The 57671-nt window shown below is 37.9% G+C and carries 51 protein-coding genes and 4 tRNA genes (2 of these 55 cut by a window edge); 35 read left to right on the top strand and 20 right to left on the bottom strand.

Annotated elements, in window-relative coordinates:
• The 3 genes from DK865_RS06470 to ttrS all read right to left on the bottom strand — a co-directional run.
• Positions 1-63, bottom strand: partial view of a Kdo(2)-lipid IV(A) acyltransferase gene (locus DK865_RS06470; protein WP_109391470.1) — the 5' end (the start) only. Its footprint begins 879 nt before the window's first position; the window shows 63 of its 942 coding nt (coding positions 1-63); its start codon is at positions 61-63; its stop codon lies beyond the left edge, outside the window.
• A gap of 74 nt (positions 64-137) precedes the next feature.
• A complete protein-coding gene (gene ttrR / locus DK865_RS06465) occupies positions 138-740 on the bottom strand; it encodes a tetrathionate respiration response regulator TtrR (RefSeq protein WP_109391469.1) in 603 nt (200 codons plus the stop codon).
• A 10-nt stretch (positions 741-750) separates the two neighbouring features.
• Positions 751-2514, bottom strand: coding sequence for a tetrathionate respiration histidine kinase TtrS (gene ttrS / locus DK865_RS06460; protein WP_023581787.1), 1764 nt, complete (start codon positions 2512-2514; stop codon positions 751-753).
• Positions 2515-2691: 177 nt separating this feature from the next.
• Here ttrS and ttrB point away from each other — a divergent pair, with 177 nt between their 5' ends.
• The 3 genes from ttrB to ttrA are packed head-to-tail and all read left to right on the top strand — an operon-like array spanning position 2692 to position 7533.
• Positions 2692-3435 carry a tetrathionate reductase subunit TtrB gene (gene ttrB / locus DK865_RS06455; protein ID WP_109391468.1) on the top strand — a complete coding sequence of 248 codons (744 nt, stop codon included), beginning with the start codon at positions 2692-2694 and terminating at the stop codon, positions 3433-3435.
• Positions 3432-4460: a tetrathionate reductase subunit TtrC gene (gene ttrC / locus DK865_RS06450; RefSeq protein WP_109391467.1), complete on the top strand. Its 1029-nt coding sequence runs from the start codon at positions 3432-3434 to the stop codon at positions 4458-4460. The genes ttrB and ttrC overlap by 4 nt, the downstream gene beginning before the upstream one ends.
• Positions 4453-7533, top strand: coding sequence for a tetrathionate reductase subunit TtrA (gene ttrA / locus DK865_RS06445; protein WP_023581790.1), 3081 nt, complete (start codon positions 4453-4455; stop codon positions 7531-7533). The genes ttrC and ttrA overlap by 8 nt, the downstream gene beginning before the upstream one ends.
• Positions 7534-7802: 269 nt before the next feature.
• On the opposite strand, the gene DK865_RS06440 is transcribed toward ttrA, so the two are convergent.
• From DK865_RS06440 to DK865_RS06415, 6 genes are all read right to left on the bottom strand, one after another.
• Positions 7803-8405, bottom strand: coding sequence for a response regulator transcription factor (locus DK865_RS06440; RefSeq protein WP_036912684.1), 603 nt, complete (start codon positions 8403-8405; stop codon positions 7803-7805).
• Positions 8406-8696: 291 nt separating this feature from the next.
• Positions 8697-8951 (bottom strand): biofilm formation regulator BssS, encoded by a 255-nt coding sequence (bssS, locus tag DK865_RS06435; protein WP_023581791.1) that lies wholly within the window; start codon positions 8949-8951, stop codon positions 8697-8699.
• Positions 8952-9162: 211 nt separating this feature from the next.
• On the bottom strand, positions 9163-10215 hold the full coding sequence (pyrC, locus tag DK865_RS06430) for a dihydroorotase (protein WP_109391466.1): 1053 nt from the start codon (positions 10213-10215) through the stop codon (positions 9163-9165).
• A 198-nt stretch (positions 10216-10413) separates the two neighbouring features.
• Positions 10414-10489 (bottom strand) — tRNA-Asn (locus DK865_RS06425).
• 324 nt (positions 10490-10813) lie between these two features.
• Positions 10814-10889, bottom strand: a tRNA-Asn gene (locus DK865_RS06420).
• Between the two features lie 356 nt (positions 10890-11245).
• Positions 11246-11321, bottom strand: a tRNA-Asn gene (locus DK865_RS06415).
• A 294-nt stretch (positions 11322-11615) separates the two neighbouring features.
• Here DK865_RS06415 and DK865_RS06410 point away from each other — a divergent pair.
• Together DK865_RS06410 and DK865_RS06405 are read left to right on the top strand one after the other, a co-directional pair.
• Positions 11616-12557, top strand: coding sequence for an AraC family transcriptional regulator (locus DK865_RS06410; RefSeq protein WP_228407732.1), 942 nt, complete (start codon positions 11616-11618; stop codon positions 12555-12557).
• Between the two features lie 90 nt (positions 12558-12647).
• Entirely contained in the window at positions 12648-13241 is a 594-nt protein-coding gene (locus tag DK865_RS06405; protein ID WP_109391465.1) for an NAD(P)H-dependent oxidoreductase, read from the top strand.
• Positions 13242-13379: 138 nt separating this feature from the next.
• Here DK865_RS06405 and DK865_RS06400 read toward each other — a convergent pair.
• Together DK865_RS06400 and DK865_RS06395 are read right to left on the bottom strand one after the other, a co-directional pair.
• Positions 13380-13455 (bottom strand) — tRNA-Asn (locus DK865_RS06400).
• Between the two features lie 156 nt (positions 13456-13611).
• On the bottom strand, positions 13612-14118 hold the full coding sequence (locus DK865_RS06395) for a YlaC family protein (protein WP_109391464.1): 507 nt from the start codon (positions 14116-14118) through the stop codon (positions 13612-13614).
• A gap of 455 nt (positions 14119-14573) precedes the next feature.
• Between DK865_RS06395 and cspE the strand changes: the two genes are divergently transcribed.
• The 19 genes from cspE (at position 14574) to flhA (ending at position 41820) form a co-directional block, all read left to right on the top strand.
• A complete protein-coding gene (gene cspE, locus DK865_RS06390; RefSeq protein WP_004243573.1) occupies positions 14574-14786 on the top strand; it encodes a transcription antiterminator/RNA stability regulator CspE in 213 nt (70 codons plus the stop codon).
• A 110-nt stretch (positions 14787-14896) separates the two neighbouring features.
• Positions 14897-15091: a protein DsrB gene (dsrB, locus tag DK865_RS06385; RefSeq protein ID WP_023581794.1), complete on the top strand. Its 195-nt coding sequence runs from the start codon at positions 14897-14899 to the stop codon at positions 15089-15091.
• A gap of 404 nt (positions 15092-15495) precedes the next feature.
• Positions 15496-16194, top strand: a complete 699-nt coding sequence (locus DK865_RS06380) for an MgtC family protein (RefSeq protein ID WP_072068540.1) — start codon at positions 15496-15498, stop codon at positions 16192-16194.
• A 3710-nt stretch (positions 16195-19904) separates the two neighbouring features.
• On the top strand, positions 19905-20255 hold the full coding sequence (flhD, locus tag DK865_RS06375; RefSeq protein WP_023581798.1) for a flagellar transcriptional regulator FlhD: 351 nt from the start codon (positions 19905-19907) through the stop codon (positions 20253-20255).
• 2 nt (positions 20256-20257) lie between these two features.
• Positions 20258-20839 carry a flagellar transcriptional regulator FlhC gene (gene flhC / locus DK865_RS06370; protein WP_006533207.1) on the top strand — a complete coding sequence of 194 codons (582 nt, stop codon included), beginning with the start codon at positions 20258-20260 and terminating at the stop codon, positions 20837-20839.
• A 134-nt stretch (positions 20840-20973) separates the two neighbouring features.
• Positions 20974-21867 (top strand): flagellar motor stator protein MotA, encoded by an 894-nt coding sequence (gene motA, locus DK865_RS06365; protein WP_036912690.1) that lies wholly within the window; start codon positions 20974-20976, stop codon positions 21865-21867.
• Between the two features lie 2 nt (positions 21868-21869).
• A complete protein-coding gene (motB, locus tag DK865_RS06360; RefSeq protein ID WP_023581800.1) occupies positions 21870-22916 on the top strand; it encodes a flagellar motor protein MotB in 1047 nt (348 codons plus the stop codon).
• A gap of 35 nt (positions 22917-22951) precedes the next feature.
• The gene (gene cheA, locus DK865_RS06355; RefSeq protein ID WP_109391463.1) at positions 22952-25105 is read left to right on the top strand and encodes a chemotaxis protein CheA; all 2154 of its coding nucleotides are present in this window, start codon (positions 22952-22954) and stop codon (positions 25103-25105) included.
• Positions 25106-25126: 21 nt separating this feature from the next.
• On the top strand, positions 25127-25627 hold the full coding sequence (gene cheW / locus DK865_RS06350) for a chemotaxis protein CheW (protein WP_023581802.1): 501 nt from the start codon (positions 25127-25129) through the stop codon (positions 25625-25627).
• Positions 25628-26009: 382 nt separating this feature from the next.
• The gene (locus DK865_RS06345) at positions 26010-27716 is read left to right on the top strand and encodes a methyl-accepting chemotaxis protein (protein ID WP_036912693.1); all 1707 of its coding nucleotides are present in this window, start codon (positions 26010-26012) and stop codon (positions 27714-27716) included.
• Between the two features lie 59 nt (positions 27717-27775).
• Positions 27776-29422 carry a methyl-accepting chemotaxis protein gene (locus DK865_RS06340; protein ID WP_036912696.1) on the top strand — a complete coding sequence of 549 codons (1647 nt, stop codon included), beginning with the start codon at positions 27776-27778 and terminating at the stop codon, positions 29420-29422.
• 6 nt (positions 29423-29428) lie between these two features.
• Complete coding sequence (gene cheR / locus DK865_RS06335) at positions 29429-30319, top strand: protein-glutamate O-methyltransferase CheR (RefSeq protein ID WP_023581805.1); 891 nt, start codon at positions 29429-29431, stop codon at positions 30317-30319.
• Positions 30312-31364 carry a protein-glutamate methylesterase/protein-glutamine glutaminase gene (locus tag DK865_RS06330; RefSeq protein ID WP_023581806.1) on the top strand — a complete coding sequence of 351 codons (1053 nt, stop codon included), beginning with the start codon at positions 30312-30314 and terminating at the stop codon, positions 31362-31364. Before cheR ends, DK865_RS06330 begins: the two co-directional genes overlap by 8 nt.
• Positions 31365-31423: 59 nt before the next feature.
• On the top strand, positions 31424-31813 hold the full coding sequence (gene cheY / locus DK865_RS06325; RefSeq protein ID WP_023581807.1) for a chemotaxis response regulator CheY: 390 nt from the start codon (positions 31424-31426) through the stop codon (positions 31811-31813).
• Between the two features lie 9 nt (positions 31814-31822).
• Positions 31823-32479, top strand: coding sequence for a protein phosphatase CheZ (gene cheZ / locus DK865_RS06320; RefSeq protein ID WP_023581808.1), 657 nt, complete (start codon positions 31823-31825; stop codon positions 32477-32479).
• 475 nt (positions 32480-32954) lie between these two features.
• The gene (locus DK865_RS06315) at positions 32955-35681 is read left to right on the top strand and encodes a P-loop NTPase family protein (RefSeq protein ID WP_109391462.1); all 2727 of its coding nucleotides are present in this window, start codon (positions 32955-32957) and stop codon (positions 35679-35681) included.
• 13 nt (positions 35682-35694) lie between these two features.
• The gene (locus tag DK865_RS06310) at positions 35695-38412 is read left to right on the top strand and encodes an amidohydrolase family protein (RefSeq protein ID WP_109391461.1); all 2718 of its coding nucleotides are present in this window, start codon (positions 35695-35697) and stop codon (positions 38410-38412) included.
• Between the two features lie 176 nt (positions 38413-38588).
• Positions 38589-39737 carry a flagellar biosynthesis protein FlhB gene (flhB, locus tag DK865_RS06305; protein ID WP_036912700.1) on the top strand — a complete coding sequence of 383 codons (1149 nt, stop codon included), beginning with the start codon at positions 38589-38591 and terminating at the stop codon, positions 39735-39737.
• The gene (flhA, locus tag DK865_RS06300) at positions 39730-41820 is read left to right on the top strand and encodes a flagellar biosynthesis protein FlhA (protein WP_036912703.1); all 2091 of its coding nucleotides are present in this window, start codon (positions 39730-39732) and stop codon (positions 41818-41820) included. The genes flhB and flhA overlap by 8 nt, the downstream gene beginning before the upstream one ends.
• A gap of 327 nt (positions 41821-42147) precedes the next feature.
• On the opposite strand, the gene DK865_RS06295 is transcribed toward flhA, so the two are convergent.
• The 3 genes from DK865_RS06295 to flgA all read right to left on the bottom strand — a co-directional run bounded on the left by DK865_RS06295 (position 42148) and on the right by flgA (position 44022).
• Positions 42148-42585, bottom strand: coding sequence for a flagella synthesis protein FlgN (locus DK865_RS06295; RefSeq protein ID WP_036912706.1), 438 nt, complete (start codon positions 42583-42585; stop codon positions 42148-42150).
• Between the two features lie 15 nt (positions 42586-42600).
• Complete coding sequence (flgM, locus tag DK865_RS06290) at positions 42601-42900, bottom strand: flagellar biosynthesis anti-sigma factor FlgM (RefSeq protein WP_023581812.1); 300 nt, start codon at positions 42898-42900, stop codon at positions 42601-42603.
• Positions 42901-43365: 465 nt separating this feature from the next.
• Positions 43366-44022, bottom strand: a complete 657-nt coding sequence (flgA, locus tag DK865_RS06285) for a flagellar basal body P-ring formation chaperone FlgA (protein ID WP_023581813.1) — start codon at positions 44020-44022, stop codon at positions 43366-43368.
• Positions 44023-44231: 209 nt separating this feature from the next.
• Here flgA and flgB point away from each other — a divergent pair, with 209 nt between their 5' ends.
• The 11 genes from flgB to flgL all read left to right on the top strand — a co-directional run bounded on the left by flgB (position 44232) and on the right by flgL (position 54383).
• The gene (gene flgB, locus DK865_RS06280) at positions 44232-44642 is read left to right on the top strand and encodes a flagellar basal body rod protein FlgB (protein ID WP_023581814.1); all 411 of its coding nucleotides are present in this window, start codon (positions 44232-44234) and stop codon (positions 44640-44642) included.
• 10 nt (positions 44643-44652) lie between these two features.
• Complete coding sequence (gene flgC / locus DK865_RS06275; RefSeq protein WP_023581815.1) at positions 44653-45057, top strand: flagellar basal body rod protein FlgC; 405 nt, start codon at positions 44653-44655, stop codon at positions 45055-45057.
• 12 nt (positions 45058-45069) lie between these two features.
• Complete coding sequence (locus DK865_RS06270; protein WP_109391460.1) at positions 45070-45900, top strand: flagellar hook assembly protein FlgD; 831 nt, start codon at positions 45070-45072, stop codon at positions 45898-45900.
• A 27-nt stretch (positions 45901-45927) separates the two neighbouring features.
• Positions 45928-47148: a flagellar hook protein FlgE gene (gene flgE, locus DK865_RS06265; protein WP_109391459.1), complete on the top strand. Its 1221-nt coding sequence runs from the start codon at positions 45928-45930 to the stop codon at positions 47146-47148.
• Between the two features lie 21 nt (positions 47149-47169).
• A complete protein-coding gene (locus tag DK865_RS06260) occupies positions 47170-47925 on the top strand; it encodes a flagellar basal body rod protein FlgF (protein ID WP_023581818.1) in 756 nt (251 codons plus the stop codon).
• 19 nt (positions 47926-47944) lie between these two features.
• Positions 47945-48727 (top strand): flagellar basal-body rod protein FlgG, encoded by a 783-nt coding sequence (gene flgG, locus DK865_RS06255; RefSeq protein WP_023581819.1) that lies wholly within the window; start codon positions 47945-47947, stop codon positions 48725-48727.
• Between the two features lie 63 nt (positions 48728-48790).
• On the top strand, positions 48791-49534 hold the full coding sequence (locus DK865_RS06250; protein ID WP_023581820.1) for a flagellar basal body L-ring protein FlgH: 744 nt from the start codon (positions 48791-48793) through the stop codon (positions 49532-49534).
• Between the two features lie 14 nt (positions 49535-49548).
• Positions 49549-50655 carry a flagellar basal body P-ring protein FlgI gene (locus DK865_RS06245; protein WP_036912713.1) on the top strand — a complete coding sequence of 369 codons (1107 nt, stop codon included), beginning with the start codon at positions 49549-49551 and terminating at the stop codon, positions 50653-50655.
• Positions 50655-51641: a flagellar assembly peptidoglycan hydrolase FlgJ gene (gene flgJ, locus DK865_RS06240; protein ID WP_023581822.1), complete on the top strand. Its 987-nt coding sequence runs from the start codon at positions 50655-50657 to the stop codon at positions 51639-51641. Before DK865_RS06245 ends, flgJ begins: the two co-directional genes overlap by 1 nt.
• Positions 51642-51758: 117 nt before the next feature.
• Positions 51759-53411, top strand: coding sequence for a flagellar hook-associated protein FlgK (gene flgK / locus DK865_RS06235; RefSeq protein ID WP_109391458.1), 1653 nt, complete (start codon positions 51759-51761; stop codon positions 53409-53411).
• 27 nt (positions 53412-53438) lie between these two features.
• Positions 53439-54383 (top strand): flagellar hook-associated protein FlgL, encoded by a 945-nt coding sequence (gene flgL, locus DK865_RS06230; RefSeq protein WP_109391457.1) that lies wholly within the window; start codon positions 53439-53441, stop codon positions 54381-54383.
• Positions 54384-54470: 87 nt separating this feature from the next.
• On the opposite strand, the gene DK865_RS06225 is transcribed toward flgL, so the two are convergent.
• The 6 genes from DK865_RS06225 to fliN all read right to left on the bottom strand — a co-directional run.
• Positions 54471-54956 carry a GNAT family N-acetyltransferase gene (locus DK865_RS06225; RefSeq protein ID WP_109391456.1) on the bottom strand — a complete coding sequence of 162 codons (486 nt, stop codon included), beginning with the start codon at positions 54954-54956 and terminating at the stop codon, positions 54471-54473.
• 85 nt (positions 54957-55041) lie between these two features.
• Positions 55042-55824 carry a flagellar biosynthetic protein FliR gene (gene fliR / locus DK865_RS06220; protein ID WP_109391455.1) on the bottom strand — a complete coding sequence of 261 codons (783 nt, stop codon included), beginning with the start codon at positions 55822-55824 and terminating at the stop codon, positions 55042-55044.
• A 5-nt stretch (positions 55825-55829) separates the two neighbouring features.
• Entirely contained in the window at positions 55830-56099 is a 270-nt protein-coding gene (fliQ, locus tag DK865_RS06215) for a flagellar biosynthesis protein FliQ (protein ID WP_023581827.1), read from the bottom strand.
• Between the two features lie 15 nt (positions 56100-56114).
• Entirely contained in the window at positions 56115-56885 is a 771-nt protein-coding gene (gene fliP, locus DK865_RS06210; protein ID WP_023581828.1) for a flagellar type III secretion system pore protein FliP, read from the bottom strand.
• Positions 56885-57331: a flagellar biosynthetic protein FliO gene (gene fliO, locus DK865_RS06205; RefSeq protein WP_023581829.1), complete on the bottom strand. Its 447-nt coding sequence runs from the start codon at positions 57329-57331 to the stop codon at positions 56885-56887. Before fliO ends, fliP begins: the two co-directional genes overlap by 1 nt.
• A 3-nt stretch (positions 57332-57334) precedes the next feature.
• Positions 57335-57671, bottom strand: partial view of a flagellar motor switch protein FliN gene (gene fliN, locus DK865_RS06200; RefSeq protein ID WP_023581830.1) — the 3' portion only. Its footprint extends 74 nt past the window's final position; only the last 337 of its 411 coding nucleotides appear in the window; its start codon lies off the right edge, out of view — the gene reads right to left on this strand; its stop codon occupies positions 57335-57337.

Raw genomic sequence — 57671 nt, 5'->3', positions numbered from 1 at the left:
GAACCAAGTCAGCCAATATTTAGGCAACAAAAATGATTTTTTAAATGGAGGTGACTTTATCATAAGCCTATCTATTTACTATTTTTCCAATGAATATCTTATATTGTGACACTTTTTATCGCAGATAAGAAATTTTGTCATAAATTAGGTGAAATTATTTCGATGCCTTGTAATGCCGTCACTAATTCAGCGATATTTTTAGCCGCCATTTTATCCATCACTTTTGCTCGATGAACTTCAACCGTTCTTATTGAAACACAAGCAACTTCAGCGATTTCGCGGTTCATTAAACCTTGAATAACATAATATGCAATGTCTTTTTCTCTGGGGGTTAATGATGAATAGCGACGACGAATATCATGTGCTGTAAACCGGGTGTTCGTTTCAATAAAAGCGACATCTAGGGCTGATAGTAGTGCATTGCTATCAACGGGCTTTTGTAAAAAATCAATAGCGCCTTTTTTGATCTCTCCAACAGCCATCGGGATATCACCATGACCCGTTAAAAAAATCACAGAAAGAGTACTGTGTTTATCAATTAAATACTGGTGGACTTGTCTACCATCAGGTTTTGGCATTCTCATATCTAACAATACAACTCCTTGTTGATAGAGATTGACGTTGTTGATAAAGAACTCGCTATCATTCCAAACATGGGCTGAATAACCTAAGCTTTCTAATAAAAACTGACAAGCATCAGTGACAGCAAGATCATCATCAACAAGATGAATTGTTGGCATTTTTTCTCCGTTATTTATTGTTGTTAGGGAAAATAAGTGTGATTTTTAATCCGATGTTATTTTGTTCGTTTTGCTGATTTTCAATGTGAATATCCGCGCCTTGAGAAAGTAACAATCGCTGGCAGATCACTAAACCTAATCCAAGTCCTTCCGTTTTTGTTGTGTGGAATGGGGAAAAGGGCTGTTCTAGCTGGCTATGGCTCATTCCGCCAGCATCATCTTCAATCACTACAAGCAATCTATCAGGTGCTTTATGTGTGCTAATTTTCAGGTTCTTCGCACCGGCTTGCAGGCTATTGGTAATTAAATTCGATAAAATCTGCTCTAATAAGGTTTCAGGTAAACATAAGGTATCTTGTTCATTAATATCAATTTTCAGTGAAACCTGAGGGTATTTATCTTCTACGCGTAAAAGTTTCCAAATATGTTGAACACATTCCGCAATATTTTGGTGAGAAAGCAAAATTGTCTCGGTGTTAGGTGTCTGTTTTCCAACCCATAAACGTAGATTTCTAATGATATCAGCACCGCGTTGTGCTTGCTTATCTATTTGTTGCAATGCAGGTAGCAAAGGGTGTGATTCATTCTCTTTTTTCAGGCGAATAACGCTCCCTTGTGCATAGCTTTTAATTGCCGAAAGTGGTTGATTAAGTTCATGAGCAAACCCTGATGCCATCTCTCCCAAGATATTTAAACGTTGAGCCAGTTCTAATTCTTCTTTTTGCTGTCTTAATCGATTATGTGCCTGTTCTAATTGTCGGCTGCGACGTCTAACTAAATAGCTGACCCAGACTTGGTTTAGGATAAGGAAAAGGATAGCCGCCAATGAAAGACCAATAATAAATCGGTGTTGAATAGCCCAGCTTTGTGCATCTTGCCAAAGCTGTCTTTGTCGTGGATGTTGGTTGACTTCCCTTAATAAATTTTCAACTTGTGTATGTGAAGCAGGAGCACCCCATTTCATCGGTTTACTCTCATCGGTGAGTAAAACACGTGTCACTTTATCAACGAGCTCATCAGGAACGGTATCTAGCGCTGCAAATGACCAATTAGGGTAGAGCGGTGTACTGGTTAAACAAGGGGCATTGGTTTGGTAGGAAATCAAGGGGCGGTAATCACTTTTACGAATAAGCCCCTCACTATCCATATTTTCCAGTAAACAGACGGGAATGATTGCCGCGTTAATATCTTTATCTCGTAAGAGATAAAGTAATGCATCAGCCGGAAAACCAGTGAAACGTAATGTGAAATCTTTATCAGGATCAATACCTTTTTCTCGTAGCGCTTTGTAACCTAAGAGATAGCCACCAAAGGCATCAGGCGCAATGGCACCAACACGTTTTCCGATCAAGTCATGAGCAGACGTCATCGGGCTATCATTCCGCACAAGAATGAGGCTACCGATGACATTTCGTGTTGTGTTATCAGGTTCATAGCCGGAGCGTAAGGAGAGCAACCAACGTAATGGAAAAGCATTATCTAATTGAACAAATTGCGCCGGATTTGTGAGTAAGAAATCAACACTTTTTTTCGCAACCGCTAACTTCATCTCCTCCAGATTTAACGGTATTAACACAAAGTTTTCTGACGGAAACTGTTCATTTAATGTGTCAACAAGTGGATGCCAATGTCTTTGCGTGGTTGCATCACCACGTAGTGCTAAAACACCGATTGTCCACTCTTTTGCTGTGGCTTGTAGAGGAAGTACAAAAAAGAGCAGTAATAACCCAATACTTACTGCATTTCTTATCCCAATTGTCTGTTTTATCGTCATAAATATCTAATGTTAAATATTGTCTTGGATCAAGTTCGCACTTGGTATGTGGTAAACCACAATAGGTGTTGTCTTCTGTAGTTTTTACAATGCACTTATAACAAAACACATACTTTTTAATTTCTATTTCCTTCACTCATAGTGAGATTGTGTTATTGAGTGATGCTGGAGACAAATATGGATCTTGGAAAACGAAAATTTTTACAACAATTAGGGGTCCTTACTGCGGGTGCTTCAATAGTTCCTTTAGCTGAAGCCAGCATTAAATTATCACCTGAGCGTCGTGAAGGCTCGGAAGATAAACGTTACGGAATGCTGATTGATTTACGCCGTTGTGTAGGGTGCCAGTCCTGTACAGTAAGCTGTAATATTGAAAATCAGACTCCTCAAGGACAATTTAGGACGACAGTAAACCAATATCAGGTTGCTATCAAGGGGCAAGAGGGGATAACCAACGTCTTACTGCCTAGATTGTGTAACCATTGTGATGAACCACCTTGTGTACCTGTTTGCCCTGTTCAAGCGACTTTTCAACGTAAAGACGGCATTGTTGTTGTTGATAATGAACGTTGTGTTGGTTGTGCTTATTGTGTTCAAGCATGTCCTTATGATGCACGTTTTATTAATCACTCAACACAAACAGCAGATAAATGCACTTTCTGTGCACATCGCCTCGAAGTTGGATTACTGCCTGCGTGTGTGGAATCTTGTGTCGGCGGTGCGCGTATTATCGGTGATATGAAAGATCCTGATAGCACTATCAGCAAAATGCTGCGTACACACGAAAAAGAACTGAAAGTATTAAAACCAGAAAGCGGTACATTGCCACAAGTTTTCTATCTTGGCCTCGATGATGCATTTGTACAACCGTTAGTCGGTCAAGGACAACCCGCATTATGGCAGCAGGAGGTTCACTCATGATCTCGCAAGTTTCTCAAATTCAAGAAGTCATCGCGATCCCTCAAGAATATTTTTGGTTACCTTGGGCTGTGCAATATTTCTTTTTTATCGGTATTGCTTGTAGTGCAACGCTTTATGCGTGCTGGCAGTGCTGGAAAGGTCGTACAGGTAATCAACGTTTAGAAGCAGTTGCTGTATTTATTGCAGTCACTGCCGGTATTACGGCACCACTTGCTTTAACGGCAGATTTACACCAAACAGCACGTGTGTGGCATTTTTATGCTTATCCAACACCGTGGTCATGGATGGCATGGGGCTCGCTATTACTGCCGTTATTCTCAGCATTTAGCATGCTTTACTTTGCTGCGATGGTTGTTCGCTTAGTCTGGAAACGTGAATACAAATTAACGCGTTGGATAGCATTAGCTTGTTCATTAACTGCGATTGGCTTGCTGTTATACACAGGTCGTGAAGCTTCTATCTTAAAAGCAAGACCTGTGCTGTATACCTACTGGCTACCAATACTACTGTTTTTTAGTGCAATGCAAGTATTACCGACATTACTCGCATTGGGTACACGTCGTGAACCTGTACATCAGCGTGAATTAGCGATGTGGTTTGTGAGTTCGCTGATGTTATTAGCAGTATGTACGGGTTTTTGGGTTGCTGGCGATACGATTTCAGGTCAAGCAATTAGAGAACAATTAGCAATGGGAAGTCTTGGCTGGTGGAGTGCCATGGGCGTTATCGTACTATGGGGCATCTCTGTCGCGATGGGACTTTTGATGGCAAAACAAGCACGTTCGGTTGCATTTATTACCATCATGGCATTTGTATCAATGGGACTTGCGTGGGTATTACGTTGGTTAATGTTGATGGGTGCTCAATACATTCCAAAATATAACATAATTACAAACCCTTATGAGTTTACGCTAGGTAATGATGGACTGATGGCAATTGTTGGTACATTTGGATTGTGGATAGCGTTAACCATTTTATTTAGAGAAAGTATTCGTTGGGTTGTCAGGAGAGTGCAGCATGGCTAAGTTTACAAGACGTCAATGGCTTAAAGGTGGGTTAGTTATCGGTGGTATTGCCGCATTTGCTGCCAGCTACCGTGATGTTGCTAAACGTGCCATAGATGGTTTAGTTGATGGCACATCAGGCAAAGTGACACTTGATAGGATCAACGGAAACTCTTTATTACCTGAAGGTAAAGTTGTCAAAGACGCAAAATGGCAAGCAAATACAGATCAATCGGTTTGTATGACGCAATGTTTTGGTTGCTGGACACAATGCGGTGTGCGTGCTCGTGTTGATAGAGCAAATAATAAAGTTTTACGTATTGCAGGTAATCCTTATCACCCACTTTCTCATGATCATCATTTTGGCTATAACATGCCAATTAAAGAAGCATTTGAAAAAATGGGGGGGGAAAGCGGTTTAGAAAATCGCTCTACGGCTTGTGCTCGTGGTGCCACTATGATGGAAAGCCTTGATAGCCCAACACGTATTCTTGAACCGATGAAACGCGTGGGTAAACGCGGTGAAGGTAAATGGAAACGCATCAGTTTTGAGCAGTTGATCCAAGAAATTGTTGAAGGTGGCGATCTGTTTGGTGAAGGTCATGTTGATGGTTTACGTGCCATTCGTGATTTAGAGACGTTAATTGATCCAAAGCAACCCGCTTTAGGTCCTAAAGCGAACCAATTATTGATGACAAATGCGGGGGATGATGGACGTGATACGTTTATTCGTCGCTTTGCTCAAAACTCATTTGGTAGTAAAAACTTTGGTGCTCATGGCTCTTATTGTGGATTAGCGTACCGTGCTGGCTCGGGTGCGTTAATGAATGATTTAGATAAGAACGCCCACGTTAAGCCTGATTGGGATTACGTTGAATTTGCGCTATTTTTAGGAACATCACCAGCACAATCAGGTAACCCATTTAAGCGTCAAGGTCGTCAGTTAGCTAATGCGCGAATGAGAGATTCGTTTAATTATGTGGTTGTTGCACCGGCTTTACCTTTAACAACGACATTAGCCAACGATCATGGGCATTGGGTTCCTGTTCAACCAGGAACGGATGCGGCTTTGGTGATGGGGATGATCCGCTGGATCATTGAGAACAATCGCTATAATGCAGAATATCTGTCAGTACCAAGCGAAGTTTCAATGAAAAATGTGGGTGAGAAAAGCTGGACGAATGCGACTCACCTTGTGATCTGTGATGAAAAACATCCTCTGTCAGGGCAAATGCTGACCACTGCACATTTTAATGATGTTGCTGAGGGGGAAGAAGTCAACTTGGTTCTCTCACGTGAGGGTGAATTAACACCAGCAACAAAAATTGATCGTGCTGAACTGTTTGCAACGCATAAAGTTACATTAAAAACAGGTGCTGAAGTTACCGTAAAATCGAGCTTCCAATTACTTGATGAAGCCGCTAAACGTATGACACTGGCAGAATATAGTGAGCGCTGTAAAGTACCAGAAACAACAATTGTTGCATTAGGTCGAGAATTTACCGCTTATGGCCGAAAAGCTGCGGTGATCTCTCATGGCGGCATGATGGGTGGGAATGGTTTCTATACCGCGTGGAGCGTGATTATGCTTAATGCGCTAATCGGTAACTTAAACCTTAAAGGTGGGGTATCTGTTGGTGGCGGTAAGTTTAATGGTGCAACCGATGGCCCATGTTACAAAATGGATAGCTTTAAAGGTAAAGTTAAACCAAAAGGTATGGTGTTATCACGCAGTAAAGCCGCTTATGAAAAATCTGATGAGTACCGTGAGCGTGTAGAGAAAGGCGAATCTCCATACCCAGCCAAAGCACCTTGGTATCCGTTTGCTGCAGGACAATTAACTGAACAGTTAGGCTCCGCATTAGCCGGTTATCCTTATTCATTAAAAGCATGGATAACGAATATGACCAACCCTATATATGGGATTGCGGGTATTCGCCAAGTGATGGAAGAACGCTTGAAAGATCCTAAGCATTTACCTTTAATTATTGGTATTGATGCTTTTATGAATGAAACCACTGCGTTGGCGGATTATATTGTTCCAGATACGCATAACTTTGAAAGCTGGGGATTTAGTGCGCCTTGGTCTGGTGTTCAAACTAAAGCAAGTACAGCGCGCTGGCCGATTATTGAACCTCGTGTTGCAAAAACCGCAGAAGGGCAGCCAATTTCAATGGAAACATTCTGCATCGCTGTGGCAAAAGCTTTAGATTTACCCGGTTTTGGTGAAAAAGCGATTGAAGATATGGAGGGTAACTTCTATCCAATCAATAGTGCAGAAGACTATTATTTACGTGTTGCAGCCAATATGGCATTTATGGGAGAAAAACCTGTTGCACCAGCAACCAATGAAGATATTTTATTGAGTGGTGTAGACCGTATTTTACCTGCAATAACCTCAACGTTAAAAAATGAAGAAGTCCTTCAAGTTGCGTATATCTATACACGAGGGGGTCGTTTTGCACCTTATGAAAAAGCATGGAATGGTGATGAAACTGGACCACAGTGGAAAAAGCCATTACAGATTTGGAATGAAGAGGTTGCGAAAAATCATCATGCAATAACAGGTGAACGTTATAGTGGTTGCCCAACTTATTATCCACCACGTTTATCGGATGGTAGTGATATTCATCAACACTATCCTGAAGAGCAGTGGCCATTAAAATTAATGTCCTTTAAGTCTCATGTGGTGAGCAGTTCAACCAGCATGATCCAGCGTTTAAGAATGGTAAAACCGAGTAATTTAGTCGCAATTAATCCTCAAGATGGTAAAAAATGGGGTGTTAATCATGGTGATAAAGTTCGCATTGTGACACCTGGTGGACAAGTTGAAGCTGAAATTAGCTTACTTGATGGCGTAATGCCTGGCGTTCTAGCGATTGAACATGGATATGGGCATCAAGAGTTAGGCTCTCGTCAGCATTACTTAGATGAACAACCATTACCGATGGATAAAGGTATTGGCAGCGGTATCAACCTGAATGATTTAGGGTTTGCTGATCCTACACGTCAAATTACTAATACGTGGTTAGATTGGGTATCGGGTGCATCTGTGCGTCAAGGTTTACCTGCTAAGATTGAGCGCATCGCTTAATTATCAAATTGATATTTTAAATCATCACTTCACTCTCTATTAAAGAAGAGTGAAGTGATTGCCCTACAAATCAGTTTTACGTTATATCTTGTATAAGATAGGGCGCTATTAGTTTAATTATTTTAATATCATATGTACCCTACATACATAATATTATAATAAATTTAAGGTGGCAAACACGCCTATTAGCCACCTCATTTACAGTGAGTAATAATGGGAATTGGACTCCTTTTTTCTTCTATTCCTTATTTGATTGAAATTTAATAGGATTATTTCTCATATATGTATTTTAAAATATTATATATGAAAAATAATTCAATTCGATTTTTCACATTAATCTTTTCGGTAATATGCCTTTTGTGTGAATATACTGTGCTACTACTAATGGACAGTTTTTTAGCAATTTGATGATTTGGTATTTCATTCATCCAATAATTAATAATTTTTTGTTCTTGTAAACTAAAAATAGAGCATAACGAATGTTTATAGGTTGGAAAGAAAACTTGGCACCGAGAAGTAAACAATGATGTCTTTTCAAGCACCCAAGGAAGTATCTTTTTAGGGAGAATAAAACAGTTATTTGTCAATGCAATAGGTCGTTCTTTGTCTGGGTAGTTAGCATCAATGTAAAGATAAAGCCGACAGCTTTTTGTCGAAATAAAAAAAAGTTGCAAATGTGGACAATGTGCTATTTCTCGACAATATTTTGTGAGATCAATAAATATAATATCTGGCATTGAGTGATTAATATAATTATTGGCTTCTTGTATAGATGATATATCAATTATCTCATGTCTTACATTTTTTTTCGAAAAATAATGTTTTATACCATTACGAGTAAAAAAACATTCGTCAATAATTAATACTTTCACGAATAACTTCCTTGTTTGTAGCTGTTTTGATTTATTAAAATAAAGATAACCTTATTTTATGTCAATTCGGCTTATATGCTCTTTTTTTGAAGATATATCGAATAAAAATGTTATGATTATTTTTTCATTAAATGGAAGTTGATTTATTAATATAACTAATTATTAATATACAGAAGGTCGGGTTTATATGGATATAAATAACATGTAACAGAGGATTGTAGAGAAATAAAATGAGAACAGGAGTACCACGTACTCCTGCTTTGTGTTCGCTATCTTTTCTAGATCTTTTTATTAATGCTTGGTGTTGTCTGTAACAGAATCTTCAGATGACTCAATTTTATCAATACCTGCTTGAAGAATATGAATCAACTGCTTCGCGATATCTGTTGTGAGCCAAAGTGTCTTATCTACAACTGCGTTTTCTGGATGATGTTCGTTTTCAGGAAGATAATGTAAACGCAACATCATGGCATCGTAGATGTCAACGGTACTGATGTCCCAGCCTACAACAGGATGTGTCTGAATAACTTCATTTTTTCTACTCATAATACCTCCTAATCATACAACCGGTTTTGACTAAGAGAGAAGCGCCCACACAAAGTGGTTACTTTTCAGTATACGAGATTTATCGTGATTACAAAGATAAATTTTTGTTATTACAAAAAAATGTGTGCTGGCTCTGATAAAAGAGTAATGCACCATTAACAGTCGAACAAATGTTATATGGTGCATTTTAGATAAATATCAAGGGGGAGGATTAATCGACAGTGATATCCCAATGAATATTTTCATTTGCTAAGAACGGGATCAGTGCTTCATTACCACAAAGGATTTGTGCTGGAGCTTCAACCGCTTTTTCAGTTAATGTGATGGTTCCTTCATTAACGGGTAAACCATAAAAACGAGGGCCATTTAGAGAACAGAATGCTTCAAAGTGTTGTAATACATTGAGTTCTTTAAATACGGTTGCGTAAGCTGCCAGTGCAGTTGGTGCATTAAATACCCCAGCACAACCACAAGATGATTCTTTGCGATGTTGTAAGTGAGGGGCAGAATCTGTACCTAAGAAAAAGCGAGAATTTCCTGATGCAACCGCTTCTCTTAGTGCTTCTTGGTGAACGTTACGTTTAAGAATAGGTAAGCAATAGAGGTGAGGTTTTACACCACCAACCAACATATGATTGCGGTTAAACATTAAATGTTGCGGAGTAATGGTGGCACCGAGAAATTCATTTCCTTCTAATACATACTGAGCGGCTTCTTTAGTTGTAATGTGTTCAAAAACAATCTTTAGCTCAGGAAATTGTTTACGTACAGGAGACATAACGCTATCAATGAAACGTGCTTCTCTATCAAAAATATCAATACTTGAAGCCGTGACTTCGCCATGGATCAGCAATGGCATGCCGATTTTTTCCATCACACTTAAGATCGGATAAATCTTTGTAATATCAGATACACCATGGCTTGAGTTAGTTGTTGCATTTGCAGGATAAAGTTTACAAGCAGTAAAAACACCTTGTAAGAAACCTTGTTCGACTTCTGAAGGCTGTGTGCTATCTGTTAAATAGCAAGTCATTAACGGTTCGAAGTTATCTGTGGCAGGAATAGCGGCTTTGATGCGATCACGGTAAGTGCGAGCAGCTTCAATTGTTGTAACCGGTGGAACAAGGTTTGGCATGACAATAGCTCTGCCAAAGTAACGACTGGTATAAGGAACAACAGTTTTTAGCATGTCATCATCACGAAAGTGAACATGCCAATCATCAGGGCGGCGAATAGTGAGGGTGATAGGTTGTGCAGTGGTCATATACCGGCTCCGTGTGTCTTAGGAAAATCGAAAGATCAAGGATTGGATTGGACTAGATAGTCAAGCCGGAAACGTATGCTAATACGAAAACGATTAAATAGCTACCATTTAATCGCATTTTTTTATTATATTTTTGGAATGATGTAAGGTGAAACAGAGAATAAAATCAAAAGGTTACGAGGGTGACACAAAAAGAAATGGCTCCTCCAACTGGACTCGAACCAGTGACATACGGATTAACAGTCCGCCGTTCTACCGACTGAACTATGGAGGAACATCATTAAGTGGCGTGTATCATATAGTGGGTGATTTGATATGTCAAAGGACAATCGACGATATTTGTTTAAGTGCATAGATAAACAACACATTGTGTGTTTCTAAAACAGATAATCTAAAAAGGAGGCAGTGAATATTTTAAAATGATTATTTTTTCACCCTGAAAACTGAAGATAAAGATAATAAATAAAGAGATAACGTATTTCACGGGCAACGCTGAGATCTGAAAAATAAAATAGATAGAAAAATAAGAAAGGTATTGATATTTGAAAAGATGTAAAGCAAAAAGCCCGCACTGTGATAGCGCGGGCTTTTCTAAATTTGGCTCCTCCAACTGGACTTGAACCAGTGACATACGGATTAACAGTCCGCCGTTCTACCGACTGAACTATGGAGGAAGCGAGTTCTCGTGAGAACGAGACGAATAATAGCGAGGGTGATGAACTTTGTAAAGTAAAAAAAGTGAAATAATAGTTTAAGTGGTTAAAAAATAACTAGTTTATGGTTTTTAAATCAAATAAGGTGGTTTTGAGTTTAAAAAACAGTCAGTGGAATAGTGTTGATTGAAATAATCTTATAAAAACACACTCTTTTATTGATGATTTTGCACTAACACGGCATTGAAATAGCAGATACAGATAAGATGGATATGCAAAAGATATAAAAGAAATAAATAAGAAAATAGAGGAATAAAAATTACGGATAAATAGAAAGCAAAAAGCCCGCACTGTGATAGCGCGGGCTTTTCTAAATTTGGCTCCTCCAACTGGACTTGAACCAGTGACATACGGATTAACAGTCCGCCGTTCTACCGACTGAACTATGGAGGAAGCGAGTTCTCGTGAGAACGAGGCGAATAATAGCTATCCTCGCTCACCTTGTAAAGTAAAAAAATGAAAAAAATAACTGTTTGCTCAAGAGTGCATCAGATTGTTTCTTTTTTGACAAAAATGTATAAAAAATAAATGGTTATCAGTAGAAATAATATGCGAAATTATATTTCTACTGGATGAAATATGTCTTATTTTGAGAAAAACGATAAGGTATTTTTTAAAAGAGGGTTTTTCATACTGTTTAGTAATACAATCTGACGAATTCAAAGACGAGTTAAAGATCCAGAGACGATGGATACTACGAATTTATCAGTACCGATGGTATTAGAGTTTGAACAATTTAAAAAAACACTTCTTCTACATACAAAAGATAAAGAAGGGGGATGGGATACTGCCGTTTCTGGTTTAGCATTATGTCGGTATACTTCTATGACAGAGTCAGAAGGTTGGATGTATGAACCAAGTTTGGCTATTGCTGCACAAGGTGCAAAGCAGATAACAATAGGGCTAGAGACAAATTGTTATCGTCCTATGAATATGCTTCTAACATCATCAGAAATCCCCACCTTTGCTAAAGTGTGTGAAGCTTCAAAAGAAACGCCTTTTTTAGCAATATTGCTAAAATTAGATCTCACGCTATTACCTGAACTGCTAGCTGAAAATAAGTTTGAATTACTACAAGAAAATAGCCAGATCCGAGCTCAACAAATTGTTCCAGCAACCGCACCAATCTTACAAGCAGTAACAAGGCTTATAAAACTAATAGATACACCAGAGGATGCCCCTTTTATAGCCCCTTTGATCCAAAAAGAGATCCTTTATTACTTATTACGATCAAATGATGGTGCACGTCAGCAACTATTAGCATCGCAACATCCTCAGTGTCGGCAAATTAGTCATGCACTTGATTGGATTAAACAACATTATCGCAAAACCATTCGGATTGAAGATCTCACCACATTAGTGGGTATGAGCACTTCTTCATTTCATTTTCACTTTAAAAAACGAATTGGCATGACACCATTGCAATATCAAAAATGGTTACGGCTGAATGAGGCGAGAAGGATCATGTTGATTGAAATGAGTGATGTTTCTGAAGCGGCATTTATTGTGGGGTATGAAAGTCCATCACAGTTTAGTCGTGAATATCAACGATTATTTGGGTTATCACCCTTAAAAGATATTCAACGGCTAAACGTATCGGGTTCAGAAAGGATATCTTTGGATTATTAGGCAAGAATAATGGAGAAATGAGTTAAGGCAGTAATAGATAATTGCGTTACAGTCAGTTTATTAATGGTGTGTATGCAAAGGAGTTTTGAAGTGACCAATGTTTTTATTATTAATGCTGCCAAAGAGTTTGATGGTTCTGAAGGGAAACTCAACGACCATTTAACGCAAATTGCCACAGAATTGTTGTCTTCACATCAGATCAATGTGCAATCAACACGCATTGATGATGGATATGATAATGACGAAGAAGTTGAAAAATACTTATGGGCTGATGTCATTATTTATCAAATGCCAGCATGGTGGATGGAAGGTCCTTGGATCTTAAAAAAATATATTGATGATGTATTTAGTGCTGGATACGGCAAAATGTATGTTGATGATGGTCGTACACGAAAAGATCCATCGAAAAAATATGGCTCAGGTGGATTATTACAAGGAAAAAAGTATCTTCTCTCTGTAACTTGGAATGCGCCCCTTAGATCTTTTGATGAGCAAGAACAGTTTTTTGAAGGAAAAGGTATTGATGCTGTCTATTTCCCATTCCATAAAGCGAACCAATTTTTGGGTATGGAAGGATTAAAAACCTTCGGAATGTTCGATGTTGTGAAACAACCGCAAATTGAACAGGATGTTGAAGCGTATAAAAAACATCTAAAACAAGAAATTATTGGGATAGCAGATTAGGGATTTATCTTGCTAGACATTAATTAGCTATCTATTAATCAAGATATTAATACAGATTAGATTTAGGTCGCTGATTTAGATGATGAAAGTGCAGAAAACAAAAAGCCCGCACTGTAATAGCGCGGGCTTTTCTAAATTTGGCTCCTCCAACTGGACTTGAACCAGTGACATACGGATTAACAGTCCGCCGTTCTACCGACTGAACTATGGAGGAAGCGAGTTCTCTTGAGAACGAGGCGCATAATAACGATGATATATCAGAGTGTCAACGTTAAAAGTGGATTAAATATCTATTTGATTGGTTTATCGACAAAGTGGCTAAATAATAGAAGTTATTCTCCGTGTTTTTGTATGTAACACGGAGAATCAATTAGGCTTGAGAGGATAATAGTGATGCTGAAATTGATTGTTGAACGGGATCAAATGCCATCAAGTACACATCGTAAAAATGAATTTCTTGTTTTTTACTAATAATCTCGCGAATATCTTCTTTTATTTGTTGAGATATCGCAGGGTGCTGGTAGATCTCATTTATGGCGTCATCAGAGAGTTTTTCAAAGGTATACCATTCACCGTTATAGCAGACACGTAAATCGAGAACACCAATATCTTCAAATTTATAGATAGGTTTTATATCAAATAACAAGATACCCGCCATCACTAAGAACATCACCGTAAAGAGAACTAGCGAGATAACACCGAAGTAAGGCGAATAAATTAATAACGCAGCGAGTAATATATAAGAGAGAACCATGCTAATACATAACCAGATATGGTTTTTTAAAAACTGACTATTAAAATGCGGTTTTCCGTCTCTTTTTTCTGCTTTATTGATACGGTCTAAATCACGCTCTAAGATTTCTTTTAATACATTCATTGTAAACACCTTAAGAGATGAATGTTGCAAACTTGTTTCTTGTTACTAGATTATCATGGGGACAAGATAAGCGGGTAGAACAGTTTTTTTAAATTCATCTATTAACTGTTATTGTTAGTCCATTAAGAATATTCTTAGTTGTTGTTAATAATAGAGATAAAATATCAAATAAATTTTATGCACAGTGATAAAAATAGAGGAAGAATTGTATTTTTAATGTGCAATTCGCATTTTTTTAATCTTTAGACGCATAAAACTATTGCTATTAAACTTGTCTCATGCGTTAATGAGTAAGGCCTCAATACAGACCTGATTTATGATTGACATTCTAAGTTAATGAGTTTTAAACAGCATCGCTTTTTGACCGTTTTCTTCATGTGTGCCCATAAGTTATAGGTAGTTCAGGCCAGTAGATGCCGAGAAGGCAACGTTTTATTGATATATAGGAAAGTCACATGTCTGACAAAATGAAAGGTCAAGTTAAGTGGTTCAACGAGTCTAAAGGCTTTGGTTTTATTACTCCAGCAGACGGAAGCAAAGACGTATTCGTTCACTTTTCTGCCATTCAAGGTAACGGTTTCAAAACTCTGGCTGAAGGTCAGAACGTAGAATTCACAATTGAAAACGGTGCAAAAGGTCCAGCAGCTGCTAACGTAACAGCACTGTAATTTAAAGCCTTTTAAAAATTTTCTTCAAGCCTGTCACCTTATGGTGGCAGGCTTTTTCTTTATGGGTAAAATAAAGAAAAAGAGAATGATAATATTTATCAGGAGAAAATATGCAGGTTAATGATAAGGTTGTTGTGAAAACAGATGGTGTTGACGATCGTGAAGGAACGATCCTGCTTATTGAAGAATTTAATGAGGGTATAATGTATTTAATATCACTCCCTGAATACCCAAAAGGAATTTGGTTCTTTAATGAAAAAGAGGGCGGTGAAGGTACATTTGTTAGACCAATACAGCAAAAGTGACCGACGTTTAGGTTCGGTTCATTTACATTTTAAAATCCGTTTCTTATACTTTTGCCTAAATTTTAGTTAGGAGAAAGCACCTTGGATACACAAAGTTGTAGGTTAATGATAAACCCATTAACCGAGAATAATTTTATTCAAAATAATAGGTAAGCTGTTTTCTTCACTAAAACTGCTTACCATTTTGGTGGGCAGTGCATTGCAATATTCCTTTCTTATATATTCTTATTATGCACATACCCAAATGATTTCCCTTATGCAACTAAAACAAGAAGGGTAACTTCATGTGCTACATTTTTTTCTCTTTATTTCCTCCACCTAAGGCGATGAATTAATTTCAACACTCTGAATTATCAGAGCAAAATTTTCATATCGATTTTAATCATCATGTCGAGGAAATAAACATGACGATGACGCCTTATATTTTAAATCTCGTGATAGCAATGTGCCTTGGTGCTTTGATTGGTGCTGAACGCCAATGGCGACAAAGAATGGCGGGTTTAAGAACAAATGCTTTAGTTGCAACGGGTGCGGCTGTTTTTATTTTAAGTTCAATAGAAACCTCGCCAGATAGTCCTGGCAGGATCGCAGCTCAAGTTGTTTCGGGGATTGGGTTTCTTGGTGCTGGAGTGATCATGCGCGAAGGAATGAATATACGTGGACTTAATACAGCCGCAACGCTTTGGTGTTCAGCAGGAATTGGCGTGTTATGTGGCTTAGGTTTATATCAATTAGCGACTATAGCAACACTTCTTATTCTTTGTGCGAATATTTTACTACGAGAAGCCGCTCAGCGGATAAACGCTCAGCCACAACACCAAGCAATAGATATTGAGCAACGCTACTCGATACGAATTATTTGTCATGAAGAAGATGAAGTTTTAGTTAGAACACTCATTTTACAAGCCATAAATGGATTACATGTTCGATTACAGTCTTTAAGCAGTGCTGATACATTGATGCCTAGTCAGTTGGAAGTTTGTGCAGAATTGCTTGCAACACCTGTCGAGCAAAAAGAGATAGAAGCGATTGTTTGCAGAGTCAGTTTGGAAAAGAGTGTCAGTGCTATTAATTGGAAAATAGCGGCAGAGCATCCCGCTTAACAGGTCTTGTAAAGATCATCGCTTTCTTATTGAGGCTCCCTATCATTCTAGGGAGCTTTCTTTTGTCATCCAGAGACTAGGTCGATATCAAATTACAAAATTATTTCAAAAAGGAATATGAATATTGATAAAAGTTATAAAGAATATAACTTTGTAATTTGTAAGTAATAGAACTGTCATATTTCAAACGGTTATGTGGTCGGTTCTGTTTATTAGCATTGATCACATACTTCGATATGTTCTTAGTAAATCTCACATTTTTACCATTCAAACCTCAAATTATTTAGAACACAAATATAATTCTAAAACTAACTTCTATGATGTAAGTAATGAGATCTTGGTCATATCTTACGTATTATTACTGACATATAGAAATAAAGTATTTTGTTTATGTAATTATTATTTCTGTAACTATTACTTTATGGAATAAAAATAGAAAATGCATTCAAAAAAATAATTAAAATACGTAATAGGCTGGAATATATTCATTTTCGTTTTAATAAAAGCAAACATTTTTACCTAAATTGATTAATGTGCAATTATTTGTATTGTGGTTAACCCGTATATAATGAGTTGTGAATGAAAAATGTTGGATAGCGTTTGAGTATAATTGATGTGGTTTCTCATCTTTATTAATCGCTCGTTTTAGACTGATTTGATTTATCTCTGTTTATTTTGTTTTTAATAATTAGAACCAGCTAAAAAAAGTAAGCGATTGCCACTCATGGTTTACATATTAAATGAGGCACTTAGGCGTATTGTAGGACAAAAAATCGTTATTAAGGTGCTTAGTGCAGTATAGAATTTTGGTTGAAAATCGATGTTTTCCATTGATTACATTGGATTTTTTTTTAATATCTGAATTATACTCTCAAATTATTTCAATGTATTTGGTGAAAGTTTTACCAATATTTTTTATCGAATTTAATTTAAGTGTGATTTTTTGAGTAATGTTTTTAATTTAATCAAATTAAACTTGCAAAAAATGGGGAAGAATTCAGGAAAATGGTGAGTTTAGACTGCTACAGTAAAGCTGATGAATTGCTGTGGTACGTTGTTTGTAATCACTAATCATTGATGAATGAAAATCTTTTGAAAAATTGTAGGATTTTTTGTAAAGACCATGTAGGAAAAATGATACCAACAAGTAATCTTATAATAAGAGTAGAAAAAACACACCACCCGTTCCATTCAGTAAAATAATAATTTCAAAACTATATTATTTATAACTTTGTCAAGGATGTAAATCTTACTTATTACAGAAGGAGAATTATCTTAGCACGAAATGGATTTGCCATTAGTATTTGCTGTGAAAATATATATAAAGGATAATTGTGGCATTGACCTTTTTCGATATACCAAAAAAGATAAAGCCAAGTATAAAAGGAACGCTCATTTAAAAAGTGACGGGTATAAAAGGGCGAACAATCATTTCATGTTTACTTACTAAAAACGATGTAACTCAATTCAATAGAATTGATAGCAATACACAAAGTATTTGCATTCACGCCATGAATAATCTCAATTATTACTTTTGAAAAATACGGTTACACTATTTTTCAAAACCTGCCTTTTCTAAAAATTTAGAATACTTTTAGGGTATAAAATACTAAGCACTGTTATTGGTTTTTAAGATTAATCTAATAAATGAGATATAAGTCTTGATTATTTAGATATATCAATATTTTTATTAGGTTTTGATAGAGCGGAAAAATCTTTTAAAACTCAGAATTACTCATAAAAAGGGTAATCAAATGAGCCAAGTTAATGGTTAGAGTAGAAAAATATTTAGAGATATATTTTAGTGCGTTAAGTAAAAATATACTGATATTGAAATCGGTATACGCTCTTAAGCCCGTCAATATCAACTTTTGTTAAGTAATGGTGTTGTTACGAAGTCAGCACTTTTGGTTCTGTAATGTCTTGAGACTTGTGCTAGCTAGGTTAAAAAAAAGAGTCTAACCGCATGATAGGAAAGAAAGTGAAACAATGCTCATCATTTGTAAGAGTAAAACAAATTGCTGTTAAGGCTGCTTTAAGAGCAAAAGGTAACATTTGATATTTTTTAGTTCGCACAAATGTTAATAGAATAATCAATAAGATGTTATTTCGATCATATTTATTTTTCTGGCTTTACATTGAAAAAGTCGATGTATACAAGTGTTAACCTCGGGTGCTACATCTGCCATTGTCACTATTTATTGCCTTGAGATAATGTGGATAACGGGAAAAACAGAATTTATATTTTGTCTTATTATTTTATGAATTAATTACTTTGTATTGAAGATCTTGGGATCTTTTTTTATGAAATTGAAATTTATATTTCAAAAAATGTCTTTTTTTATAAAAAAAAAGGTGTGTGATATAAAGCGTATGATTTATAAACCTACCTTTTTTCCTTTGTCTTTTTCATTAGATATTCTATTTTTAATTAATTGCGTATTATTTTGTTAATATATATCTATTTGTACTGAAAAATAAGAGGGGGATGGTTTTATTTTTTATATTAATAAATCGTGACTTTATTTTATAAAAAAACACGTGTTTTTTTTAATTTAACTTAAGTTAAATGTTGTATTATTTTTATATTCCATTTTGATTTAATAATTAAAGTTAAGTTGTTTTTTATTTAATTAAATAAAAACTATTCTTTTATTTTTATATTAGAATTATGGCAATTTAAAATTTAAGCTGTTCATAAAGCATACAATGACTCATAAAAAAAACTTACCTATATATGGATATTATTTCTCTGTGAATAATTTACAGGCAATAAAACACTTATTAAGAGTTCTGTAATTTAAGTGTTAAATAGTACTTAATAAATATTAGTTAAATTGTATTGTTACAGTTGAAACTTTAATAATGTGGAAATAAATATTCAATGATTTAAGGGGGAAGATGCATAACTAAGAATTTAATTTTATATGACTTATCGTCCTGCTTAATAAATGCATTGACTTATATTGTTGATTTTTAATGATAATTTACATTGTAAAATAATGAAAAAATTTAGGATAACTATAAATAATTAGATTTGGTTGCTTTTTAATCAAATTGTAAATAAAAAGTGATCATTTATGAGGGTTTACGTAAATGATGAAAAAAATAATATCTATAGAAATATTTATTAAATATAGGGAGCTTGTTTAGATAAAGATGAGGAGGAAATATATCAATATATGTTACTGTGATCAAAAAAATCCCCAATTGTGGATTTGTCAAATTTTTATGCTGTATTTTTAGGTTTATAAGTTTAATAGATCGTATAAAATAAAAAATTATCATTAATATTTTAATTTGGGTAGATTAGCTTATTAATTTACACCGAGTTTTATTACTTTTATCACTTGAATAGTTAATGAACTAATTCCATAATAATGATTATCTTTTTGTGATGTGACTCACATAGTATTTAAATTAGACTACTTTATCCGTTGAATAACTTAATCGTTAAGGAGTAAAGTTGTCGCGTTAGGATTATTCTTAACGAGCTATATTGGCGAGCATTTAAAGTTTACTTTTAATTTAAATGTTTTTTTCGCTACTTTTGAAAATGACCGTAACTAAGTAATACAAGGTAGTGTTACTACGTGTCATGTTCATAAAATGGGGCCTGGAAATTTAATATTACATTTATATTAATTTCCTCGGGATCTTTCATTAGGGAGATCCTCTTTGTTCAATATAATCGGACGGGATGTAAAGAGATGAGTACGGTTGAATTGCTTAAGCATATTTATGACATAAATTTATCGTATTTGCTTTTGGCGCAAAGGTTAATTAACCAAGAAAAGGCTTCCGCAATGTTTCGGCTTGGGATTAGTGATTCTATGGCGGATGCACTGGCAGAGCTTACATTGCCTCAATTGGTTAAGTTGGCTGAAACAAACCAACTAATCTGTAATTTCCGGTTTGAAGACAGCGAAACAATAGAACAACTCACTAAAGAATCGAGAGTGGATGATTTACAACAAATTCATACTGGCATTCTTCTTTCTTCTAACTTGTTTCGTCAGTTATCGGAACAAGACACTACTGCGACAAAGAAACGGGCATAACAATGAGTGAGAAAAGTATCGTTCGAGAAGCGAAAGATATTCGCTTAGCAATGGAATTAATCACCTTGGGTGCCCGCTTGCAAATGCTTGAAAGTGAAACCCAATTAAGTCGGGGCCGTTTAATTAAATTATACAAAGAATTAAGAGGGAGCCCCCCTCCAAAAGGAATGCTGCCATTTTCAACGGATTGGTTTATGACATGGGAACAAAATATCCATTCCTCAATGTTTTATAACGCTTATCGCTTTTTATTAAAAAATGGTGGCTGTGTTGGCGTTGAGGCTGTTGTTAAAGCTTATCGTTTATACTTAGAACAATGTCCACCTGTTAAAGATCAAGAACCTATTTTAGCACTAACAAGAGCATGGACATTAGTACGCTTTGTTGAAAGTGGCATGTTGCAACTTTCCGTTTGTACCAAATGTAATGGTTCATTTATTACACACGCACACCAGCCAGCTAGCAATTATGTTTGTAGTCTTTGCCAGCCACCTTCTCGCGCAATAAAAAAACGTAAACTTTCCGCCAATCCTGCCGATATTAACTTACAACTGTTGGATGGTCTTGAACAGTTTGCAATGTGATTCGAGATTGAAAGTTAAATATCAGGTTATAGAGCTGAGTTATCTATAACCTGAACCGTTTCCTCTCCCCCTCCTATCTCTTGCTGCTATGTTCGCCATTCTCTCCATAACGAAATTAGCTAAAGGGATATCGCGTGTTAGTACTCTTAGGATATATCGTGGTTATGAGCGCCGTCATCGGGGGATATCTTCTCGTCGGTGGTAGTTTAGGCGCATTGTACCAGCCAGCCGAATTTATAATCATCTTTGGTGCCGGTATCGGTGCTTTTATTGTAGGTAATAATGGTAGAGCAATTGTATCGACAATGAAGATCCTACCGAAATTACTTCGTAGTACAAATTACAATAAAGCGATGTACATGGATTTAATGGCACTCATGTTTCGTTTATTGTCAAAAGCTCGTCAAAACGGGATGTTGGCATTAGAGAGAGATATCGAAAACCCACAACAAAGTGACATTTTTTCCCAATATCCTCGCATTATGAAAGATGCTTATATGCTCAGTTTTATTACTGACTATATGCGTTTGATGGTGACAGGGAATATGAATCCTTATGAAATTGAATCTCTGATGGATGAAGAGATTGCAACTTTTGAGGAAGAGAGCGAAGTACCGGCAACAGGCTTATCTGCGATGGGGGATTCACTCCCTGCGTTTGGTATCGTTGCTGCGGTTATGGGTGTTGTTAATGCGTTAGGTGCTGCGGATAGACCTGCCGGTGAAATGGGCGTATTAATTGGACACGCAATGGTGGGTACTTTCTTAGGTATTTTATTAGCTTATGGTTTTATTTCACCATTAGCATCTAGGCTCAGACAGCGCTCTAGTCAGCAAATGAAAATGATGGAGTGCATCAAAACAACATTGTTATCTAGCATGAATGGATATGCGCCACAGATAGCTGTTGAATTTGGACGTAAAACCCTCTTTCTGGCAGACAGACCTTCTTTTATTGAGTTGGAAGAACATGTACGTCAGGTACGGACACCAATGCAGGCAAATCCTGATGCAATGAAAGAAGAGTAATTATGAAGAGTAATTCACAAATCATTCGAGTTAAAAAGCGAGGGAGAAAGCAACATAACGCTCACGGTGGTGCATGGAAGATAGCTTATGCTGACTTTATGACCGCGATGATGGCTTTCTTTCTGGTGATGTGGTTACTTTCAATCTCTAGCCCACAAGAATTAACTCGTGTAGCCGAATATTTTCGTACGCCATTAAAAGTCGCTATTGAAAAAGGGCGATTTAGTGGGGATGCAACCAATCCTATTCCTGGAGGAGGGCGTGATCCTGTCTATAACGAAGGTGATGTTTTGCCAAAAGGCCAGGAAGATAAACAGCTCAATGAAAAGCAACAATTCCGCCGATTAAAAGATAATTTAGAACAAGTCATTTTAAATGATCCTCGGTTAAAAGATCTGAAGCCTCATTTACTGATCGACATGATGGATGAAGGTTTGCGTATTCAAATTATCGATAAAGCAAATCGCCCTATGTTTAGAGTCGGTAGTGCCACCGTTGAACCTTATATGAAGGATATTTTGACGGCAATTGCACCTATTTTAAATGACACACCATACAAAATCAGTTTATCGGGTCATACCGATGACATTCCTTATGCAAGTGGTGCTTTTAAATATAGTAACTGGGAGTTATCGACAGATCGTGCAAATGCCTCTCGTCGAGAGTTAATTGGCGCTGGCTTAGGTGAATGGAAAGTGTTGCGTGTTGTGGGTATGGCATCAACAGTCCATTTAGTTAAAGAGGATGGTTTTGCACCTGCTAACCGACGGATCAGTATTTTGGTCTTAACGAAGCAAGCAGAACAAAAAATTGTACAAGAAAATGAGCGGGTTGCACCGACAGTAACCGAGGCTTCAGAAATTGAACCTCTACTTTCAGGGCAAGAAACCCCACAAGAAAAAGCAGAAAACACACAGACGGGTTCGTCTGTGTCTTCTGCATCTGAGCTTCCCGAATCAAAAAAGGAAAATGTTGAAACAGGAGTTTCTGGGGAAAGTTTGCCATCACAATCGACAAATATTACGACAAAGCAGGGAACTGCACCCTAATTTGTGAGTAATCGCGTAAAGGTGAATGAGTAACGATGGATATTACTGAGTTTTATCAAACATTTTTTGATGAAGCAGATGAGTTGTTAGCTGATATGGAACAGCATTTACTGTTACTTGATCCGGCAAATCCAGATCAAGAACAGATGAATGCGATTTTCCGTAGTGCGCACTCCATAAAAGGAGGAGCTGCAACATTTGGCTTCGTTAAACTTCAACAGACCACTCATGTGCTTGAAAACTTGCTCGACAGTGCAAGACGTCATGAGATGGCGCTCACCGACGACATTATTAACCTGTTTCTGGAAGCGAAAGATATTATGCAACAGCAATTGGATGCACATAAAAACTCACAAGAACCTGATGAGGAAACATTTAACTATATTTGTGAGAAGTTGCGTCAGCTGGCTCTCGATGTAAAAGAAGAACAATCCGCTCCTCACGTTGAGGCTGTTGCTGGATCTGAAACTTCAGACTCACAGGCCACAATGATTGAAACTCCTGTTTTGTCATCTGACGCTGAAAATGCACAAAGTGACGCCGTAGAAACCATGGTCGAAGTCGCATCGACAATGGCGGCTGATGGGCACTATTACCATCATATTATTTTGTCTGATCTTAAAGAGACAGATATTGATTTAATGCTTGATGAATTAAAGCATCTTGGTGAGGTTAGCCAAGTTGAAAAACAACATCATGGTCTTGAAGCAATATTGAAAACTACGGCAACAGAAGAAGATATTAGCGCTGTACTTTGTTTTGTGATTGAACCTGAACAGATCTCGTTTAAAAAAGTGTCTGTTGCAGAAAAGGCACCAGAAAACAACACAGTGACAGAAGAAAGTACAATATCTATTGATGATGCTCATGTTGAAAACCACGTTGAACAACCTGCACCGGTACAACCACCTGTTGCTGAAAAAGTGACGCCATCGGCAGCACCAGCGAAAAGACCTGTTGCCGCTGCAACGCCAAAAACGGAATCAAGCAGTATTCGTGTTGCCGTTGAAAAGGTTGACCAATTAATCAACTTAGTGGGTGAACTGGTTATCACACAGTCAATGTTGGCACAGCACAGTGGCAGTCTTGAGCCTGCAATATACAGTGATTTACTGAGTTGTATTGCTCAATTACAGCGTAATTCTCGTGATTTACAAGAATCTGTTATGTCAATTCGTATGATGCCGATGGAATATGTTTTCAGTCGCTTCCCTCGAGTTGTGCGTGATGTTGCAGGTAAAATGAATAAGAAAGTTGAGCTAAATATGATTGGTAGCTCAACAGAACTGGATAAAAGCTTAATTGAAAAAATTATCGATCCTTTGACTCACTTAGTTCGTAACAGTCTTGATCATGGTATTGAAATGCCAGCCGATCGTGTTGCAGCAGGTAAACCGGAAGCGGGGCAATTAACCCTGTCTGCGGAACATCAAGGCGGTAATATTTGTATTGAAGTGACTGATGATGGTGCTGGATTAAACCGCGAACGTATTTTGAAAAAAGCGATTTCCTCTGGGCTTGCCGTTTCTGAAAACATGAGCAACGAAGAAGTTGCTATGCTGATTTTTGCACCAGGTTTCTCTACTGCGGAAGTCGTAACCGATGTTTCTGGCCGTGGTGTGGGTATGGATGTTGTAAAACGAAATATCCAAGAGATGGGGGGGCAAATTCAAATCAGTTTTGAAGTGGGTAAAGGAACACGTATTCGTATTTTACTTCCACTGACATTAGCAATCTTAGATGGTATGTCTGTGAAAGTGCATGATGAAGTCTTTATTTTACCATTAGGAACGGTAGTCAGTTCTTTACAGCCGGAAGAAGATGATATTTATCCATTGGCTGGCGATGAGAAATTATTGCAGGTCAGAGGAGAATATTTACCACTGATTGAATTGCATCGTACTTTTAATATTGAAGGTGCGCAAACTGATATTACCCAAGCAATTGCGGTTATTGTTCAAAGTGCCGGACGTCGTTATGCTTTATTGGTAGATCAATTGGTTGGTCAGCATCAAGTTGTTGTTAAAAATATAGAAAGCAATTACCGAAAAGTTCCTGGTATATCTGCTGCAACAATTATGGGCGACGGTAGTGTTGCTTTAATTCTTGATGTACCAGAATTGCAACGTTTAAGTCATACACAAATGACGAATAAGAAAAAGAATACAACTGCAGGCGCAGTCATTTAATAGTGAGGATAAAATAAGATTATGGCTTCGGAACATTTCGAGAAATTATCCGGTGAAACTGTTGGACAAGGATTTCTAATTTTTACGCTGGGCGATGAAGAATATGGAATTGATATTTTAAAGGTTCAAGAAATTCGCGGATATGATCAAGTTACACGTATTGCTAATTCACCTAGCTTTATTAAAGGTGTAACTAATTTACGGGGCGTTATTGTTCCGATAGTTGATCTGCGTATTAAATTTTCACAAGAAAGTGTAACTTATAATGACAATACTGTTGTTATTGTGGTTAACTTATTAAATCGAATTGTAGGAATTGTTGTTGATGGCGTTTCTGATGTTCTTACGCTAAAACCAGAGCAGATCTGCCCTGCGCCAGAGTTTGCAGTCACAATGTCTACTGAGTATTTAACAGGTTTAGGTACTTTAGATGAAAGAATGCTTATTCTTGTTGATATTGAAAAATTACTCAACAGTGAAGAAATGGAATTAGTCGATAGCGCAACAATTCAAGCTAAATAAGTTTTTATTTTTTAAAAATAATCTAAATACTGTTCCGGTAATTTTGCCGGAATAGCTATTTCTATCTTTTTTATTTTATTAGCGAGTGCTAAAGCATCAAATTAACTTTAAGTAAAATTAAAAGATAAAAAAGAACTTATAATTTTAGTTAAGTTCTCTTTTATTATTTATTAACTTATAAGTAGCTATCACCTAGCTGTAATATTTTTCTACTGACGGAAATAACTTTAAAGTTTTTTATACTTATAATTTTAATTAAAAACAGTATTACCACCGCTTTCTAATGGGGCAAAAACGAGACTAAGACGAAATGAAACCTATAAAGTTTCTCTTAAGTCTGCCGATAACTTGCTCATTACCATTTATTATAAAAAGGGAAACTATGTTTAGCCGAATGAAAATAGTGACTGGATTATTATCCATTCTTCTGTTGTTTGGTGTTTTGCAATTTATCTCCGGGGGCGTTTTTTACTCAAATATTGTTGAGACAAGAAATGACTTGGATAAAACACTAACAATACAGGATCAACGTGAGCGCCTTGATGAAAGCTGGGCTAATTTACTACAAGCTCGTAATAACATTAATCGCGCTGCAATCAGTTATTTATTACAAGATAAAAATCTGAATGTAGATGATTCTCTGTCTGTTGACTATCTGACGGGTCTTGCTCGTAAAAATATGTCGCGTGCAGACGAGAAATTTAAAGAATTTGAAAAGAATATTACCGCTTATCAAGTTCACTCAGAAGATGATGTTCGTAGCCTAAAAGGGCGTTTTATCGAATATTTCTCTGCATTAAATCAACTGGAAATTTTACTTCAAGATAGAAACTTAAAAGACTTTTTTGAGCAACCAACGACGGGTTATCAAGACGCTTTTTATAAAGAATATCTTTCCTATGTCATGCGCAATGAGAAATTTAACGAAGAGTTAAATGTGGCACTAGAAGCCTCTCACCAACGTACTGTCATTACTATGGTTGTGTTAGCCATTATCGTTATCTCGGCATTAATTCTATGCTGGTTTGCATTACGTAATGCCTTAATTAGACCATTAAATTCACTTCTATTAAGTATTAAAACTTTCTCTGAAGGTGATTTACGTCCGAATATCGAAGTGAATGGCCGCAATGAAATGAGCTTGTTAGCGAATGGTTTAAAACATATGCAACAAGAACTTATTCAAACTGTTCGTGGTGTCTATCAAAGTACGGAAAACATTTATAACAGTACAAGTGAAATTGCTGCTGGTAATAATGATTTATCTGCTCGTACAGAAGAGCAAGTGGCTTCGTTAGAAGAAACTGCGGCAAGCATGGAACAGTTAACGGCGACGGTAAAACAGAACGCAGACAATGCTCGCCAAGCCAGTAATCTTGCCAATGACGCCTCAGATATTGCCCGTCAAGGCGGAAAAGTTGTTGCTAATGTGGTGCAAACAATGCACGACATAGCCGGAAGTTCTCAGAAAATCACCGATATCACAGCCGTTATCGATGGCATTGCATTCCAGACCAATATTTTGGCACTGAATGCGGCTGTTGAAGCAGCGAGAGCCGGTGAGCATGGTCGCGGATTTGCGGTAGTTGCCGGTGAAGTTCGTAACCTTGCACAGAGAAGTGCAGAAGCTGCTAAAGAAATAAAAACACTGATTGAAGATTCTGTAAATCGTACTGAAACGGGCTCTGTACTCGTTGAAAGTGCGGGTGAGACGATGACGCGTATCGTGGATTCAGTAACGCGTGTTACTGACATCATGGGCGAAATCGCATCTGCATCAGATGAGCAAAGCCGAGGTATTTCACAAGTTGGTCTTGCTGTTTCTGAAATGGATCGTGTCACTCAGCAAAACGCCTCTTTAGTAGAACAATCTGCAGCCGCTGCTGCTGGTCTTGAAGATCAAGCAGTTGCATTAACCCGCTTAGTTTCAATCTTCAAATTACCGGGTCAGGAAGAAAAAACGCTAGAAAGAAAGGAATCGGATGCAACCCCTGTAGTTAAAGCCGCTGCTCCACTTATAAAACCAGGAACCTCAGAAAAGAAAAAGAGCAGCAGTGTTGAAGATCCCGCTAACTGGGAAACTTTCTAACAACAACAAGTGGCTGACAAGCGGTGGCTTTTAACCACCGCTTTAAACGAGGTGAAGGCATGTTTAGGTTTCGCAAATTAAAGATATCCACCAGTCTCTATTTATTACTGATGATGTTTTGCGTTATGCAGATGATTTCTAGTGGTATTTCGCTAGGGATCGTTCATTTGAATAACGAACAGATCACCAGAGTAGATATAGATACATCTAAGCGAGATGAATTAGGATTAAGTTGGGCATCTTTAATACAAACACGTAATGCGATTAATCGTGTAGCTATTGCAGTGAAAACTGAACAATCAACGGATTATATTCAATCTATTGAGTCAATTGCACTTTCACGTTTGGAAACGGCGAATACTCATTTTCAAAATTTCCTTGCTGAGATAAACAAAGAGGCTATCCCAACAGAAGAAAAAGAAATCGTTGAAGCAGTAAAGAACGATTACCACGTTTTATATGGTGCATTAACGGAATTACATAGCATGTTAAAAAACGATAACTTCCAAGGTTTTTTAGATCAACCAACGGAACGTTATCAAACAGCGATGGAAAATTCATTTAATACCTATATGAATTATGTTCAGACAGAAATTACGGAATCTATAGAGCAAGGACATCGCTCTTATACTATTGCTATCTTGATGTTTATCGGTGCAATAGCGATGGTTATTGTCGTATCAATCGCCGCTCATCGCTGGCTAAGTTTTAATATCATTAAACCTTTCGCAAGTTTAAGCCGTTATTTTAATGATGTTGCTACCGGTAAATTAAATCGTGAAATTCTTGTCTTCACCGATGATGAAATAGGGGATGTGTTTAAACGACTACGAGATATGCGTGGTGAGCTTGCGCGTTCAATTCGTATCGTTCGTGATAACAGCTATGCTATGTATTCTGGTATTCAAGAAATTTCCAAAGGAAATACGGACTTATCCTCAAGAACTGAACAACAAGCTGCTTCGTTAGAAGAAACTGCGGCAAGCATGGAAGAGTTAACAGCAACGGTAAAACAAAATGCTGATAACGCCCTACAAGCGAGCAAACTCGCAGAATCTGCTTCTGAAACAGCCATACGTGGTGGTCAAATCACGCATAGTGTTGTTGAAACCATGGATGCGATTACACAAAGTTCTCAAAAGATAGGGGCTATTATCAGTGTGATTGATGGTATTGCGTTCCAAACCAATATATTAGCACTTAACGCGGCGGTTGAAGCTGCTCGTGCGGGTGAACAAGGACGTGGATTCTCTGTTGTTGCTGGAGAAGTGCGTAACCTTGCTCAACGTAGTGCTGATGCTGCAAAAGAAATTAAATTGTTGATTGATGAGTCTGTTTTACGTGTCTCTCAAGGTTCTCAACTCGTTAATAATGCAGGGCAAACAATGGAGGAACTCGTCACATCGGTAAATAAAGTCACTGAGTTAATGGCAGAAATCGCCTCAGCTTCTGATGAACAAAGTCGAGGTATTCACCAAGTCGCTGATGCAGTCAGTCAGATGGATCAGGTGACACAGCAAAACGCTGCTTTGGTGGAGCAATCAGCATCTGCTGCCGCAGCATTAGAAGATCAGGCTAATAACCTTGTTGATGCTGTATCGGCATTCGAGTTGCCTGACACGGATGAGGATAATCATTCTTCATCCCTAGAAGGTAATGGGTTGAAAAAAGCAGATAAAAAATCATTTTTTAAAAAGACCCATTAAAAAACAATGAAACGTAATGTTACTGAAGTCTTATCAGATATCGCTGCTCAACCGTTGGATATATTTACCCAACGGTTCATGTTGTCCGATGATCAGTTCCAATCTATATGCCAATTGATTTATCAAAAGGCCGGTATTGTGCTGACTAACAACAAAAGGGAGATGGTTTATAACCGTCTCACTAGGAGGTTACGTGAATTACGGATGAATAACTTTGGTGACTATCTTGCGTTTCTTAAAAGTGATGTACGCAACCCTGAATGGCAAGAGTTTGTTAATGCATTGACAACCAACCTCACCGCATTTTTCAGGGAAGCGCATCATTTTCCTATTTTGGCAAAACATGCCAGAAAAAGAGCAGGAGGCGTCTACCGAGTATGGTGTGCAGCTGCATCTACTGGAGAAGAACCTTATTCAATTGCGATGACTTTACGCGATGTTTTTGGGAATAACCCTTATAAAACCAAAATTATTGCCAGTGATATCGATACTAATGTGTTGGATAAAGCACGAAAGGGTGTTTACCGACAGGAAGAGCTTAAAACATTAAATGATGAATATTTGAAAAAATATTTTCTCAAAGGTGTCGGCGATTTTGAAGGATACGTGAAAATTAGACAGCAAATTAGCGAGATGGTCTCTTTTCAGTATTTGAATTTACTCGACAAGCAATGGGATTTAGAAGGCAGTTTTGATGCGATTTTTTGTCGTAATGTCATGATTTATTTTGACAAAGCGACACAACAAACCTTACTTAACCGCTTTACCTCATTACTTAAGCCAGACGGAATGCTGTTTGTTGGACATTCTGAGAATGTAAGCCAGCTTAGCAAGGATTTCTACTTGCATGGGCATACCGTTTACGGGCTGACACCAGCAAGGAGAGGTTATGAATAAAATAACGGTACTCTGTGTTGATGATTCGGCGTTAATGCGTCAAATCATGCGAGAAATCATCAACAGTCATAGCGATATGGAAGTTGTTGATTGTGCACCAGATCCTATAGTGGCTCGTGACTTAATAAAAAAGTACAACCCACAGGTATTAACGTTAGACGTTGAAATGCCACGTATGGATGGTATTGATTTCTTGGAAAAACTGATGCGATTAAGACCAATGCCTGTCGTTATGGTCTCATCATTAACAGCGAAAGGCTCAGAAGTGACGTTAAAAGCGTTAGAACTGGGCGCGGTTGATTTTGTGACTAAACCACAGCTTGGTTTGCGTGAAGGTATGATGGCTTATAGTGAACTGATTGCTGAGAAAATTCGTGCGGCAGCACTGGCACGGATTAATCGTCGAGAAGTACAAGCCGCACCTTCTAAATCATTGTCATTTACACCGATGATTTCGAGTGAAAAGTTGATTGCAGTAGGTGCATCAACTGGTGGCACAGAGGCTATTCGTAATTTTCTAGAACCATTACCTATTACCAGCCCTGCGATATTAATTACGCAACATATGCCCGCAGGGTTTACACACTCATTTGCAGAACGATTAAATCGTTTATGCCAAATTAGTGTAAAAGAAGCAGAAGACGGCGAACGTGTATTGCCTGGGCATGCTTATATTGCGCCAGGTGATTATCACATGGAGCTTCGTCGTAATGGTGCTAACTATCAGATCCACATTAATAAAGAGCCAGCAGTTAACCGTCATCGTCCTTCTGTCGATGTGCTATTTAGGTCTGTCGCAAAATATGCGGGACGTAATGCCATTGGTGTGATCTTAACTGGAATGGGCAGTGATGGTGCAGCGGGTTTATTAGAAATGCGTCGTGCTGGTAGTTATACCTTTGCACAAGATGAAGCAAGTTGTGTCGTCTTTGGCATGCCTCGTGCTGCGGTTGAAGTAGGCGCAGTAGACGAAGTAAAAAGCATAAGCGCAATGAGTAAAGCTGTGCTGATGAAAATCAGCAGCACACAATCGTTGCGTATCTGATTAAGTTCAGTTTAAAAAGCAACACAGTAATTTGCCGATATATTTTGAAGGAGTTTTCAATGGCAAGTAAGGATCTGAAATTTTTAGTGGTTGATGATTTTTCAACAATGCGCCGCATAGTTCGTAATTTGCTAAAGGAATTAGGATTTACGAATGTAGAAGAAGCAGAAGATGGTGCTGACGCGTTAGCTAAATTACGCAATTCGGCAATTGATTTTGTGATTACAGACTGGAACATGCCAAACATGGATGGTCTAGAGCTTCTTAAAAATATTCGTAGTGACGCGGGACTTGCAGCAACACCAGTACTCATGGTAACCGCTGAAGCTAAAAAAGAAAATATCATTGCAGCTGCGCAAGCGGGTGCAAGTGGATATGTTGTTAAACCTTTTACAGCAGCAATTCTTGAAGAAAAACTAAATAAAATTTTTGAAAAACTGGGCATCTAAGGAGTCGCAATGAGTGGGAATCCAATTATGCCGAAAGATAATATTGAAATGACATCTGATATTATCAGCCGGATCGGACAATTGACGCGGATGTTACGCGACAGTTTGCGAGAATTAGGATTGGATAAAGCAATAGCTGAAGCAGCAGAAGCCATCCCTGACGCGAGGGAACGACTGGACTATGTTGCTCAAATGACCGCTCAGGCAGCTGAGCGTACATTGAACTGTGTCGAAGCTGCGCAGCCTAAACAGGATGCGTTAAGTGCCGATGCGACTAAGCTTACTGAACGTTGGGACCAATGGTTTGAACAGCCAGAAGAGCTGAAAGATGTACGCTCTCTTGTAACCGATACCCGCAATTATTTGCGGGATATCCCTGAGAGTACGGCTTTTACTAACAGTCAGTTATTGGAAATTATGATGGCACAGGATTTCCAAGATCTAACCGGTCAGGTCATTAAACGCATGATGAGTGTTGTTCAAGAAATTGAAAAACAACTCGTGATGGTATTAATGGAAAACCTGCCACCAGAGCAACTTGAAAAGTCTAATGTGAAGAAAGAGACCGACTCTTTATTAAATGGTCCACAGGTTAATAAAAACAACGCTGGTGTGATCAAAAATCAAGATCAAGTTGATGATTTACTGGAAAGTTTAGGTTTCTAACCTTCTAATGAGTTTTAGGGCGATAAGGACGTTGAGATATGCAGGACGCATTCGCTCTATGCTCAGCTCTTTTAGGATGATGTACTTTATGGATAAAAAATCACGTAATAACGCTTTAATAGCCCACGCTATCGAAGAAAATGTAAGCCGCTTTTTTTAAGCGGCTTTTGACAATATAGCTATTTATTGTTGTTGCATATCTAAAGAATTATTTTTATTTCTAATAATCCTTTTTATTTATTTCTTATCTTTTTCTTTAAATTAAATCAACTATTTCAAGCTATTTTAAATAATAACATTATGTTAACGTTATTATCACTTATAATAATTTTTGTTATTATGACTACTCTTTTTTTGATTAACTAGTTAGTATTATTTTAAAAGAGATTGGTCACAAAGTATTGGTTAAAAAAAATCAAAAAAAAATATTAATGTATTATTAAACCTATTATTTTAAATAAATGGGAATTTAATAATGAGTGATAACAATATTATTAAAATTGATTTAGAGCAACCTGCTTATTCTAATGGGTTGGAAAATATAGCTTTTTTACAACGTGATGCAAAATTAAAATTATGGGATCGTCTTAAAGGTTTTAAAGATAAAGCAATAAATAATAAAACAAATGATGATTCATCATATGGTAAAAATATAAGTAATAATACGGTTTTTATTAGTGGAAGAAGAGGTGCGGGTAAAACCACTTTTCTTAAAACGATATTATCTGATATAGAATCTGATTTTTTTAGTGGTAAAAAAGAATTAAATATAAAAACGTTAGTGGGGGCTTATTTTGATCCCACTTCTATTGATACAAATCAACATATATTAATTGATATTATTACATCGATAAAAAATTCATTATTTAATAGTGCTTATATTAATAATAAAGAAAAAAATATAGAAAAAATAAATAAAGCACTATTTAAAATGTCAAAAGGATTACAATTATTAAATACTAAGAAAAATAGCGATTTTAGTGATCCTTCGTGGTTTCTAGATTCAGCATTAAATAGTTCCGAAAGTGGGTTGAAATTAGTTGATTATTTAAATGAATTTATTGATGAAATATGTAGCCAATTTGGCTTTGAATTAATATTGGTTGCAATAGATGATGTTGATACTAATAGTAATAAAGCCTATGAAATGTTGGAGTTAATTCGTAATTATTTTAACCATCCAAAGTTTGTTGTTATTATTTCTGGTGATTTAGAATTATATAGTCATATTGTTTTAAAGAAAAAATATGAAGAGCTATTTATAAAGGATTATAAAACAAACGATGAAGAATCTGAAAAATTTAAAAATCTTTGTAATAATATTGAACAGCAATATTTGGCAAAAATTTTCCCATTGGAGAATAGAATTAATTTAAAACAGTTTGATGAGATAGTAAAAACTCATGAGATTAGATTAATAACTAAAGATAAGGATGAAATCTTATATAAAGAATATATAAAAAATAAATTATCTAAACTTTTAAATACAGAAAGTGAAAATCTAGGGTTATATATTCAATTTATAGAGCAACAAGCACTAAGAACAATATTGCAGATATTAAAATATTTTGATCTATATAATGATAAACACAGTCTTGTTTTAAATACGCCAAATATTATTAAGGATTGTTTTTTAGGTTTGCTTTTTAGAGCGAATATTGATATTGATGGTTTAATTAGTAATAATACTCATTTTAATATGATAGCTTATGAATTATTTAAAATACTTGAAAAACATCAAGAGCTAGAAACGGGTTTTTATTTAAGACCTGGAAGTAATAATGAAACATATAATGCCGCAATGTTTTTATTTAGTGCGGTTGTTCAACGATATTTAGATGATAATAATAATAAAAATAGAATAGCAAAAAGTATTAATTTTATGTTAACATCTGGTGCTTCTTCAACAATTTATGCATCTCTAGTCAGTGATAATCTAAAATCAGGATATAGCTATAAAGAATATCTTGATTATATTGGTTTAAATAAACGGGATAATATTCTTAGTTTTGCTTCACATTTAAGTCCTATGTTTTTCTCTAGTAACTCAAAAGGAAAAATGAATAAAGGTGGTGTTATCCGGATACCTAGGAGAAAAGATAAAAAATATAGTAATATAAATAAGTTAATTTCTCATTTATATTGTGAAAAAGAAATAGATTTTAATGGTGATTTAATGACTCTTGAGACGTTATCATCTAAATTATCTTTACTTAAAATTGATGATTTCAAACTTTATGTTGCTTATTATTCTATATTATCATCATCACATTCATTGTTAACAAAAACTACAGGTAGGGATTATTGCTCTATTTACTGTTTATTAGCTGCAATTTCAGAATTACTTCTTGTTAATGATAATAAAGATAGAATATATTCTAAATTAACATCTTTACAGAATTTTACCGCACCTCACTTTCTTCATTCAGAAGCAGTAAATGAAAATAAAGAAACAATAGAAGATGATAGCTCAAGTAATAATGATGAAAGTAATATAAAAATAGAAAATGATTGTCATAAATTATTTGATGAGGTAATTAAACAATGGGTTGAAAATATAGCACAGATAAATCTATCACCAATATTACAAGGAAAAGTTTGGGTTAGGATATTTTATACAATAAATAGAATATCAGAATCTTTAAATGAAGGTAAAAATAGTGGTAAGTTTTTACTGGGAGAAGCTTTTAGTCTGTTTTGTTATGGTGTGATTAATTCTTGTTTAATTGAAGAGGTTAGATATTTAAATCTACCTATCGATTCGGAAAAAAATAAAGTAGATAAAGAAGTGTTAAACTTATTAAGAGCTAAATTAGTTACTGCAAATAATATTGTTACATCAAGAAGGGAGTTTTACTCTAATTATTCTGTTGTAATTGATGCCATGAGTGAGGTTTATTCAAAAAATAAAATTGAAGTAAAGTTAAGTGAAATAATTCCATTTACATATTCTTTATCACAATGTCCTCTTATTAAGATTTTCTTTGAACATAGCCAAGACGATAAAAAATATGAAGAGTCTTTTAAAAGAAAATTAAATAAATTAAAATCTGAGAATAAAATTATTCTTAATGAAGATTTATTGGAAAGTTTTGATGACTATTTAAAAAGAGTTATTAATCAAGATGAGTATGAAAAAATAAGTAAAAATGTTAATATACTAGGAAAAATCTCTTTAATACCAATTATGGTTACAAATTAAAGAGGTCATCATAATGTTTATCAACCAATTTATACTTTCAGAGCCTGAGTTATATACTCAATTAATCGGATTTTTTGATGGGAAATATAAAAGTAATCCCGATAAGATAATTGAGGGAATTCTACATCAATTTACTTACCGTAATTGGCATAGAAAGCATTTTAATTTAGCTGACCAGCATTTTCATGCATATTGGGAAAATTTAGTTAACCGTAGAAAAGAAAATAAAGGGTGGTCACTCGCCCTTTTAAATCAAGCTAGTCGATATTATTTTTGTGATGATGTTAGACGCATAAAAATCTTACCTGAGAAATTTTCAGAATGGCAAAGCTGGATTGCGAATCAATCCGGTTTACCTGTTATTGCTTATAAAATTAGAAATCAATTAAATGAAGACCAATTAGATTCTTTTTATGTGGGATCCGATAATAAAATCACGAAATACATTGAAAATTGTATTGGATATAAGACGATTACCAGTCCTTATTTCCCTTTGTTAGAGGATTATATTCATAGTGAGGGTTTAAATGAAACTCATATGCATATAATGGGAACCACATTTCTTGAAATATTATGGATGGATGCTCTCATTAATCCTAAGAAAAATTTGGAAGAAATGAGGAAAGAATACAATAAAGATAGAGTGAAGTTATTGTATGCGACACAAAATTCGTTAGGTTCTCCAGAGGATTATTATCATTTATTAATTGTTGCTAGAGTACTACGCGAAATATTGATTCTATCTGCATTAAATAAAAATGATGAATTAATAAGAGCTAAGGAAGAGTATTTAGTTGATGTTATAGATAAAAAAAATCTTTTTAAAGGTGAAAATAATTTCTTTTATGAAGTTGATTATTATAATGAAGTGGAACAACATAAAAAACACTATAAAGAAGTTGCATTACATATTAAGATCCAAGAAAAAATAAGTGAGTCTAAAAATAATAGTCTTGATTGTTATTATCTACTCTATCTTATTTGTATGAACTGTTACCAACGTTTACTCGTACAACGTAATGATCAATATGGTTTTGATCAATTTCAAAAGTTTGCTGATGATGGTGTAAGAGAACACTATGAAAAAGAGTTCTCACATCGTTTTTATCAATTGCATGGTAGTGTTTATCACTCGACTAGTACATTACAAAATAATTCTCATAGTGAGTTAATAGCAGGCAATCAGCCTCTTTCTGATATTGACTTAATTGAAGCACGTTTTGCGCCTAAGGCAACTACTGAAAAAAATGAGAATTTATTAGCCTCAATATTGAAAGGATTTGTTGAGTTTAGTGGAATAGAAGAAAAAAGTCATAATTTAAATCATTTAGCTGAATTAGCATTAATCAATCAAAGACCTAAATTACGATTGATTGCACATTTTATTAAAATGCCATGGAACAGACTGAATGATTTAAAAAAAGAAAAGAATAAAGAGCAACAAGAAATCGTAAAAGATATTTTTCATTATAATAATGTACGTGATGATGTGTTAAAAAAAGCGACACTATTATTTGATTTAATGGATAATAATGTCTCTTTGAAAAAGATAATTACAGGTGTTGATGTTGCAGCAAATGAACTAGAAGCTCCCCCTGAAGTTTTTTCAGAACTGTATCGTTATGCACGTTATAGAGGAGTAAAAAAGTTCACCTTTCATGTTGGGGAGGACTTTGTTCATTTAGTTACTGGGATTAGAAAAATATTTGAAGCTATTAAATATTTAGAATTAAATAATGGTGATAGAATTGGGCATGGAACTGCGATTGGTATTGAGCCTCAGTACTGGATTAAGAATATGCCTGATAAATTTTATACAACGAGAGCAGAAAGGTTAGATGATTTACTTTTTATTAGAGAACTTTGTATTAATGAAAATTTAGATGGGTTTAATCTTCATGAAATTGAAAGAAAAATTAAAGAACAAGCAAAATTATTTTTAACTAAAAAACATATTCCTCGTAATATTATCTTTGATGAAGAAGAACTGAACTTTCTAGAAAAAAAAGACATTTTTTTTAATGATATTTTAGGGGCAGTTGATGATAAAAATGTTAAAGCAAAGTCTTATGTTCTAAAAATAAGATCGGTGATGAATGAATATATAGGTGATGATTTTATTTTTAATATTGATGACTTACAAAGTTCTTTACAATATAGAAATTGTAATCCTCGCCTGTTTTTAGATTTCTTAGAGAAAAAACAGTTAGGCGCATTTAAACAATTAGAAATGATAGGAAAAGTGGGTATTGTTGAAGAAGAGTATAAAATGTATAACGATATTCCGAAAAATGTTCTTCCCTATCTTTTTCTTCGCTGGTTTTCTCTTAATAGTACAATAGAAGGCGAAACTTTAATTGAAGTGGAAAAAAGTGAATTTACACGAGTACAACTGATTAAACTTCAACAATGTGTTCAGCATATAATTGCTAAAAAGAAAGTGATTGTTGAAACACTTCCAACAAGTAACGTACGTATCAGCCATTATGATTCAATAGAACAACATCATATATTCCGCTGGTTAAAGATTAAAGGACGTGAAATTGAAGGTGATGCAGATCTGAATGTGATATTGGGATCTGATGATCCAGGTATTTTTGCAACCGATATTCGTAATGAAGTTTATCATATCTTCACTTCGCTTATTCATAATTATAATTATTCACAACATGATGCTTTAAATGTGATAAGAAGACTTAACCAAAATAGTCGGATCTTTTCTTTTCAGTAAAAAAACAACAAGCACTCTTTTATAAGTTGCATGGATGCAACTTCCTTATTAAGACTCCATAGCCCAAAAAGCCCCGTAAATTTGCGATTGTTCAGCCCATCAATTTTCTCTGAATTTGTCATGCTTAGAGTCATTTCATTCATGCTTTTAATCTCAATATCTAAATCGGACAGACTGTGGCTGAAGATAGCGATCTCGAAAAAACAGAGGACCCCACACCCCATAAACGGGAAAAAGCTAAAAAGGATGGACAAATTGTCCGTTCTAAAGAGCTATCGTCCGTATTAATGATCTTGGGGGGCGTGAGTTTGCTGTGGATGAGCGGTGGATTTATCACTCGTGGGCTACATGCCATGTTAACAGAAGGGTTTACGTTTAATCATCATCTCATTGGTAATGAGAATTTGTTGATCCCTCGATTTGGTAGCTTGATTAAACAAGCTGTTTTTGCGCTATCTCCAGTATTTCTGGGGTTAGTGCTTGTCGCAATTGGTGGTTCTGCTTTATTAGGTGGGATTAACTTTAGTAGTAAATCCATTAAGTTTGATCCCAAAAAATGGAACCCTATTTCTGGGTTAAAGCGTATTTTTTCTATGAATGCGTTAGCAGAGCTATTTAAAGCGATATTGAAATCAACCTTTGTGGGGATCGCTGCGACAGTGTTTTTATGGCACAACTGGAACGATATTCTCCATCTGATCACGCTTCCACCGCTTAGTGCGCTGGCGAATGCGATGCAACTATTGATTTTCGCCGTCTACATTACGGTTTTTATGCTGATACCGATGGTGGCATTCGACATTATTTTCCAAATTCGTAGTCATTTGAAAAAGCTACGTATGACGCGCCAAGAAATTAAAGATGAATTTAAACAGCAAGAGGGTGATCCGCAACTGAAAGCACGTATTCGTCAGCAACAACATGCGATGTCTCGTCGTCGCATGATGGCAGATGTCCCGAAAGCGGATGTTATTGTGACGAACCCAACACACTATGCTGTTGCGCTGCAATATAACGACAAAATGACTGCACCTAAAGTTTTAGCAAAAGGGGCAGGGGCTATCGCGTTAAAAATTAAAGAAATTGGTGCAGAAAATCGAATTCCGCTTCTAGAAGCGCCACCGCTTGCTAGGGCGTTATATCGTCACAGTGAAATAGGCCATGCAATACCTTCAACCCTTTATGCTGCAGTTGCAGAAGTACTTGCATGGGTTTATCAACTGAAACGATGGAAAACCGAAGGTGGTTTAAAACCTAAACAACCTATGAACTTGCCAGTGCCTCCCGCACTGGACTTTGCTGGAGAAGATAATCGTCATGGCTAATTTGGCCTCATTACTCCGCTTGCCGGGAAATTGGAAAAGTTCTCAGTGGCAGATACTGGCAGGACCAGTGCTTATCTTGTTGATACTGTCAATGATGGTATTGCCATTGCCACCTTTTCTATTGGATCTATTATTTACCTTTAACATCGCACTCTCCATCATGGTGCTGTTGGTCGCAATGTTCACTCGACGTACTTTGGACTTTGCTGCTTTCCCTACTATTTTGCTGTTTACTACGTTGTTACGTTTATCATTAAACGTGGCTTCAACACGTATCATCTTAATGGAAGGACATACAGGACCTGAAGCCGCGGGGCGCGTTGTTGAGGCGTTTGGCCATTTCCTTGTTGGTGGTAACTTTGCTATCGGTATTGTGGTCTTTATCATCCTTATTTTGATTAACTTTATGGTTATCACCAAGGGTGCGGGACGTATCGCTGAAGTGGGTGCGCGTTTTGTGTTAGATGGAATGCCGGGCAAACAGATGGCAATCGATGCTGACCTGAATGCAGGCATTATCAACGAAGACGAAGCCAAAAAACGCCGTAAAGAAGTGTCATTGGAATCCGACTTTTACGGTTCAATGGATGGTGCGAGTAAATTCGTTCGTGGTGACGCCATCGCCGGCTTAATGATCCTTGTGATTAACGTGGTGGGCGGTCTTATCGTCGGTGTCGCTCAACACGGAATGGCATTAAACGATGCCGCAACGACTTATACCCTTTTAACCATTGGTGATGGTCTGGTTGCTCAAATTCCTGCATTAATTATCTCAACTGCTGCGGGTGTTATCGTTACTCGTGTGGCAACAGATGAAGATGTTGGGCAACAGATGGTTACCCAGCTGTTTGACAATCCTCGTGTTCTACTGTTAACCGCAGGCGTGCTAGGTCTGTTAGGTTTAGTACCAGGAATGCCTAACTTTGTTTTCCTCTTCTTCACTGCCGCATTAGGTGGATTAGGGTGGTATATCTTACGTCGTAACGCTAACCCTGAAGTGCAACAGCAAAAAGAGATGGAAGAAGTTGAAAAACAAAACCGTGTTGTTGAAGCTTCATGGGAAGATGTACAACTTGAAGATCCATTAGCGATGGAAGTAGGGTATCGCTTAATACCAATGGTAGATAACCGCCAAAATGGTGAGTTGTTAGGTCGAATTAGTGGTATTCGTAAAAAGTTCGCTCAGGAGATGGGATACCTTCCTCCCGTTGTTCATATTCGAGACAACATGGAATTAAGACCTGCATCTTATCGTATTCTAATGAAAGGGGTTGAAATTGGTCACGGTGAAGCGCATCCCGGTCGTTGGTTAGCCATCAATCCGGGTAATGCCGTTGGTTCTTTAGACGGTGATATTACTCAAGAGCCGGCATTTGGTTTGCCTGCAGTGTGGATTGATGACAGCTTAAGAGAACAAGCACAGGTTCAAGGTTATACAGTTGTTGCTGCAAGTACCGTTATTGCAACGCACTTTAACCATGCATTAGCGAAATACGCATCGGAATTATTTGGTCGTCAAGAAGCACAAATGTTGTTTGATAGGGTGAGTAAAGAGCTCCCTAAAATGACAGAGAATATGATCCCAGATATGCTTTCACTCACGGTATTGCACAAAGTATTGCAAAATCTGCTATCTGAACAGGTGCCTATTCGTGATATGAGAACCATATTAGAAGCGTTAGCAGAGCATGCGCCAGAGCAGAAAGATCCGGCTGAATTAACGGCAGTTGTTCGTGTTGCACTTCGCCGTGCGATTACCCAACACTGGTTTGGTGATCAAGATGAAATCCAAGTCATTGGGTTGGATGCAAGCTTAGAGCGTATTCTTGTTCAAGCCATGCAAAGTGGCGGTGGTTTAGAACCCGGACTAGCTGAGAATATTGAACAACAAGCTGCGGATGCTGTACGTCATCAAGAGATGTCCGGTGGCGCTCCGGTATTATTAGTGAATCATGCGCTACGTTCATTATTGTCGCGTTTCTTACGCCGTAGCCTGCCACAGCTAGCTGTATTATCGAATATGGAAGTCAGTGAAGGTCGCCGTATTCGTATGACATCGATGATTGGTGGACAACCCCATTAATCATTCTTGCTGAGATACCATTGTCTAACGTTAAGGTCACTTTATTCAGTGGCCTTTTTTATAGGCTAATAAAACGGAAAGAGGCGATACGCTAGAGAGAGGTGTAGGTTGTTTACTTACAGCAAAGGGAGAGAGTAGGTTTATCAATAAATCGGTAGCTTAGCGTGTGATGAAAAGGTGCGGTAATGGTGTGGCACAAAAAGAGGATAGATAATAGTGCTGTGTGATGTGTTGGTGACTTAAAGTGAAGGGTGTTTTATCAGCCAAAACAAAACGCCATCAATATTGATGGCGTATCGTGTGAATTCTGATAATTATCAAGAAAATCTAAACCTGAATTTTACGCCCAGCCAGTGTTGAACGCTGTGCTTGCCCATCAGAACCATAAAGGGTTGGGCTGTGGTTCTTTTGCAAAAAACGGATAGCATCACTATTACGAGAGATATGTTGCTCGAGTAGTAATCCGTTATGTTGATTCAGATATCTTAACTCCGCCGTGATGTCTATTATCTGTGTCCATAAATCAGATAAAAACGGTAACCCTGTATAAGGTTTTTCTACACCGGCTTGTTGGCTTAGCGTATGGCGCTGTTGGTCCGTATGACCTAAAGCCGACAAGACAAAATTCTTCTGTTCAGTGACTTCGTGCAGGGCATTGATATCAATATTACCTGCGCATAATAACTGCTGTTCAGCACGTAAAATACCCGCAATGGTATTAAGCTGTGATAATTGAAGATCTAAAGTCTGGCGGAGTTCTTCCATCATAATCATTAAATATTATTGAGTTATGCTTTCAGCAGCTTCACGGAAAAGAGCGTCCGCAATTTTACCGCTGTCCATGGTTAATGTTCCGTTGGCAATTGCTTCTTTTAAGCGAGCAACTTTCTCAACGTTAATATCTTTATTTCCAGGTTGAACAAGTTTTTTCTGCGCTTCACTCAGCTTTACAGAAGTGTCGCCTGTTGCAGTTTTTTGTTCAGTTGTTCCCGATTTACGAGAGCCCTGAGTGATTTCACTTGGGTTACGTTGTGCAATCGCATTAATCGGAAGTAGTGGATTCGCGCGTTCAATACTCATAGGAAAATCCTTTGTTAGGCATCAATTAATAGTCAGATGAAGCCATTGTAAAACAACCTATGTGTTTTCGCCTATCATCTTGCTTCTTTATATCGGCTATAAAATCAGAAACTTTAATTTACTCGTTATACTCGTCATACTTTAAGCTGTAGCGTTGTTTACTGCATTCATTCGCACTCGTCACACTACTCGTCATACTTTAAGCTGTAGCGTTGTTGGCTACATTCATTCGCACTCGTCACATACTTATGTATGCTCCTAGCGACTCATTCATTTGCCGCCTAGCTACAACTTAAACTATTTAGAGTATTTACTCGTGATGCTTTAAATAATCGCCTAGCTACAACTTAAATTATTTAGAGTAAAAAATGTAACACAAAGAGAGTTTACTTTGATTTGCCATAACTGAAACGGCTAACAAGCAATTCAATAGGGGCTTATTCTGCTTATCAGCTTTTTTATCTATTAAAGGGGGATGCGTACAGAGCCGTTTTCAAGTGCTTCACCGGTGACGATTTGACCTGATTTCACTCTGACTCGAATGGTTTCATTGGCAACAGCATTGTTTATTGCTTTACCTTCATAACGGATTTGAAAGTGGGGGCCTTGTGCAAATACGGTGACTGTTTGTCCCGCTAAAATAGCCCAAGGACGACGAACCATTGTAGAGGTTAAAGGCTTTCCTGCGGATATTTGTCGCATTGCGATTGCATTCTTAATTAATGCGGGATCACGTAATACATCGTAAGGTAATTTTTCTAATTCGCCCGTTGCCATACTAACGGCAGAAGTTTCAATAATGTCATCACGATTAATGTCTTTTTTGGCGATTAAATATTTACCATTCACGCTAACATCTATTTGAATAAAACGACGTTGCTTATCACACTGAATGGGGATTGAAAGACGTCCCCAATTACGAGAGCCAGCATGACGTTGGATTTCTTGTGTTTGGCAGACCGGCCATTTATCTTCCGGTGTTAAAACTGTCACCGTCACTTTATCGCCTTGTTGGTGAAGCGCGACAAAGAAATCTTGTAGTTCTTCAGGGAGTGATTTCGCGATACTCACATTCACCATAAAGAAAAAAGAAAATAGACCGATAAGAGTTCTAACTACCATAATTTGTATCACCTTACAGAGTTGATGCTAATTGTGCGTTTGTCATTATTTAGCAACAACAGTGTACATCGACTTTGCACGCCTTAAACGCATAAATAGCAATCCAATTTACGCCTATTCCTCCAATCATCTTTTTTTTGAGCGTTTATTCTGTCAACTGAAATTGTTTTATCAGCTGAGGTAAGTGGCTTAGCCACCAAGGATAGAAGATGCTCGATAAATTAGAAAATACGTTTCATTTTCAACAAGAAGCGCTCTCAATACGCAATAAACGCCAAGAAATTCTCGCTGCGAATATCGCTAACGCAGATACCCCAGGCTTTCAGGCTCGTGATATTGATTTTGCTTCTGAATTGAAGAAAACCATTGAAAACGGGCGTGCTGGTAGTTATGGCATGCAATTGGCGATGACATCAGAGCGCCATATCCCAATCAAACCCGGTTATCGCTTAGAAGCGGACTTACTATATCGCGTGCCTCACCAAACGGCGATGGACGGTAATACCGTGGATATGGATATGGAACGTAGTAATTTTGCTGACAATAGCCTTAAGTATCAGGCTGATGTGACATTTATTAACTCGCAAGTTAAAAGCATGATGGCTGTATTGCAACAGTAGGGTAAAGAGCATGTCTTTATTTAGTATTTTCGATATTTCAAGTTCAGCACTTTCAGCGCAATCACAGCGTTTAAACGTGAGTGCCAGCAATATGGCAAACGCTGACAGTGTTGCGGGTCCAGATGGCGACCCTTATCGTGCAAAACAGGTTGTTTTTCAGGTAAACGCACCTGCTGGTCAAGAAATTGGCGGTGTTCGCGTCACTGAAGTGGTAGATGATCCTGCTCCCTTTCGTATGGAATATCAGCCGGGGCATCCTTTCGCTGATGAAAAAGGGTATGTACGTATGCCGAATGTTGATGTTGTAGGTGAAATGATTAACACCATCTCTGCATCAAGAAGTTACCAAGCTAACGTCGAAGTGATGAACACGGCAAAATCACTGATGCAAAAAACACTGATGATAGGTCAATAGGGAGAATAAATTGTGGGTATTTCCTCCTCAATGAATGAACCTTATGATAATACCATTATCGGGGATACACCTTCTTCATACCATACGAAAAAAAGTGGTAGTGAGGATATTAAAGGGAATTTCCTGACACTTCTCATCACTCAGATGAAAAATCAAGACCCAACAAACCCAATGCAAAATAATGAGTTAACCTCTCAGTTAGCTCAGATTTCAACCGTTGAAGGTATTGAAACACTGAATAAGACAGTGAATAACATTGTTGGGCAGATTGATCAAAGTCAGGCGTTACGCGCGTCTTCTTTAGTTGGTCGTGGCGTCATGGTCTCTGGGAACAAAATTGTTGTCTTTCAGCCAACCGACGGTAAAGGTGACACTGAAAAACCCGGTGATGGGGATGACACCATTCCAACACCTGATACTCAGAATGAAAAAACACGTCAGCAAATGGGAACGTATAAAGCAGATGATACTGACCCAAATACGCCTGACAGTGAACACCTTTTTTCAACACCTTTTGGTTTTGAATTACTCAGTCCAACCGATTCTCTTACGATAAACATCACTAATGCTAGTGGTGCTACCGTTCGTACAATCAAAATGGACAAAAAAATGCTACCGGATGTTTATAACTTCTCTTGGGATTGTACTGATGAAGATGACAATCCTGTTCCAGCAGGCAGTTATAAATTTACCGTTAACGCCACGCTTAATGATGCTCAGGTCCCTGTTAAGACACTGAATTATGCGCTGGTGAATAGTGTGTCCATGGTGGATGGTGGTGCCCGCCTTGATGTTGGCTTAGGTAATACCGTTTCATTGGATGAAATTCGTCAGGTTCTTTAACTAACACATATTCAACTTGGAGGGCGCATGTCCTTTTCACAAGCAGTAAGTGGTTTAAACGCAGCAGCCGCTAACTTAGATACTATCGGTAACAATATTTCTAACTCCGCAACCTACGGTTTTAAAGGCGCAACGGTCTCTTTTGCTGACGTTTTCGCCGGTTCTGGTGCTGGTCTAGGTGTTAAAGTATCAGGTATTAGCCAAAACTTTAAAGACGGTAGTATCACTACCACTAATCGCCCAACTGACGTGGCAATTTCTGGCGGTGGTTTTTTCCGTATTGAAGATCAAAACGGTGGCGTTTTCTATTCACGTAATGGTGAATTCGGTAAAGATAAAAACGGTTTCCTGACGAATATGCAAGGTATGCGTGTAACAGGTTATCCAGTACAAAGTGTTGATGGTAAGAACGTAGTACAAAAAGGGGCAACACCAACACCTATCGTTATTCCTACCGATATGATGAACGCTAGCGCAACAGATAAAATGGATATGACGGTTAACTTGAACTCTGCTGAAGAGCCAATTGACCCAACGACCCATGCGTTTGATCCTAAAGATAACGACTCTTATAACTTCAGCACCAACGTTACCACCTACGATAGCTTAGGTAATGAACATAACCTGAACTTATTCTTTGTTAAAACCAAAGATAATGAATGGGAAGTTCATGCTCAAGACACTACTACCGGCGAAGCAGCTCAAAAGCTAGGTAAGCTTGTTTATAAAAATAACGGCGTATTAGATGAAGCTGCTACAACGATGGCTAACTTTAAAGCTGCATCTTATAAAGGTTCACAACCTATGGATATGGCGATGAACTTTACCGGCAGTACTCAGCAAAAAGTTGCCGAATCAAGCGTATCTAAACTGGCACAAAACGGTTACCAAGCGGGTGAATTCACCAACTTCCGTATTGAGCAAGATGGCTCAATCATGGCGACTTATTCAAACCAGCAAAGTCAAATCGTTGGTCAAATCGCATTAGCTAACTTTGCAAACCCAGGCGGTTTAAGTTCACAAGGCGACAACATGTGGTCTGAAACTAACGGTTCAGGTTCACCAATCGTCGGTGTTGCAGGCGCGGGTGTATTCGGCAAATTAACCAATAACGCATTAGAAGCGTCTAACGTGGATATGAGCCAAGAGTTAGTCAATATGATCGTTGCTCAACGTAACTATCAATCAAACGCACAAACCATCAAGACTCAGGATCAGATCCTGCAGACTCTGGTTAGCTTGCGCTAATAACGCCGGAAATAATCTGTTATGGATCATGTGATTTATACCGCGATGGGCGGCGCCAGACACTCGATGGAAAATCAAGCGGTCGTGGCGAACAACTTAGCAAACGCATCAACGCCGGGATTCAAAGCGCAGCTTAGTGCAATGCGAGCCGTACCTGTCAATGGCGATACCTTACCGACTCGTACACTCACGGTCGCCTCAACGCCAGGTAGCGATCAGAGTCAAGGAACGATGAACTATACCGGCAGATCAATGGATGTTGCTTTAAGTGATAACGGCTATCTAGCGGTTCAACTTGAAGATGGTACTGAAGCCTATACTCGAAACGGGAATATCCAACGTAACGCTGACGGCATGTTGATGGTACAAGGACGTTTGTTAATGGGGGATAACGGTGCGATTGAAGTACCTCCTCAAGCAAATGTCAGTATTGCCAATAACGGTATTGTGACTGCGCATGTGCCAACTGATCCGCCAAAAATGTTGGGTCAGATTGGTCGTTTGAAAATGGTAAAACCAGAGCAAAACGACTTAGTTCGTGGCGATGATGGTTTATTCCATTTATCTCCTAAGGGAACCGCGCGTGCGGGTGAGGAATTACCTGCAGATGATAGCGTGAAGGTGTTAGCTGGTGTGTTAGAAGGCAGTAATGTTAATCCAGCAGAAGCCATGGTCGATATGATAGCAAACGCTAGACGTTTCGAAATGCAAATGAAGGTTATTCATAGCGCTGACGATAACGCGCAACGCGCTAACCAATTGCTATCACTGAGTTAAATAGTGTAAGGGGAAAACCATGATCCGTTCTTTATGGATTGCTAAAACTGGGTTGGATGCACAACAGACAAACATGGATGTGATTTCCAACAACCTCGCAAACGTCAGCACCAATGGTTTTAAACGCCAGCGTGCGGTTTTCGAAGATTTACTGTATCAAACGATCCGTCAACCGGGTGCAATGACATCAGAACAGACGAATGCACCGTCAGGTTTACAAATTGGTACCGGTGTTCGTCCTGTTGCTACTGAGCGTTTACATAGTCAAGGTAACTTGGCTCAAACAAACGGTACTCGTGATGTGGCGATTAAAGGACAAGGTTTTTTCCATGTTCAATTGCCTGATGGTACGGATGCTTATACTCGTGATGGTTCTTTTCAAATGGATCAAAATGGGCAATTAGTGACAACCAGTGGTTTCCAAGTTGTTCCGGCAATCATTCTGCCTGAAACGGCGAAGAAGGTCATGATTGGTCGTGATGGTACTGTAAGTGTTGAGATTGAAGGTGATCCTGCGCCACAACAAGTGGGGCAATTGACGCTAACAACCTTTATTAATGACAGCGGATTAGAAAGTGTCGGTGAAAACTTGTACTTAGAAACCGCAAGTTCTGGCGCACCAACTGAAAATGCCCCAGGTATCAACGGCGCAGGCTTGTTGTATCAGGGATATGTTGAAACCTCTAACGTTAACGTAGCTGAAGAGCTGGTCAATATGATCCAGACTCAACGTGCTTATGAAATTAACAGTAAAGCGATTTCAACATCTGATCAGATGTTACAGAAACTAACGCAACTCTAATTTCGTTTGTTCATTAGCCTGACAGGGTTTCCTGTCAGGCGTATTACTAAAAGAGTATCGAAGATGGATACAAAGGTCATTACTGACAATTCTGGGGCAAGAAAGCTTAGTGTCAGATGGCGTCGTCATCAACGTTTAGGTACCGCCCTGTTGGTACTGACACTGGCGGGATGCGCACATATACCTAAAAAACCGTTGGTAGAAGGTAACACCACGGCGGTTCCAACGGCACCAACAGCACCTGCACCTAATGGCTCTATTTTTCAGTCAGCTCAGCCTGTTTATTTTGGCTATCAACCTCTATTTGAAGACAGACGTCCTCGAAATATTGGCGACACGCTAACGATTACATTGCAAGAAAACGTGAGTGCAAGCAAAAACTCATCTGCCAATGCCAGCCGTAATGGTAAAGCCGGATTCCTTGCGTCAATCACGCCAAGATTTTTGGAAGGATTGTTTGGTAATAGCCGTGCTGATATGGGAATGGAAGGCAACAGTGACTTTGGCGGTAAAGGTGGCGCAAATGCAAACAATACCTTTAAAGGCACCATTACTGTTACCGTCGATCAGCTTCTTGCCAATGGCAACCTGCACGTTATCGGTGAAAAGCAAATTGCTATCAATCAAGGTACTGAATTTATCCGTTTTTCAGGTGTTGTGAACCCAAGAACCATCAGTGGTGCTAATACCGTAAATTCAACCCAAGTTGCTGATGCGCGTATTGAATATATCGGAGACGGTTATATCAATGAAGCACAGTCTATGGGATGGCTACAACGCTTCTTCTTAAATGTATCACCTTTTTAATGAGTAGGGTCCAGATGAAAAAAATAGCGATGAGCCTTTTCTTTATCGTGATGACATGTGTTGGTTTTTCCGCTCATGCCGAACGGATCAGAGATCTCACCTCTGTTGAAGGGGTAAGAGAAAATGCGCTGATTGGTTATGGTTTGGTCGTGGGATTAGATGGAACGGGTGACCAAACAATGCAAACCCCGTTTACCACACAAAGTCTGAATAACATGCTCTCACAATTGGGGATCACAGTACCACCTGGCACCAATATGCAATTGAAAAACGTTGCTGCGGTAATGGTAACGGCAAAATTGCCACCTTTTGGTCGTACAGGGCAATCAATTGACGTCGTTGTTTCATCCTTAGGTAATGCCAAAAGCTTACGTGGTGGTACGTTGCTGATGACACCATTAAAAGGTGTTGATAATCAGATTTATGCTTTAGCACAAGGCAATATTGTTGTTGGGGGCGCCGGTGCATCTGCGGGTGGAAATAGCGTTAAAGTTAACCAGTTAGCGGGTGGACGTATTAGTAGTGGCGCCATTATTGAACGTGAACTGCCTTCGCAATTTGGTCAAACAGGTCTGCTGAACTTACAACTGAATGAAGAAAACTTCACGTTGGCACAACATATCTCCGATACCGTGAATAAATTACGCGGTGTGGGAACGGCTATTCCATTAGATGCCCGTACCGTTCAACTACGAGTTCCTATTGGTAAAAGCGAACAAGTCCGTTTCTTGGCTGAAGTTCAGAATCTTGAAATTAAACGTGTTGTTGCCGATGCGAAAGTGATCATTAATGCAAGAACTGGTTCCGTTGTGATGAATCGTGATGTGACATTAGGAAGTTGTGCTATTGCTCAAGGCAACCTTTCCGTTACCGTTGATAGCCAAGTCAATGTTAGTCAACCTAATACTCCGTTTGCGGGGGGAAGCACGGTTGTAACGCGTAATACTAGCGTGAATATGAGTGAACAAGGTGGCTCATTACAGAAAGTGAATGCCAGCGCAAGCTTAAACGAAGTGATCCGCACATTAAATGCACTTGGTGCAACACCAACAGATTTAATGTCAATTTTGCAAGCAATGGAAAGCGCGGGTTGCTTACGTGCGAGATTGGAGATTATCTGATGAAAGATTTATCTCTGCTTTCTTCAATGCCGACGATATCTGCGCCGGCATATGATAGTAATGCATTGAATAAACTTAAATATCAGGTTGGACAAAATGCTGATCAGCAAGGGCTGCGCCAAGTGGCGCAGCAACTTGAAGGTGTTTTCGTTCAAATGATGTTAAAAAGCATGCGTGATGCTATTCCTCAAGAAAGCATGTTCAACTCAGAAAGTACCAAGATGTACACCTCTCTTTATGATCAACAAATTGCTCAAGACCTATCACAAAAAGGCTTGGGCTTTGCTGACATGATAGAAAAACAACTTTCTGCCAAAGTCACGATGGAACCAAGTGAAATGGCTGGTAAAACACCGATGCCATTAGATGGTAGTGATATTTTTCAATCCATGCCAACGCAAGCATTGGGGCAAATTTATCGTGCGATGCAGCCTTATCAAAATGCAGTTGAAAGTACGATTGGTAAGCTTAAGGGCTTATCTGAAAGTAGTGCTTCTTTTGCATCCAAACTGTTAGGGCCTGCGAAACAAGCGACAGAAGGTACCGGTGTACACCATCTTTTAGTTGTTGCTCAAGCGGCGCTTGAATCAGGTTGGGGTAAACGTGAAATTTTAACAGGTGATGGTAAACCAAGTTATAACCTGTTTGGTATTAAAGCAGGAAGTAGTTGGAAAGGACCTGTCACGAATATCATGACAACTGAAGTGATCGACGGTAACTCGATTAAAATGCGTGATAACTTCCGTGTTTATGGCTCCTATGTTGAAGCGATTCAAGATTACCTCAGATTAATCACTGAAAGTCCTCGTTACGCCAAAGTACCTCAAGCTCAAACCCCTGAACAAGCGGCTTACCGTATTCAAGAAGCAGGTTATGCCACCGATCCGGGTTATGCGAAAAAACTGGTTTCAATTATTGGTCAATTAAAAGGAAGTGGTGAGCAAGTTGCTAAAACTTATACTCACGATTTAAGCGACCTATTTTAATCATTTTCCCCTCAAGTTTAGAGGGGAAGAACCGATAATAAAGACCAGAGCATCCATTTAACTTGCCAGCTATGCTCCGTGCATACGGGTGATGACTAAACGTAAAAGGATAGACAAATGTCCAACAGTTTAATTAATACAGCGATGAGCGGACTTAATGCGGCACAAGCTGCGATGAGCACTGTGAGTAATAATATCGCTAACCAAAATGTAAAATGGTACAACCGTCAAATGACTGTTTTTAATGAAAACAGTGGCACTATGACCGGTAATGGTTATATCGGTAATGGTGTTAATGTTAGCCGTATTCATCGTGAATATAACGAATTCCTTGCCGGTCAAATGAACCGTGCCATGTCAAAACAAAGTGCACTTAATAGTTATACCCAAAATATCTCGCAAATAAATGACTTATTAGCCGATAAAGGGAATGACGTTTCTAGCGCAATTGACGAATTTTTTACAAGCTTACCTAACGTTACCAATAATGCGGAAGATAACCCAGCGCGTACAACGGTTATTGGTAAAGCAGAAGCAATGGTCAATATGTTTGCTAAAGCAGACCAATCATTGCGCGATTTAGAGAAAGATATTAATAGCCAGGTGACAAACACCTCTAAAAATATCAATGAATATACAAAGCAAATCGCAAAATTAAATAACGAAATTAGCCGCTCTAAAGGTTTTAATGGCGCTGATCCTAACGATTTATTAGACCAACGTGATCGTTTAATTCAAGAGCTAAATACACTGGTTGATGTTCAAGTCACTCAACAGGATGGTGGTTTTGTTAACGTCACATTTGCTAATGGTTTGCCATTAGTATCAGGGACTCGCTCTTATGAAGTTTCGGCTATTCCATCAAATAAAAATAGCGAACGCCTTGTTATCGGTTATAGCAATGGTATCGATGAAGTTCGTGAAGTTGATGCAAAACGCATTAAAGGTGGCGAGCTTGGCGGTGCTTATCGTAGCCGTGAAGAAGTGTTAGATCCAAGTCGTAATCAATTAAACCAATTAGCGTTAGTGTTGGGCGATCAATTTAATAAACAGCATGAGCAAGGTTTTGATTTAAATGGCGATAAAGGTGAAAAATTCTTCGACCTTGGTGGTGCTCATGTCATGCCTAACGGTAAGAATAAAGGTGATGCAACCTTTGATGTAAAATATACCGACACTAAAGAAGTGAAAGCCGCTGATTATACGGTTAAATATGACGGTACTAAGTGGAATGTGACGGTAGAGCCGGGTGGTCGTAAAGTTGATACTAAAGTTGGTGCAACAGGCGAATTAGAATTTGAAGGTATAAGTATCAAAGTTAATGGTACACCACAAAAAGACGATTCTATTATTGTTCAACCTGTGGGTAATGTGATTGCAGGTATGAAAGTTGCGGTAACTGATCCAAGTAAAATAGCGGCTGCGGGTTCGTTAAATGCGGATGGTGAAACAGCACCAAGTGATAATGAAAACATGAAAAAGCTGTTTGAGTTACCTGATGCAAAAATTATTGATGGTAAAACAACGATTGCAGGTGGTTATGGCTCACTGATCAGTATGGTGGGTAATAAAGTGAATACCGCGCAAGTAGACTTTGATGCTCAGGTTTCTATTACTAAAAGTATTGTAGAACAACAGCAGTCTGTTTCTGGTGTGAACTTGGATGAAGAGTACGGTGAAATGTATCGTATTCAAGAATATTACATGGCAAATGCAAAAGTTATTCAAACTGCAAACAGTATGTTTGATGCGATTATGCAAGTTTTCTAAGCCTTCATCAGAATAAGGAATATCACTGTGCGTTTAAGTTCAAATCAAATTTTTAGTCAGCGCGTGGACAATATCACCAGTTCACAAAGCAAATGGATGACTGAAGGAAATAAAATCTCCAGCGGTCGTCGCGTTGAAAAGCCTTCAGATGATCCGATGGCAGCTTCTCAAGCGGTGATGGTGAAACAATCTGAATCACGTAACCAACAGTATGCGACAGCGCGTGGATTTGCAAAAAACAGTATGTCTTTGCAAATGAGTTTAGCCAGTCAAATGGTGAATATCACGACTAAAATTCAAGAAACACTGGTTGCTGCGGGTAATGACGCCACATTAAGTGATGAAGACCGTTCATCGCTTGCTGATCAATTACAAGGTTTAAAAGATCAGTTAGTCGGTATTGGTAACACAAAAGATGGGGTAGGTCGTTATATTTTTGCCGGTTTCCAATCTGATAAGCCTCCTTTTGTAGCGGATGCAACGGGTAAAATCACCTATCAAGGTGGTGATAAACAAATTACCCAAAAAGTAGATAGCAATATTGAAATGGTCACTAACTTCACTGGGATTGAAACATTACAATCTTCAGGAAGTAAAGGTACAGCTCCTGATATTTTTGAAGCATTAGATGGCGCTATTACTGCATTACGTGAGCCGTTAACAGGTAAACCACAAGCGGATCGTGATGCTGCATTAGCGAAAATTGATACGGCAAATAGCGTTAACCGCGCAACATTAAATAATATTTCTAGTGTTGAGGCGAAGTTAGGTTTACAACTTCAAGAGCTTGATAACTTAGATAATTTAGGTGCAGATACTTCTTTAAGAAATGCAAAACGTTTAAGCGAACTGCGTGACTTAGATTGGACACAAGCAATTTCAGATTATTATCAAGAAGAGTCTGTATTACAGGCTTCTTATAAAGTTTTTAACGACATGAAAGATATGTCGATGTTTAAGATGTATCGCTAATTTTTATAGTACTGTCTCGCGACATTTTGATATCTCCCCTGGTATTGATTTATCAGGGGATTTTTTTATTGAATACAACAGATAAATTCATTTTTTTAATGCCAGAAATAAAGTGTTTTCTTGTGTTGAAGCGGCTTTAAAACCATGATGAAGATAAAACGGTTTTGCCTTTTCTGTAAGAGCATGAACCATAATCGCGTTAACACCAATATTTTCAGCAACATGATAACAGCGTAAAACCGCATCTCTTAATAGATCCGCGCCAAGTCCTTTTACATGGAAAGAAATATCGATGGCAATTCCAGCTAAAATGATGACAGGTATTGGATCTGGCATATTGCGACGAATAGAGTTGATGACTTCAGTATGATTAACACTTCCTGTTGCTAAAGAATAATAGCCAACAACATAGTGGCTATTTTCTTTACAGACCACAAAAGTACGAGATACACCCAATAATTGGTTTTTGACACCGCTTTGCTTTATCCCGTTATCTAATACCATTTCACGACTATCAAAATCAGCGACTTCATGTGAACTTGATAACGACTCAAGCGCTGTTACTTTTCCCATTACGCATTGATGGCGAGAGTGAAAACAGATTAATTTTAATGAGTGAGCTGAAAAATAACGAATTAAACGTTAATAATCCGAAATCTTAAGAAACCAACTGTTGTAGTATTAAGGTAATACGATTAAACGTATCGCTAAAGACACGCTCTGTAAACACGGGGAGTGCAGGCATGATCATGGATAATGCTAACATACCGATAGTCAGCGTAAGAGGGAAACCCACCACAAAGACAGAAAGTTGTGGTGTCATACGGTTGAGAATACCTAATGAAAGGTTGAGGACTAAAAGTAGAGTGATTAATGGCATGGCTAACATCATACCGTTAATAAAGATTGTGCCACCGCTTTGAACTAAAGTGAGAAGACCTAATGAGTTAAAAGTCTGATTTCCAATAGGAACGACATAGAACGTATCAACTAATATAGACAATAGCCATAGATGGCCATCAAAGACCATAAATAATAGCATTGTGAGCATATTAAAAATACGTGCCAGAATAGGCATATTAGGGCCCCCTGATGGATCGACAAAGGTGGCAAATGAAAGCCCCATCTGTAAACCAATCACTTCACCCGCATGACGAACAGAAGCGAACGCCAATTGCATTGATAACCCAAGAATTGTGCCAATCAAAATTTGCTGTAACAGTACCCAAAAGGCAATAAGCGAGAATAAAGGCACATGACTTTGCGGTAAGCCTGGTGCAACTAATGCGGTAATTAAAAAGGCGAGCGCAATGCGAAATTTTTTAGGTGTCTGCTTTTCACTAAATAGCGGTGCAGTGCTAAAAAGGGCGAGTATACGCACAAATGGCCAGAAAAAATCACTCATGTAGCCGTTAAGCATTTCACTGGTCAGGGTTATCATTGCTATTAACCAATCATCCCAGGAATGCCAGTAAATAAGTTATGCATATAATCGACAAGTAAACTTAACATCCAAGGACCCGCAACTAAAATAGCGGCTAATACAGCAAGAATTTTGGGAATAAACGACAATGTCATTTCGTTTATCTGCGTTGCAGCTTGAAGCATACTGATCACAAGACCCGTTATCAGAGCGGACAATAAAAGAGGGCCTGCTAGTGATAAAGCGATTTTCATCGCTTCAGTACCTAGTGCTAAGACGGATTCTGGTGTCATGGGGTTACCTCAGCGCTAATTAAAAAAGCTTTGTGCAAGCGAGCCTAGTATTAATTGCCAGCCATCGACTAAAACAAACAGCATGAGTTTAAATGGCAATGAAACTGTGGCAGGGGGCACCATCATCATACCTAGTGCCATCAACACACTGGCAACCACTAAGTCGATAATAAGAAAAGGAATAAAAATCATAAAACCGATTTGGAAAGCGGTTTTTAGCTCACTCGTAATATAAGCTGGCACCAAAATACGCATTGGTACACTTTCGCGAGTTTCAAACGCAGGTGCATCGGCAAGACGAGCAAATAGCGCCAAGTCAGTTTCACGCGTTTGTTGCATCATAAACTGACGTAGCGGTTTCGAACCATTCTCTAAGGCTTGCTCGAAGGTAATTTGATCTTCAGTAAATGGCATATAGGCATCTTGATAAATTTTATCAAAAACGGGTGCCATTATGAAAAAAGTCATAAATAACGCCAAACCTAGAACCACTTGGTTTGGTGGCGCAGAAGGTGTACCTAAAGCATTACGTAATAGTCCAAGGACAATAATAATACGAGTAAAACTTGTCATCATCAGCAAAACAGCCGGAATAAACCCCAATGCTGTAATGAAGATTAATGTTTGTACAGGTAATGACCAACTTTGACCACCACCCGGTAAAGGCTGTGTAATAACACCCGGAAATTGGGCAAACGCACTGCTAGGTAACAAGATTAAAACCAGCACACTAGCGAAGAGACGCCAACGCTTTAATGCGTTAAAAAAAGTGACACACTGATGCATTATGAGTTGCCTTTATCTCGCTTTAGCGTTTTTTGTAATATTTGAGTAAACAAGGGCGATGTTGGTGATGAGGTCGCTTCCTGCGAGGCTTTATCAGGGACGGGTAATTTATGCAGCAAATTGACCTGCGATGCAGTTACCCCTAATACGAGCCATTCCTGTTCTATTTCAACCACCACCACGCGTTCTTTCGCACCTAATGAACAACTTGCTTTGACGCTAAGTTGTGCTGTTGTTCCTTTAAATGAACCACGGGTAAAGCCAAAGCGGCGAAATAACCACATAGCAACAATAATAAGAACGATGATGCCTGCAAGCGCCGTGCTAACTTGAGCAAGGCTTTGACCTACAGGCAACGGTTGTGTAGGTGTTTGAACAGTTTGTGTTGTAGCGGGTGCGGTAGTATTTACCGCACCTTGGCTGGAAAAGGAAGGAAGCTGTTCCATAGATTAACGGCTCAGACGACGCATACGTTCTGATGGTGTAATGATATCGGTAATACGAATACCGTATTTATCAGAAACAACCACAACTTCACCTTGAGCAATTAAATAGCCATTGATAAGAATATCAAGAGGCTCACCAGCTAAACCATCCAGTGAAACGACAGAACCTTGTGACAGGCTAAGTAATTTTTTAATGGTCATTTTGGTGCGACCTAACTCTACTGTTAATTTGACTGGAATATCCATAATCAAATTGATGTCAGATAGATGGTTCAGTGCATCGTCTTCAGGTAAAAGATGTTCAAATAGATCGGAACTATTATCCTGGCTTTTCCCAGTT

The organism is Proteus cibi, from assembly GCF_003144405.1.
GTDB lineage: Bacteria > Pseudomonadota > Gammaproteobacteria > Enterobacterales > Enterobacteriaceae > Proteus > Proteus cibi.
The sequence above is the reverse complement of the archived record's forward strand: the minus strand, read 5'-3'. Positions and strand labels throughout refer to the sequence as shown.

Excerpts from the sequence above, each read along its gene's own strand:
- ttrR (WP_109391469.1), bottom strand. The coding sequence starts at position 740 with ATGCCAACAATTCATCTTGTTGATGATGATCTTGCTGTCACTGATGCT.
- ttrS (WP_023581787.1), bottom strand. The coding sequence starts at position 2,514 with ATGACGATAAAACAGACAATTGGGATAAGAAATGCAGTAAGTATTGGG.
- ttrB (WP_109391468.1), top strand. The coding sequence starts at position 2,692 with ATGGATCTTGGAAAACGAAAATTTTTACAACAATTAGGGGTCCTTACT.
- ttrC (WP_109391467.1), top strand. The coding sequence starts at position 3,432 with ATGATCTCGCAAGTTTCTCAAATTCAAGAAGTCATCGCGATCCCTCAA.
- ttrA (WP_023581790.1), top strand. The coding sequence starts at position 4,453 with ATGGCTAAGTTTACAAGACGTCAATGGCTTAAAGGTGGGTTAGTTATC.
- bssS (WP_023581791.1), bottom strand. The coding sequence starts at position 8,951 with ATGAGTAGAAAAAATGAAGTTATTCAGACACATCCTGTTGTAGGCTGG.
- pyrC (WP_109391466.1), bottom strand. The coding sequence starts at position 10,215 with ATGACCACTGCACAACCTATCACCCTCACTATTCGCCGCCCTGATGAT.
- DK865_RS06410 (WP_228407732.1), top strand. The coding sequence starts at position 11,616 with ATGGATACTACGAATTTATCAGTACCGATGGTATTAGAGTTTGAACAA.
- DK865_RS06395 (WP_109391464.1), bottom strand. The coding sequence starts at position 14,118 with ATGAATGTATTAAAAGAAATCTTAGAGCGTGATTTAGACCGTATCAAT.
- cspE (WP_004243573.1), top strand. The coding sequence starts at position 14,574 with ATGTCTGACAAAATGAAAGGTCAAGTTAAGTGGTTCAACGAGTCTAAA.
- dsrB (WP_023581794.1), top strand. The coding sequence starts at position 14,897 with ATGCAGGTTAATGATAAGGTTGTTGTGAAAACAGATGGTGTTGACGAT.
- DK865_RS06380 (WP_072068540.1), top strand. The coding sequence starts at position 15,496 with ATGACGATGACGCCTTATATTTTAAATCTCGTGATAGCAATGTGCCTT.
- flhD (WP_023581798.1), top strand. The coding sequence starts at position 19,905 with ATGAGTACGGTTGAATTGCTTAAGCATATTTATGACATAAATTTATCG.
- flhC (WP_006533207.1), top strand. The coding sequence starts at position 20,258 with ATGAGTGAGAAAAGTATCGTTCGAGAAGCGAAAGATATTCGCTTAGCA.
- motB (WP_023581800.1), top strand. The coding sequence starts at position 21,870 with ATGAAGAGTAATTCACAAATCATTCGAGTTAAAAAGCGAGGGAGAAAG.
- cheA (WP_109391463.1), top strand. The coding sequence starts at position 22,952 with ATGGATATTACTGAGTTTTATCAAACATTTTTTGATGAAGCAGATGAG.
- cheW (WP_023581802.1), top strand. The coding sequence starts at position 25,127 with ATGGCTTCGGAACATTTCGAGAAATTATCCGGTGAAACTGTTGGACAA.
- DK865_RS06345 (WP_036912693.1), top strand. The coding sequence starts at position 26,010 with ATGTTTAGCCGAATGAAAATAGTGACTGGATTATTATCCATTCTTCTG.
- DK865_RS06340 (WP_036912696.1), top strand. The coding sequence starts at position 27,776 with ATGTTTAGGTTTCGCAAATTAAAGATATCCACCAGTCTCTATTTATTA.
- cheR (WP_023581805.1), top strand. The coding sequence starts at position 29,429 with ATGAAACGTAATGTTACTGAAGTCTTATCAGATATCGCTGCTCAACCG.
- DK865_RS06330 (WP_023581806.1), top strand. The coding sequence starts at position 30,312 with ATGAATAAAATAACGGTACTCTGTGTTGATGATTCGGCGTTAATGCGT.
- cheY (WP_023581807.1), top strand. The coding sequence starts at position 31,424 with ATGGCAAGTAAGGATCTGAAATTTTTAGTGGTTGATGATTTTTCAACA.
- cheZ (WP_023581808.1), top strand. The coding sequence starts at position 31,823 with ATGAGTGGGAATCCAATTATGCCGAAAGATAATATTGAAATGACATCT.
- DK865_RS06315 (WP_109391462.1), top strand. The coding sequence starts at position 32,955 with ATGAGTGATAACAATATTATTAAAATTGATTTAGAGCAACCTGCTTAT.
- DK865_RS06310 (WP_109391461.1), top strand. The coding sequence starts at position 35,695 with ATGTTTATCAACCAATTTATACTTTCAGAGCCTGAGTTATATACTCAA.
- flhA (WP_036912703.1), top strand. The coding sequence starts at position 39,730 with ATGGCTAATTTGGCCTCATTACTCCGCTTGCCGGGAAATTGGAAAAGT.
- DK865_RS06295 (WP_036912706.1), bottom strand. The coding sequence starts at position 42,585 with ATGGAAGAACTCCGCCAGACTTTAGATCTTCAATTATCACAGCTTAAT.
- flgM (WP_023581812.1), bottom strand. The coding sequence starts at position 42,900 with ATGAGTATTGAACGCGCGAATCCACTACTTCCGATTAATGCGATTGCA.
- flgA (WP_023581813.1), bottom strand. The coding sequence starts at position 44,022 with ATGGTAGTTAGAACTCTTATCGGTCTATTTTCTTTTTTCTTTATGGTG.
- flgB (WP_023581814.1), top strand. The coding sequence starts at position 44,232 with ATGCTCGATAAATTAGAAAATACGTTTCATTTTCAACAAGAAGCGCTC.
- flgC (WP_023581815.1), top strand. The coding sequence starts at position 44,653 with ATGTCTTTATTTAGTATTTTCGATATTTCAAGTTCAGCACTTTCAGCG.
- flgE (WP_109391459.1), top strand. The coding sequence starts at position 45,928 with ATGTCCTTTTCACAAGCAGTAAGTGGTTTAAACGCAGCAGCCGCTAAC.
- DK865_RS06260 (WP_023581818.1), top strand. The coding sequence starts at position 47,170 with ATGGATCATGTGATTTATACCGCGATGGGCGGCGCCAGACACTCGATG.
- flgG (WP_023581819.1), top strand. The coding sequence starts at position 47,945 with ATGATCCGTTCTTTATGGATTGCTAAAACTGGGTTGGATGCACAACAG.
- DK865_RS06250 (WP_023581820.1), top strand. The coding sequence starts at position 48,791 with ATGGATACAAAGGTCATTACTGACAATTCTGGGGCAAGAAAGCTTAGT.
- DK865_RS06245 (WP_036912713.1), top strand. The coding sequence starts at position 49,549 with ATGAAAAAAATAGCGATGAGCCTTTTCTTTATCGTGATGACATGTGTT.
- flgJ (WP_023581822.1), top strand. The coding sequence starts at position 50,655 with ATGAAAGATTTATCTCTGCTTTCTTCAATGCCGACGATATCTGCGCCG.
- flgK (WP_109391458.1), top strand. The coding sequence starts at position 51,759 with ATGTCCAACAGTTTAATTAATACAGCGATGAGCGGACTTAATGCGGCA.
- DK865_RS06225 (WP_109391456.1), bottom strand. The coding sequence starts at position 54,956 with ATGGGAAAAGTAACAGCGCTTGAGTCGTTATCAAGTTCACATGAAGTC.
- fliR (WP_109391455.1), bottom strand. The coding sequence starts at position 55,824 with ATGATAACCCTGACCAGTGAAATGCTTAACGGCTACATGAGTGATTTT.
- fliQ (WP_023581827.1), bottom strand. The coding sequence starts at position 56,099 with ATGACACCAGAATCCGTCTTAGCACTAGGTACTGAAGCGATGAAAATC.
- fliP (WP_023581828.1), bottom strand. The coding sequence starts at position 56,885 with ATGCATCAGTGTGTCACTTTTTTTAACGCATTAAAGCGTTGGCGTCTC.
- fliO (WP_023581829.1), bottom strand. The coding sequence starts at position 57,331 with ATGGAACAGCTTCCTTCCTTTTCCAGCCAAGGTGCGGTAAATACTACC.